The 55,094-nt window shown below is 62.1% G+C and carries 59 protein-coding genes, 1 tRNA gene, 1 pseudogene and 1 riboswitch (2 of these 62 running past the window's edge); of the genes and pseudogenes, 25 read left to right on the top strand and 36 right to left on the bottom strand.

Features of this window, described 5'->3' with window-relative positions:
- Positions 1-1,027 carry the 5' portion of a sensor histidine kinase gene (locus tag BS629_RS18790; RefSeq protein ID WP_018242700.1) on the bottom strand. The gene continues 719 nt to the left of window position 1, outside the view, so the window shows 1,027 of its 1,746 coding nt (coding positions 1-1,027); its start codon is at positions 1,025-1,027; the stop codon falls past the left edge of the window.
- An 86-nt stretch (positions 1,028-1,113) separates the two neighbouring features.
- Between BS629_RS18790 and BS629_RS18785 the strand changes: the two genes are divergently transcribed.
- Entirely contained in the window at positions 1,114-1,647 is a 534-nt protein-coding gene (locus tag BS629_RS18785) for a GNAT family N-acetyltransferase (protein ID WP_018242701.1), read from the top strand.
- Between the two features lie 110 nt (positions 1,648-1,757).
- Here the strand turns inward: BS629_RS18785 and BS629_RS18780 are convergent, their stop codons facing one another.
- The 3 genes from BS629_RS18780 to BS629_RS18770 all read right to left on the bottom strand — a co-directional run bounded on the left by BS629_RS18780 (position 1,758) and on the right by BS629_RS18770 (position 4,913).
- Positions 1,758-2,672: a phosphotriesterase family protein gene (locus BS629_RS18780; RefSeq protein WP_018242702.1), complete on the bottom strand. Its 915-nt coding sequence runs from the start codon at positions 2,670-2,672 to the stop codon at positions 1,758-1,760.
- A 338-nt stretch (positions 2,673-3,010) separates the two neighbouring features.
- Positions 3,011-3,643, bottom strand: coding sequence for a Vgb family protein (locus BS629_RS18775; protein ID WP_026188454.1), 633 nt, complete (start codon positions 3,641-3,643; stop codon positions 3,011-3,013).
- A 49-nt stretch (positions 3,644-3,692) separates the two neighbouring features.
- Positions 3,693-4,913, bottom strand: coding sequence for a hypothetical protein (locus BS629_RS18770; protein WP_018242704.1), 1,221 nt, complete (start codon positions 4,911-4,913; stop codon positions 3,693-3,695).
- Positions 4,914-5,031: 118 nt separating this feature from the next.
- On the opposite strand from BS629_RS18770, the gene BS629_RS18765 reads away from it, so the two are divergent.
- Both BS629_RS18765 and BS629_RS18760 read left to right on the top strand, forming a co-directional pair.
- Positions 5,032-5,829 (top strand): DUF899 domain-containing protein, encoded by a 798-nt coding sequence (locus tag BS629_RS18765; protein ID WP_018242705.1) that lies wholly within the window; start codon positions 5,032-5,034, stop codon positions 5,827-5,829.
- A gap of 5 nt (positions 5,830-5,834) precedes the next feature.
- A complete protein-coding gene (locus tag BS629_RS18760) occupies positions 5,835-6,197 on the top strand; it encodes a hypothetical protein (protein ID WP_018242706.1) in 363 nt (120 codons plus the stop codon).
- A 109-nt stretch (positions 6,198-6,306) separates the two neighbouring features.
- On the opposite strand, the gene BS629_RS18755 is transcribed toward BS629_RS18760, so the two are convergent.
- Positions 6,307-6,954: a metallophosphoesterase family protein gene (locus tag BS629_RS18755; RefSeq protein WP_018242707.1), complete on the bottom strand. Its 648-nt coding sequence runs from the start codon at positions 6,952-6,954 to the stop codon at positions 6,307-6,309.
- A gap of 225 nt (positions 6,955-7,179) precedes the next feature.
- Between BS629_RS18755 and BS629_RS18750 the strand changes: the two genes are divergently transcribed.
- Together BS629_RS18750 and BS629_RS18745 are read left to right on the top strand one after the other, a co-directional pair.
- A complete protein-coding gene (locus BS629_RS18750) occupies positions 7,180-7,803 on the top strand; it encodes an RNA ligase family protein (RefSeq protein ID WP_026188455.1) in 624 nt (207 codons plus the stop codon).
- A gap of 391 nt (positions 7,804-8,194) precedes the next feature.
- Positions 8,195-9,217 carry an LLM class flavin-dependent oxidoreductase gene (locus tag BS629_RS18745; protein ID WP_018242709.1) on the top strand — a complete coding sequence of 341 codons (1,023 nt, stop codon included), beginning with the start codon at positions 8,195-8,197 and terminating at the stop codon, positions 9,215-9,217.
- 25 nt (positions 9,218-9,242) lie between these two features.
- Here BS629_RS18745 and BS629_RS18740 read toward each other — a convergent pair whose 3' ends face one another.
- Entirely contained in the window at positions 9,243-10,067 is an 825-nt protein-coding gene (locus tag BS629_RS18740) for a helix-turn-helix transcriptional regulator (RefSeq protein WP_018242710.1), read from the bottom strand.
- A 97-nt stretch (positions 10,068-10,164) separates the two neighbouring features.
- Between BS629_RS18740 and BS629_RS18735 the strand changes: the two genes are divergently transcribed.
- Together BS629_RS18735 and BS629_RS18730 are read left to right on the top strand one after the other, a co-directional pair.
- A complete protein-coding gene (locus BS629_RS18735; RefSeq protein ID WP_018242711.1) occupies positions 10,165-11,088 on the top strand; it encodes a phytanoyl-CoA dioxygenase family protein in 924 nt (307 codons plus the stop codon).
- 195 nt (positions 11,089-11,283) lie between these two features.
- Positions 11,284-12,216: a LysR family transcriptional regulator gene (locus BS629_RS18730; RefSeq protein ID WP_018242712.1), complete on the top strand. Its 933-nt coding sequence runs from the start codon at positions 11,284-11,286 to the stop codon at positions 12,214-12,216.
- Here BS629_RS18730 and BS629_RS18725 read toward each other — a convergent pair.
- The 3 genes from BS629_RS18725 to BS629_RS18715 all read right to left on the bottom strand — a co-directional run bounded on the left by BS629_RS18725 (position 12,203) and on the right by BS629_RS18715 (position 15,280).
- Positions 12,203-13,447, bottom strand: a complete 1,245-nt coding sequence (locus BS629_RS18725) for an MFS transporter (protein WP_018242713.1) — start codon at positions 13,445-13,447, stop codon at positions 12,203-12,205. The genes BS629_RS18730 and BS629_RS18725 overlap by 14 nt on opposite strands.
- Positions 13,444-14,088: a winged helix-turn-helix domain-containing protein gene (locus tag BS629_RS18720; RefSeq protein WP_018242714.1), complete on the bottom strand. Its 645-nt coding sequence runs from the start codon at positions 14,086-14,088 to the stop codon at positions 13,444-13,446. Before BS629_RS18720 ends, BS629_RS18725 begins: the two co-directional genes overlap by 4 nt.
- A 73-nt stretch (positions 14,089-14,161) precedes the next feature.
- The gene (locus BS629_RS18715; RefSeq protein ID WP_077988339.1) at positions 14,162-15,280 is read right to left on the bottom strand and encodes an adenylate/guanylate cyclase domain-containing protein; all 1,119 of its coding nucleotides are present in this window, start codon (positions 15,278-15,280) and stop codon (positions 14,162-14,164) included.
- Positions 15,281-15,484: 204 nt separating this feature from the next.
- Here BS629_RS18715 and BS629_RS18710 point away from each other — a divergent pair, with 204 nt between their 5' ends.
- The gene (locus BS629_RS18710) at positions 15,485-15,709 is read left to right on the top strand and encodes a hypothetical protein (protein ID WP_018242716.1); all 225 of its coding nucleotides are present in this window, start codon (positions 15,485-15,487) and stop codon (positions 15,707-15,709) included.
- 113 nt (positions 15,710-15,822) lie between these two features.
- On the opposite strand, the gene BS629_RS18705 is transcribed toward BS629_RS18710, so the two are convergent.
- Together BS629_RS18705 and BS629_RS18700 are read right to left on the bottom strand one after the other, a co-directional pair.
- Entirely contained in the window at positions 15,823-16,131 is a 309-nt protein-coding gene (locus tag BS629_RS18705) for a GCG_CRPN prefix-to-repeats domain-containing protein (protein WP_018517469.1), read from the bottom strand.
- 232 nt (positions 16,132-16,363) lie between these two features.
- Positions 16,364-16,810, bottom strand: a complete 447-nt coding sequence (locus BS629_RS18700; RefSeq protein ID WP_018242718.1) for an SRPBCC family protein — start codon at positions 16,808-16,810, stop codon at positions 16,364-16,366.
- Between the two features lie 243 nt (positions 16,811-17,053).
- Positions 17,054-17,196, top strand: a riboswitch (FMN riboswitch).
- A gap of 78 nt (positions 17,197-17,274) precedes the next feature.
- Between BS629_RS18700 and BS629_RS18695 the strand changes: the two genes are divergently transcribed.
- Entirely contained in the window at positions 17,275-17,709 is a 435-nt protein-coding gene (locus BS629_RS18695) for a 6,7-dimethyl-8-ribityllumazine synthase (RefSeq protein WP_018242719.1), read from the top strand.
- 174 nt (positions 17,710-17,883) lie between these two features.
- Positions 17,884-18,573, top strand: coding sequence for a VOC family protein (locus tag BS629_RS18690; protein ID WP_018242720.1), 690 nt, complete (start codon positions 17,884-17,886; stop codon positions 18,571-18,573).
- 145 nt (positions 18,574-18,718) lie between these two features.
- On the opposite strand, the gene BS629_RS18685 is transcribed toward BS629_RS18690, so the two are convergent.
- Positions 18,719-19,603 carry a LysR family transcriptional regulator gene (locus tag BS629_RS18685; RefSeq protein ID WP_077988338.1) on the bottom strand — a complete coding sequence of 295 codons (885 nt, stop codon included), beginning with the start codon at positions 19,601-19,603 and terminating at the stop codon, positions 18,719-18,721.
- A 123-nt stretch (positions 19,604-19,726) separates the two neighbouring features.
- Between BS629_RS18685 and ampC the strand changes: the two genes are divergently transcribed.
- Positions 19,727-20,884, top strand: coding sequence for a class C beta-lactamase (gene ampC, locus BS629_RS18680; RefSeq protein WP_026188456.1), 1,158 nt, complete (start codon positions 19,727-19,729; stop codon positions 20,882-20,884).
- Between the two features lie 122 nt (positions 20,885-21,006).
- Here ampC and BS629_RS18675 read toward each other — a convergent pair whose 3' ends face one another.
- Both BS629_RS18675 and BS629_RS18670 read right to left on the bottom strand, forming a co-directional pair.
- Positions 21,007-21,783, bottom strand: coding sequence for a DUF1194 domain-containing protein (locus BS629_RS18675; protein ID WP_018242723.1), 777 nt, complete (start codon positions 21,781-21,783; stop codon positions 21,007-21,009).
- A 113-nt stretch (positions 21,784-21,896) separates the two neighbouring features.
- Positions 21,897-22,799 carry a LysR family transcriptional regulator gene (locus BS629_RS18670; RefSeq protein ID WP_018517470.1) on the bottom strand — a complete coding sequence of 301 codons (903 nt, stop codon included), beginning with the start codon at positions 22,797-22,799 and terminating at the stop codon, positions 21,897-21,899.
- Between the two features lie 193 nt (positions 22,800-22,992).
- Here BS629_RS18670 and BS629_RS18665 point away from each other — a divergent pair, with 193 nt between their 5' ends.
- Both BS629_RS18665 and BS629_RS18660 read left to right on the top strand, forming a co-directional pair.
- Positions 22,993-23,718, top strand: coding sequence for an SDR family NAD(P)-dependent oxidoreductase (locus BS629_RS18665; RefSeq protein WP_018242725.1), 726 nt, complete (start codon positions 22,993-22,995; stop codon positions 23,716-23,718).
- The gene (locus tag BS629_RS18660) at positions 23,712-24,200 is read left to right on the top strand and encodes a RidA family protein (RefSeq protein WP_018242726.1); all 489 of its coding nucleotides are present in this window, start codon (positions 23,712-23,714) and stop codon (positions 24,198-24,200) included. The genes BS629_RS18665 and BS629_RS18660 overlap by 7 nt, the downstream gene beginning before the upstream one ends.
- 102 nt (positions 24,201-24,302) lie before the next feature.
- Here BS629_RS18660 and BS629_RS18655 read toward each other — a convergent pair whose 3' ends face one another.
- Entirely contained in the window at positions 24,303-24,842 is a 540-nt protein-coding gene (locus BS629_RS18655; RefSeq protein ID WP_018242727.1) for a Pycsar system effector family protein, read from the bottom strand.
- 128 nt (positions 24,843-24,970) lie between these two features.
- Between BS629_RS18655 and BS629_RS18650 the strand changes: the two genes are divergently transcribed.
- Positions 24,971-28,747, top strand: coding sequence for a FecR domain-containing protein (locus BS629_RS18650; protein WP_018242728.1), 3,777 nt, complete (start codon positions 24,971-24,973; stop codon positions 28,745-28,747).
- On the top strand, positions 28,747-30,720 hold the full coding sequence (locus BS629_RS18645; RefSeq protein ID WP_018242729.1) for a CHASE2 domain-containing protein: 1,974 nt from the start codon (positions 28,747-28,749) through the stop codon (positions 30,718-30,720). Before BS629_RS18650 ends, BS629_RS18645 begins: the two co-directional genes overlap by 1 nt.
- A gap of 48 nt (positions 30,721-30,768) precedes the next feature.
- Here the strand turns inward: BS629_RS18645 and BS629_RS18640 are convergent, their stop codons facing one another.
- Both BS629_RS18640 and BS629_RS18635 read right to left on the bottom strand, forming a co-directional pair.
- Complete coding sequence (locus BS629_RS18640; RefSeq protein WP_018242730.1) at positions 30,769-31,308, bottom strand: GNAT family N-acetyltransferase; 540 nt, start codon at positions 31,306-31,308, stop codon at positions 30,769-30,771.
- Between the two features lie 44 nt (positions 31,309-31,352).
- Positions 31,353-32,105, bottom strand: coding sequence for a nucleotidyltransferase domain-containing protein (locus BS629_RS18635; protein ID WP_026188457.1), 753 nt, complete (start codon positions 32,103-32,105; stop codon positions 31,353-31,355).
- 283 nt (positions 32,106-32,388) lie between these two features.
- On the opposite strand from BS629_RS18635, the gene BS629_RS18630 reads away from it, so the two are divergent.
- Both BS629_RS18630 and BS629_RS18625 read left to right on the top strand, forming a co-directional pair.
- Complete coding sequence (locus BS629_RS18630; protein WP_077988337.1) at positions 32,389-33,084, top strand: fumarylacetoacetate hydrolase family protein; 696 nt, start codon at positions 32,389-32,391, stop codon at positions 33,082-33,084.
- A 10-nt stretch (positions 33,085-33,094) separates the two neighbouring features.
- A complete protein-coding gene (locus tag BS629_RS18625) occupies positions 33,095-33,625 on the top strand; it encodes a gamma carbonic anhydrase family protein (RefSeq protein WP_018242733.1) in 531 nt (176 codons plus the stop codon).
- Positions 33,626-33,676: 51 nt separating this feature from the next.
- Here BS629_RS18625 and BS629_RS18620 read toward each other — a convergent pair whose 3' ends face one another.
- Positions 33,677-34,387: a methyltransferase family protein gene (locus BS629_RS18620; RefSeq protein ID WP_026188458.1), complete on the bottom strand. Its 711-nt coding sequence runs from the start codon at positions 34,385-34,387 to the stop codon at positions 33,677-33,679.
- 225 nt (positions 34,388-34,612) lie between these two features.
- Positions 34,613-35,014 carry a hypothetical protein gene (locus BS629_RS18615; RefSeq protein ID WP_032980478.1) on the bottom strand — a complete coding sequence of 134 codons (402 nt, stop codon included), beginning with the start codon at positions 35,012-35,014 and terminating at the stop codon, positions 34,613-34,615.
- Positions 35,015-35,345: 331 nt separating this feature from the next.
- Between BS629_RS18615 and BS629_RS18610 the strand changes: the two genes are divergently transcribed.
- Positions 35,346-35,717 carry a hypothetical protein gene (locus BS629_RS18610; RefSeq protein ID WP_026188459.1) on the top strand — a complete coding sequence of 124 codons (372 nt, stop codon included), beginning with the start codon at positions 35,346-35,348 and terminating at the stop codon, positions 35,715-35,717.
- Positions 35,718-35,748: 31 nt separating this feature from the next.
- On the opposite strand, the gene BS629_RS18605 is transcribed toward BS629_RS18610, so the two are convergent.
- The 5 genes and pseudogenes from BS629_RS18605 to BS629_RS18585 form a co-directional block, all read right to left on the bottom strand.
- A complete protein-coding gene (locus tag BS629_RS18605) occupies positions 35,749-36,147 on the bottom strand; it encodes an ester cyclase (protein WP_018242737.1) in 399 nt (132 codons plus the stop codon).
- 89 nt (positions 36,148-36,236) lie between these two features.
- Positions 36,237-36,410, bottom strand: a pseudogene (locus tag BS629_RS18600) (transglutaminase-like cysteine peptidase); the annotation flags it as partial.
- Positions 36,411-36,611: 201 nt separating this feature from the next.
- Complete coding sequence (locus tag BS629_RS18595; RefSeq protein WP_018242738.1) at positions 36,612-37,010, bottom strand: Fur family transcriptional regulator; 399 nt, start codon at positions 37,008-37,010, stop codon at positions 36,612-36,614.
- Complete coding sequence (gene znuB, locus BS629_RS18590; RefSeq protein WP_018242739.1) at positions 37,007-37,822, bottom strand: zinc ABC transporter permease subunit ZnuB; 816 nt, start codon at positions 37,820-37,822, stop codon at positions 37,007-37,009. The genes BS629_RS18595 and znuB overlap by 4 nt, the downstream gene beginning before the upstream one ends.
- Entirely contained in the window at positions 37,815-38,726 is a 912-nt protein-coding gene (locus BS629_RS18585; RefSeq protein WP_018242740.1) for an ATP-binding cassette domain-containing protein, read from the bottom strand. The genes znuB and BS629_RS18585 overlap by 8 nt, the downstream gene beginning before the upstream one ends.
- Positions 38,727-38,828: 102 nt before the next feature.
- Between BS629_RS18585 and BS629_RS18580 the strand changes: the two genes are divergently transcribed.
- The 3 genes from BS629_RS18580 to BS629_RS18570 all read left to right on the top strand — a co-directional run bounded on the left by BS629_RS18580 (position 38,829) and on the right by BS629_RS18570 (position 41,342).
- Positions 38,829-39,821, top strand: coding sequence for a zinc ABC transporter substrate-binding protein (locus BS629_RS18580; RefSeq protein ID WP_018517472.1), 993 nt, complete (start codon positions 38,829-38,831; stop codon positions 39,819-39,821).
- A 139-nt stretch (positions 39,822-39,960) separates the two neighbouring features.
- Positions 39,961-41,166 (top strand): zinc metallochaperone GTPase ZigA, encoded by a 1,206-nt coding sequence (zigA, locus tag BS629_RS18575; RefSeq protein ID WP_018242742.1) that lies wholly within the window; start codon positions 39,961-39,963, stop codon positions 41,164-41,166.
- Positions 41,163-41,342, top strand: a complete 180-nt coding sequence (locus BS629_RS18570) for a hypothetical protein (RefSeq protein ID WP_018242743.1) — start codon at positions 41,163-41,165, stop codon at positions 41,340-41,342. The genes zigA and BS629_RS18570 overlap by 4 nt, the downstream gene beginning before the upstream one ends.
- A gap of 151 nt (positions 41,343-41,493) precedes the next feature.
- Here BS629_RS18570 and BS629_RS18565 read toward each other — a convergent pair whose 3' ends face one another.
- On the bottom strand, positions 41,494-41,805 hold the full coding sequence (locus tag BS629_RS18565) for an RcnB family protein (RefSeq protein WP_003560769.1): 312 nt from the start codon (positions 41,803-41,805) through the stop codon (positions 41,494-41,496).
- A 438-nt stretch (positions 41,806-42,243) separates the two neighbouring features.
- On the opposite strand from BS629_RS18565, the gene BS629_RS18560 reads away from it, so the two are divergent.
- Both BS629_RS18560 and BS629_RS18555 read left to right on the top strand, forming a co-directional pair.
- A complete protein-coding gene (locus BS629_RS18560; RefSeq protein WP_026188460.1) occupies positions 42,244-42,627 on the top strand; it encodes a VOC family protein in 384 nt (127 codons plus the stop codon).
- Positions 42,628-42,849: 222 nt separating this feature from the next.
- Positions 42,850-44,181: a hemolysin family protein gene (locus BS629_RS18555; RefSeq protein WP_018242745.1), complete on the top strand. Its 1,332-nt coding sequence runs from the start codon at positions 42,850-42,852 to the stop codon at positions 44,179-44,181.
- Here BS629_RS18555 and chrA read toward each other — a convergent pair.
- Both chrA and BS629_RS18545 read right to left on the bottom strand, forming a co-directional pair.
- Entirely contained in the window at positions 44,178-45,599 is a 1,422-nt protein-coding gene (gene chrA / locus BS629_RS18550) for a chromate efflux transporter (protein WP_018242746.1), read from the bottom strand. The two genes, BS629_RS18555 and chrA, sit on opposite strands and share 4 nt — an antisense overlap.
- A gap of 1 nt (position 45,600) precedes the next feature.
- Positions 45,601-46,416, bottom strand: a complete 816-nt coding sequence (locus tag BS629_RS18545) for a chromate resistance protein ChrB domain-containing protein (RefSeq protein ID WP_018242747.1) — start codon at positions 46,414-46,416, stop codon at positions 45,601-45,603.
- A gap of 335 nt (positions 46,417-46,751) precedes the next feature.
- Here BS629_RS18545 and BS629_RS18540 point away from each other — a divergent pair, with 335 nt between their 5' ends.
- Positions 46,752-47,060, top strand: coding sequence for a hypothetical protein (locus BS629_RS18540; protein WP_018242748.1), 309 nt, complete (start codon positions 46,752-46,754; stop codon positions 47,058-47,060).
- Between the two features lie 238 nt (positions 47,061-47,298).
- On the opposite strand, the gene BS629_RS18535 is transcribed toward BS629_RS18540, so the two are convergent.
- From BS629_RS18535 to BS629_RS18510, 6 genes are all read right to left on the bottom strand, one after another.
- On the bottom strand, positions 47,299-47,601 hold the full coding sequence (locus tag BS629_RS18535; protein WP_018242749.1) for a hypothetical protein: 303 nt from the start codon (positions 47,599-47,601) through the stop codon (positions 47,299-47,301).
- A 176-nt stretch (positions 47,602-47,777) separates the two neighbouring features.
- A complete protein-coding gene (locus tag BS629_RS18530; protein WP_018242750.1) occupies positions 47,778-48,074 on the bottom strand; it encodes a hypothetical protein in 297 nt (98 codons plus the stop codon).
- A 154-nt stretch (positions 48,075-48,228) separates the two neighbouring features.
- Positions 48,229-48,304, bottom strand: a tRNA-Lys gene (locus BS629_RS18525).
- 243 nt (positions 48,305-48,547) lie between these two features.
- Positions 48,548-49,459, bottom strand: a complete 912-nt coding sequence (locus BS629_RS18520) for a PhzF family phenazine biosynthesis protein (protein WP_018242751.1) — start codon at positions 49,457-49,459, stop codon at positions 48,548-48,550.
- Between the two features lie 165 nt (positions 49,460-49,624).
- Positions 49,625-50,398 (bottom strand): NUDIX hydrolase, encoded by a 774-nt coding sequence (locus BS629_RS18515; protein ID WP_018242752.1) that lies wholly within the window; start codon positions 50,396-50,398, stop codon positions 49,625-49,627.
- Positions 50,395-51,504: an endonuclease/exonuclease/phosphatase family protein gene (locus tag BS629_RS18510; RefSeq protein WP_018242753.1), complete on the bottom strand. Its 1,110-nt coding sequence runs from the start codon at positions 51,502-51,504 to the stop codon at positions 50,395-50,397. The genes BS629_RS18515 and BS629_RS18510 overlap by 4 nt, the downstream gene beginning before the upstream one ends.
- Positions 51,505-51,702: 198 nt before the next feature.
- On the opposite strand from BS629_RS18510, the gene BS629_RS18505 reads away from it, so the two are divergent.
- Positions 51,703-52,065, top strand: coding sequence for a DUF4189 domain-containing protein (locus BS629_RS18505; protein WP_018242754.1), 363 nt, complete (start codon positions 51,703-51,705; stop codon positions 52,063-52,065).
- A 25-nt stretch (positions 52,066-52,090) separates the two neighbouring features.
- Here BS629_RS18505 and BS629_RS18500 read toward each other — a convergent pair whose 3' ends face one another.
- The 3 genes in view from BS629_RS18500 to BS629_RS18490 are tightly spaced (at most 7 nt apart) and all read right to left on the bottom strand, a layout consistent with a single transcriptional unit that may run on beyond the window.
- A complete protein-coding gene (locus tag BS629_RS18500; RefSeq protein WP_018242755.1) occupies positions 52,091-53,140 on the bottom strand; it encodes an ABC transporter ATP-binding protein in 1,050 nt (349 codons plus the stop codon).
- Positions 53,128-54,822: an ABC transporter permease gene (locus BS629_RS18495; protein WP_018242756.1), complete on the bottom strand. Its 1,695-nt coding sequence runs from the start codon at positions 54,820-54,822 to the stop codon at positions 53,128-53,130. Before BS629_RS18495 ends, BS629_RS18500 begins: the two co-directional genes overlap by 13 nt.
- Before the next feature lie 7 nt (positions 54,823-54,829).
- Positions 54,830-55,094, bottom strand: the 3' portion of a protein-coding gene (locus tag BS629_RS18490; protein WP_018242757.1) for an ABC transporter substrate-binding protein. The gene runs 713 nt beyond the window's last position; only the last 265 of its 978 coding nucleotides appear in the window; its start codon lies beyond the right edge, outside the window; its stop codon occupies positions 54,830-54,832.

Raw genomic sequence — 55,094 nt, 5'->3', positions numbered from 1 at the left:
GCACCAGCAGGCGGTCCAGTTCCTCTCTCTGCCTTTCGATCTCGGCCGTTCGATCGGCCACCATCTCTTCCAGATGGTTGCGGTGGTGCGTGAGCTGCTCTTGGCTGTCCAGCAGGGTCAGCGAGGTGCGATGCAGACCTCGTCCGAGCCAGAACACCACGGTGATCAGCAGCGCCAGGCAACCGAGCCCTGCCGGCGCGATTTGATGAAGCAGCATAAAACCGGGCAGGATAGGCGGCCACACGAGATAGCCGATCGTGCCGCCGTTATGGGACGACACCAACACTTGCGCCCGCTCGTCCTCACCTTTCGAAGGCGCGAAATGCAACCCTTCGAGCAGCGCATGATGGGCGATGTTTTCGGCAGTTTTTCCATCGATGAACTTGACCGAGATGGCGATGAACTCCTGGCCCGCCTCGATCTGCATCCTGGCCGAGCTCGGCAGAATGGGACGCGCACTGGCAATTGCCGGTCTGTTGCCGATCATAATCGTCCGAACCTTGGCCAGTTGACCAAGCGCTTCAGCGCCGGGCTTTGCAGCCCGCTCGACGAGAACGGCGCGCATCTCTCCGGCGAGAGCAGTCATTTCTTGGCCGTCGTCGTCACCGAGCCGCGGCGGCATGGCATCGGCGCCGTCACGGAAGGCGAACATCAGGCGATTGGTGTCGTCGAAGATGTAGGTTCTGTCGTGCCCGAAATAGCGGTTGGTCCACTGGCCGACATTGTCGAGCAGCCACTCATGGTTCCGCTGTTTGGTATAGAGGAAGGCATCGTCCCATTTGGTGACGCTTTCCTGCTCCCGGGGAAGTGCCGCGATCTGCTCTTCCAGCCCCTGCCGGACGAAATCGGCCTGCCGACGGAGCGAGAGATCATCGACCTTCACCGCTGCGAGCCACGCAAATCCGCACAACACGACAGCCGCCGCGCAGGTGAGCGTCACCAGGACGAACGTAATGTGCGATGTGAGCCCGACCTTCAATACCTGCAACCTTTTGATGGCGCCCGCTGCCGAGAAATTGACACGCAAAGGTTGACGGACCGTGAATTATGCGCTCCCGTGCGGGTCTGCGGCAGGTCCCCCCATAGGCATCGCAATCGTTGAAGGAGAAGCACATGGATGCAGCATCGTCGGATACATCAGGCATCAGGATCGAGCCGATCGCCGCCGTCCATATCGACAGCTTTCATCATGCGCTCGACGTGGTCGCACGGGAGAAAAAATACCTGTCCATGCTGGAAGCAACGCCGCTGCCGCAAACACGGGAGTTCGTGATGGGCATGATAGCAAAAGGCAATCCGCAATTCGTTGCCACCGCTGAAAACCAGGTCCTCGGCTGGTGCGACATCAGCCGACATTTTTTCCCGTCCCACGCGCATCGCGGAAAACTCGGAATGGGGATTCTTCCCGCCTATCGGGGCAAGGGTCTGGGACGAAGGCTCATCGAGACGACATTGAGAGCCGCGCAGAAAAGCGGTTTTGCAAGGGTTGAACTCGATGTTTATGAAGACAACGCCCGTGCTATCGCTCTCTACGAAAAGATGGGATTTGCACGCGAAGGCATCGTCCGACGTGCGGCACGCATCGACGGTCAGTTCATCGATGCGATCAGCATGGCGCTTTTGTTCGACGAGCGCGGCGCGGCATAGATCCAGGTATCGCGTCGATTTCTGAATGGGCCCCCGCGAGCCCGGCTGATCAACATTTCGGCCTGAACTTGAAACAAATGCCCTTTCGAGCAATTAGGCCAGGCACTCCCCTATCGGGCGAATGCCTCGAATGGATTGTCGTGGGTCAGGCGCATCAGGGTTCCGTCGTCTACGCCCCGCCGTTTCAGCTCGGGCAGCAAGACGGTGGAAAGATGGGTGTACGGTTTGGGTATCCCGCCCATCGGCAGCGCCGGATCGAACCAGCCACGGTCATGGCTCAACAATAGGCGATCGCCGCAGCCCGCCTCCAGCGCCTTGATCACCAGCTCCGCCACCTCGTTGTCTCCGCCCCGGCCGACATGGTCGTACTCGATCCAAGCGCCTCGCTCGGCGACGGCGACATGATAGGCAAAGTCCTTCTCTTCCTGCGTATGGATCGAGATGAACCTGTCAGCCCTGTAGCCCTCTGCCTCGATGACATCGAGCTGATCCATGACGACCCGTCCCCTGATCGTATGACTGCCGATGACGGCGCCTGTCTGCGCCGCGGCGCGCGCGGCTGCCCGCAGGATTTTCGTCTCGAGCGCCGTCATGCCGTCATCGCCGGCGCTGAGCTTGATCCAGCCCGCCTGGAACCCGGTCTCGTCGATCTGCTCCGTCAGCTCGCGAAGCATCCATGCCTCCAGCTCTTTCTCGGAAGCCTGACGGACCCATTTGGGAATCCAGGGTTCACGGTAATTGCCGGTGGGCACGACAATCGGAAAATCCGTCGCGAGCGACACGGCAAGATCGATATCCGCACGGCGTCCAACGCCACCCGTCGAGCATTCGACCAGTGCCGTCACCCCGAGCTTCTTGATCCGCTCGATTTCGGGGGCCATCAGCCGGACGACGTCTTCGGTCTCCGCTTCGGCATAACCGGGCTGGTCCGGCGTCCTGAGGTCGATGAAAACGTGCTCATGCGGGAGGATCATCCCAAGTTCGGATCTGCTCTTAGGCCCGAGCGTCGTGCGCAGATATTTCAAAGTCTCTCCCCCCACGGGCATATCGGCTTTGCGTACAGCCTTCGACCCAAGCCTCGACACTGCCGCGAAAGTAGATCGTGACGTGATGAAATCAATCGCTCACTTGATCGAAATTCTTACGACAGACCTTGATATCGACGTCCGGCTTGGCGAGTTGACTGTCGCCGGGGGAAGATACGCCGCATCGACTACTTCCCCTCAACCTTGCCCCTTCCGGCCCTTCGCATGGCTCAGGGCGTTCGGCCCTGCAATCGATTCACTGGATCGATTGCTCCCGCTTCGCGGGACCGGGCCTCACCACGGTGGCGCATCGCGCTCACCCCGGTGGCGCATCGCGCTCAACCCGGCCGGCGCACCGCGCGGATCTTGCCGCTGCCGCCTCCGCCGCAGAAGAAGCAGTCGCCGCCGTCGGATTCGAGACCGGAGACGCCGGTGCCCTCGGGCATCTCCAGCCGCTCCAGCACCTCTCCGGTTTCCGGGTCGATGCGCCTGACGTCGCTGTCATCGCCCTCCCAGGTGCCGTGCCAGAGCTGGCCGTCGACCCAGGTGACGCCTGTCACGACGCGGTTGGATTCAATGGTGCGGAGGATCTTGCCGGTTTCCGGGTCGATCTGATGGATCCTACGGCCGCGGTGCTGGCCGACCCAAAGCGAGCCTTCGGCCCAGGCAAGGCCGGAATCGCCACCATTGCCCGGCGCAGGGATGGTGGAAAGGATACGACCGGACTTCGGGTCGATCTTGTGAATGACATCCTCGGCGATCTGATAGAGGAACTCGCCATCGAAGGCCGTGCCGGCATGCGATGCGACCTCGATCGAGCGCACCACCTCGCCGTTTGCGGGATCGAGCGCATTCAGCCTGTCGCCCGAGGCGAACCAGACGTGTTCACCGTCGAAGGTGACGCCGTTGACGCGCTCGGCACCGGGAAAAGGTCCATATTCACGGATGATCGTCGCAGCCGATTTTTTCATCTCTTCCATCCTATTCGCCCGTAGGGCCATCCTCATCAGTCAGGCCATACTAATCGCTTGGCAACGGTCCCGGGAGTAACAAGATCGTCGGGAAACCGGGTAACGGCGGGCTCATCCAGCGCCGCGCCCGCCCGCGCCCGAAGGACTGCACCCTGCTTTCATCGGCGAGCGAATCCAGCGCCCGCTGCACGGTGCGCGGGCTGGCGCCGAGCGCGATCGCCAACGCCGAGCTCGACCACGCCTCGCCATCGGCGAGAAAGGCGAGCACCGCCCCGTGTTGACCTTCGACCAGCGGCGCCAGCACGGCGGTCTCTTCGGCACGCCGCGGCGAAAGCGCAAAGCCGCGTTTCGTCGCCGAAACCTCCGCCAGTCCCCGCAGTTCGGCGCGCAGCCGGCCGATCTCGACGCGCAGCCGGGCGCGATGCGATTCATCGGCATGTTTGCCGCGGAAGGCGCGCGCGATGAGCGTGCCGCGTGCCACATCCGTCGGCCAGGCTTCGGCAAGCGTCCGGGCGAGCGTGAAGAGCACGGGCCGCTTTGCCAGCGACACCGACAGCTGGTCGTCGCGCACGACGTGGCGGCAGGCATCGACGACAAGCGTGCCCGAACCCAGCAGCTCTTCCACCTCCTCGAGCAACAGCGGGCTTTCCCGCCAGCGCGAGATCAGCCGCGCCACCGGCGCGCTGAGCACGTGGGCGGCATTTTCCACCTCCGCCGTCAATACCGGCATACCGGCCTCGCGTGCAGCCCGCCTCGCCCGGTCGAGAGCCTCGTGCGCCGTATTCGTCTGCAGGCGCCGGATCGCGATGCCCGCGACCACCAGCTCATGAGCGGCCCTTGCCGCCGGCGGCAGCGGCGTTGGATCGAGCGTTTCCAGCGCCCGCTCGGCCTCGTCGAGCCGGCCGATCAGCACCAGCCGGCGAAGCTCGACATTCCTGGCATGGGCGGCATTGACCCTGTCGCCATGCGCTTCGAGCACCTTGCGCGCCGCTTCCAGCGCCTTGGGCGGCCAGGTGAGATCGCGCGAGACGAGCGCGATCTCGGCCTCGGCGACCACGCAGCGGGCCCGGGCCATCGCCTCCCGCGGGCCGAAGGCACGCGCCGCACTCTTCAACAGCGCCTTGGCGCGGACGAGATCGCCGAGCTGCGCCATCGCAATGCCGCGCAGCGCCAGCGCCGGCGCATCGTCGCGCAGCGCCACCCGCTTTAGCGCGCCAAGCGCATCGCCCGCTGCCAGCGCCCGCGCCGCCGCCGTGATCAGCGAGTCCATTCAAATCCCGTCACACTTGTCACTCCCACCATTTCCCACCTGGCCTTAGATTTGTCGTCGACCGGCAAGCAAGCCTGCGCCGGATGCTACGACGAGAGACAGGCAAAGGAGAAGACCCATGACGGAACAGCTGAACGCAACACGCCAGCAGTGGCTGGCAGCAAGGCTCGATCTGCTCGAGGAGGAGAAGGAACTGACCCGGCAGAGCGACGCGCTGGCGATGAAGCGCCAGCGATTGCCGCGAGTGAGGATCGACAAGCAATACCGCTTCGACACCGACGGCGGCAACGTCTCGCTGAAGGACCTCTTCGGTGGCCGCTCGCAGCTTCTCGTCTATCACTTCATGTTCGGGCCGGACTATACCGCGGGATGCCCGTCCTGCTCGTCGATCGCCGATGGCTTCAACGGCTTCTTCGTTCACCTGGAGAACCACGACGTCGCCTTTTGGGCGGTCTCCCGCGCGCCGTTGGCAAAGCTCGAAGCATTCAAGCGACGGATGCACTGGAGCTTTCCCTGGGCGTCGTCCTTTGGCAGCGACTTCAACGGCGATTTCAGCGTCTGGTTCTCCGCCGAGCAGCAGCACCAGGGCGATGTAGACTATAATTACCGCCGCGAACCGCCCGCCCCCCAACCGCTCGCCGCAAGGACTGTCCAGGAGCGGCAGCCCCGCGATAGCGAGGCGCCGATCACTCAGATCGCCGCCATGACCGGCACCGATGTCCCCACCTATACCCGCGACCGGCCGGGTGTCAGCGCCTTCGAGCTCATCGACGGTGCCGTCTACCACAGCTATTCCAGCTATGCGCGCGGGCTGGACGGGTTATGGGGCATGTATCAATGGCTCGACCGCGCCCCCAAGGGCCGCAACGAAACCGGCATCTGGTGGCGCCACCACGACCGGTACGGCAAGGAGTGACGCCGATGCTGTTCTCCGCCCACACTCCAAGCAGAGGCGACGGCAACGTCGCTCTCAACGCCGCCGAGTGGCTCTCGCTGGCTGCCGCCGCGGATGGATCAGCTGGGAAACCGAGCGGTGGCATGGCTAGTCCAGGCAGCCGGATCACCGGCCGCGCCGCCGATTGGCTGTCGCTTGCAGCCGCTCCGACATTCGCGATCATGGCGGTGCTGACAGCCACGACCGGCAGCGCCGTCATGATCTGCATGACGACGCCGGATGCCTTCCCGATCGGCGGAATGGTGCCGATGTACCTGCTGATGAGCGGCTTCCACCTGGCGCCCTGGCTGCGGCTCGCCGCCGGCTGGCGGGGCATAAGCCCCCGATAACGCTCCGCGACGACGATGCTCCTTCTTCTCCCCAGCGCGGAGAAGAGGGAGCAAGCCGCACTCCCGCTCGGCCGCGTCCGGCTTTACCTCCTTACCGGCGCGACCAAGTTCATGCCCTCACCTCGATAAAGTCGATCGGCCCGCCGGCAACATCGTCGTCGAAGACCGCACAGGAAAGCTTGCCGCCGAAGACGCAGCCGCTGTCGATGTTGGTGCGGTTTCCTGTCGTCACCGGGTTGGACAGCGACGGTGTATGGCCGTGGACCAGGTGCTTGCCCCAATAGTCGCCGGACTCACCGGGAGGGAACCGTAACCAGAGAAGATCGTGCTCGCTCTGCTGCTCCAGCGGAAATGCTGGATCGACGCCCGCATGGACGAAGATCCGATATCGATCAATGTGCATGAAGGGAAGATCGGCCGCCCATTGCAGATGCTGGGGCAGAACTCTGCCGCCGTAGGACATTTCGGTTTCAAGTCCGCCGATGCCGATGCCGATCCACACGTCTCTGCTGTCGCTATCGGCATAGGCAGCGACCATCAGGTCCTCATGATTGCCTTTCAGGCAGATCCATCGCCACGAGTCCGATGGACCGGCAATGATCCGGTCGAGGACACTTTTGCTGTCAGGCCCGCGATCGACATAGTCGCCAAGGAAGACGACCGTGCCTTCTGGCGCATAAGCCTCGACCCGATCGATCATCCTGTTCAGCGGATCGATACAGCCGTGGATATCACCTATGGCGAACGTGTAGCGCATGTCTCATTTTTAGCGCCTGTCGGGGGTCAGGTGAAGTCCGGATCGCCGCGGCGGATCTCAATACTGCCGACAGAAAATACGACTCATTTCCCAGCACTTGCGGCGATTGCCTCGCCTTTGGCTTGAGTTCGCATATTGATCGGCGCATCGGCCGCCGAGGATGCCGATCCGCGGATGGATACGGCATTGCATTGTGCAATCGCCAACGGCTATGCCTTCATCACCATGAAGAAATACGGACGAACCTATCACCTACCGATTTCTCCCGGAGCGACGAGCGATGACAAAGTCATGGCGATGCTTGACGGGTTGATGATTGGCGATCTTGTCATCACCGAGAAAATGGATGGTGAGAACACGACCATTTATCGGGGCGGGTCTCATGCGCGTAGTCCCGATAGCCGTTACCATTCGTCGCGCGATTGGCTTAAGGCTTTTGCTGCCAGCATCAGCCCGCAACTGGCAGATGGCGAACGCATCGTGGGTGAGAACCTCTATGCCCGGCACTCGATCGGTTATGATGATCTGCCGTCGTACTTCCTCGGCTTTGCATGGATTATCGACGATGAGGTCCAATCCTGGGACCTGACGCAAGCCCGGTTCGAAGAACTGGGCATCGTTCCGGTGTCGACACTATATCGGGGACCATACAAAGCCGGCCTGTTCGAGGATACGGCGGCATCACTGGATAAGACCAAGCAGGAGGGGTTTGTCGTTCGGATCGCTGATGCGTTCCTGGAAACCGAAATGCCAGTTCGGATGGGCAAGTATGTGCGGGACAACCACGTTCAGAGTGAAACGCATTGGATGCAGTCGGAACTCATCCCCAATCGCTTGGCAAATTCCTGACGGTCGCAAATGGTGCAACTTACCGCCAGACTCTTCGAGGCAGTTGGTGGCATTATTGAATTCCGTAAAGCGTCCCCCGCGCCCCCGCCCGAAGCTGATCATCTCCGAGATAGCAAGCGACGCCTCTGCCATGGGCGCCGCGCCCCCCGTTCGAATCGACCTATTATTGATCTCGGGCACTTCATCGACACGAGCGGAACCGGCTCTCTCTCAGCCGCTTACGGCGATTGCCTCTGCTTCTGCTAGAGGAAATCGGCCGGCGCGAGTCATCATGCAGCAAGTGTCCAGCCCGGCTGGCACGCGCACCCTTTCGGTTCCGATTGTCTTCCGGGCCGAAACTGTGCGATGACCGGTCGAACCCAGATACAACGGATCAAGGTGCGGCATCGGCATGAAGAAGATTGGTTTTCTCTCGTTCGGGCACTGGACGCCCTCGCCTCAATCGCAGACGCGCTCGGCCGGCGATGCGTTGCTGCAGTCGATCGACCTTGCCGTCGCGGCCGAGGAGCTCGGTGCTGACGGGGCGTATTTCCGCGTGCACCACTTCGCCCGACAGCTGGCAGCACCCTTCCCGCTGCTATCAGCCGTCGGCGCAAGAACCAGCCGCATCGAGATCGGCACTGCCGTCATCGACATGCGCTACGAAAACCCGCTCTACATGGCCGAAGATGCCGGTGCGGCCGACCTCATCGCCGGCGGCCGTCTGCAGCTCGGCATCAGCCGCGGTTCGCCCGAACAGGTGATCGATGGCTGGCGCCATTTCGGCTATGCCCCGCCCGAAGGCCAGAGCGAGGCCGACATGGCCCGCCACCATGCCGAAGTCTTCCTCGAAGTGTTGCGCGGCGAAGGTTTTGCCAAGCCGAACCCGCGGCCAATGTTTCCGAACCCGCCTGGCCTGCTGCGCCTCGAGCCGCATTCCGAGGGCCTGCGTGAACGGATCTGGTGGGGCGCCAGCTCCAATGCCACCGCCGTGTGGGCAGCCAAACTTGGTATGAACCTGCAGAGCTCGACGCTGAAGGACGATGAGACGGGAGAGCCCTTCCACGTCCAGCAGGCCGACCAGATCCGGGCATACCGCGAGGCCTGGAAAGAAGCCGGCCACACGCGCCAGCCTCGCGTCTCGGTCAGCCGCAGCATCTTCGCGCTCGTCGACGATCGCGACCGCGCCTATTTCGGCTACGGCAACGACGGTGAGGACAAGATCGGCTTCATCGACGAGAAGACCCGGGCGATCTTCGGTCGCAGCTATGCCGCCGAACCCGATGCCCTGATCAAGCAGCTCGCCGAGGACGAGGCAATCGCCGAAGCCGACACGCTGCTGCTCACCGTCCCCAACCAGCTCGGCGTCGACTACAACGCTCATGTCATCGAAGCTATCCTGACCCATGTCGCGTCTGCGATGGGTTGGCGCTGACGCTCCGGCCACAGCTGCCGGCCTCTCAAACTCGCGGATACCTCTCGCGGAATTCGCGAGGACTGCAGCCTTCGCGTTCGTGAAAAACACGCGAAAAATAAAACGGATCGTCCAAGCCGATCATGGCGGCCACCGTTTCGATCTTTTCGTCGGTGGTTGCCAAGAGTTGTTTGGCATGATCCATGCGCGCCCGTAGCTGAAATGCCTTGGGAGGCAATCCGGTTTCGAGCGTGAACCGCCTGCGCAGCGTGGCCGGAGACATACCGTGCTCGGCAGCAAAGGCTGCGAGGTCCAATGGTTTCATCGCCCGCCGCCGTAGCGTTTCCACGATGTCGGCCATGTCGCGCCTTTCCTGGCGTCGATCGGCCGCGCCGCTTACCTGTCTGGCGGCCGATATGACAATGCGATGCAGCATCAATGCCGACGATGCCTGCCCGAGATTGGTATCGTCAAGCAGATCGGCATGAAGCTTGCCGAACAACCGGACCACCTCATCGAGATGATGCAAAGCCACGACGGGATGTCGCTCGGAGATGATCCTCAGCCTCACGAAGTCCCGCGTGAAAGATCCTTCGAAAAGCGCCCAGCGCTCGTCCCAGCCGCCTTCGTCGGGGCCATAGGAATGCACCCGGTTGGGAAACAGCCAGAACAATGCAGGTCCAGTCAGGCTGAGGCGGCCGCTGGCGGCGGTTTCCAGCCAGCCCTGCCCGCGCTCTACCAGGACAACGGCGAAACTCGGCAGTTTCCGCTCCGTCACCGCGCGGCGGGCCTGCTGCCTGCCGCTGCCGGTGACAGCAAGTCCGCCGGCAGCGGCAGGCGGCGTTCTATAGATGGCTTCGGCGTTTCTCATGATGAGCGAAAAGTCTAGGTATGAATTTCCTCTATGTCGGTTGGCCCGCCGGATCAGGTAATTGATGACAAGCCAACTCAAGCGACGGAGGAGTGAAATGTCAATTGCTGCGGACGTCATGCAGGTCCAAAAGCCGGAATTTTCCCTTGCCGCCCATGGCAGGACCTTGCCTGCGGAGCGAACGGGCTGGCTCACGCCGACCGATCCCGCCATCGGCGTCGACGCCATCCGCCGCCGCTACCAGGACGATGGCTATGTCTGGCTGAAAAGCCTTCTGCCGAAGGCTGGCGTGATCGACTTCCGCCGCTGGGTCTTCGAACATCTCGCCGAAACCGGACTGGTCGAGTCCGGCAGCGATTTTTCCCTTGGCATTGCGTCTGCCGGTGGCTTCGACAAGAGCCTGGCGGACCGGCGCCTGATGTCGCTCGTCCGCTCAGCCGCCTATGAAGGCTTTTGTGCGCAACCGCCGCTCGCCCGCTTCATGGACGATTTCCTGCAGGGCATTTCCTATCTGCATAAGCGCAAGCTCATGCGTTTCATCCAGCCGGGATCGCCGACGGCCACGCCCGCCCACTATGATCTCGTCTATCTCCGCGGCGGCACCAGCCGCCTGGTGACGGCCTGGATTCCAATCGGCGACATCCCCACCGAGATGGGCGGCTTGGTTTACCTCGAAGGCTCGCATGCGCTGGGCGTCAAGATGGAAGCCGAGTTCCGGGCCATGAGTGGCGATCTTTCTCCGGAAGAGCGGATCAGCGCCTATAACAGCCACATGGCGGAAGGCGGCTGGGTCTCGAAGGATCTCCCGGATATGGCGGAGCGCTTCGACACCCGCTGGCTCGCGGCCGATTATGAGGCCGGTGACGTGGTGCTCCACTCGCCCTACATGATCCACGCCTCGACCATCAATCAGGACCGCAGCCGGCGGCTGCGCCTCTCCACCGACATAAGATATCAGAATGTCGACGACGAGATCGACGTCCGATGGAACAACCACTGGAGCCTCGGCGACATGCTGTAGCCCGGCTTTCCAGTGCCCATCTTTGCCTGCGATCCGGTGCAATGGCTGCTATAGCAGGTTGATTGGCGAAAGGACGTCTACATAGAAGCGAAGCGTAGGGGACCTTACTGCCGCGATGGGCGTTGATGGTCCGGGCCTTGAACGATCCCATGACTGCCCGACTTATTGATCTAGCCGAACCGCTCGAGTTGCCTCATGCCGCGTACAAACTTGAACGATATCCTGATCTTCATGGCCGTCGTCGATGCGGGGAGCTTTATCGCCGGCGGCCAAGCCATGGGCCTTTCCCGTTCGGCGGCAGGCAAGGCGGTCATCCGCCTGGAAGACCGGCTCGGCGCGCGCCTGCTCAACCGCACGACGAGGACGCTGAGCCTGACCGACGAAGGCCGGATGTTCTACGAGCGCGGGCTGCAGATTCTTACATCGGTCGACGAGGCGGAGGCGAGCGTGGCAGGGCAGAACAGCACGCCGCGAGGCGTTCTCAGGCTCACTGTTCCCGATGCCTTCGGGCGGCTCGTCATGCTGCCCCTGCTTAAAAAATATCTTCGGGCCTGGCCCGACATCCAGGTCGAAGTGAGCTTCACCGATCGCCCGGCCGACATCGTCGAGGACGGCTTCGATCTGGCAATCCGGATCGGCGCGACGGCGACGGACACCGGCCTGATCGCGCGCACGGTCGCCAGATACAAGGCGCGGCTCTGCGCTTCGCCGTCTTACCTCGCAGAGCGCGGGGAGCCGGGCGATATCGACGATATCACGGCCCACGACTGCCTGATCTTTGCCAGCCGCAATCAAAGGCAGGGCTGGCGCTTTCGCGGGGAAGGCGGTCCCTGGGTCAAAGCGCAAGGGCGCAGCCGTCTGAGGCTCGACAGCGCAGAGGCGATCCGCGACGCCGCCCTGGCGGGACTAGGGATTGCCCTCCTTCCCGATTTTCTCGTCGCCGATGATCTCCTCGCCGGGCGCCTCCGGCAGGTCCTGCCCGGCCTCGAAACTGACGACGCAAAGATCGTCGCTCTCTATCCCGACAAACGCCTGCTGGAACCGCGTGTCCGCCGTTTCATCGATCTGATGGTCGAGGAGCTTGGGCACCTGGGCCAGGCAAGCAACCGCGACGCTAGCTCTGGGTGATAGGCTTGTAGAAGCCGCGGAAGCTCTTCAGCGCCAGGGGAAAGAGCGTTGCGGCGAGATAGGCGAGCCCGGTGAGCGAGAGCGCCGCGGCAAGGCCGATCATGCTGATCAGTGCGCCGCCGACGAGGCCGCCGAAGGGGATGAGCGCGAAGCAGAGGGCGGCGTTCATCGCGGTGACACGGCCGGTCAGCGGCTTGGGGATGCGCTCGAAGATCACTGCCGACAGGATCGGATTGAGGAAGCCCGAGGCAAATCCCGCGATTGTCAGGGTGAGGAAGATGAGGGAGAGCGGCGCATCCAGCGCAATAACGAGAAAGCGCGGAAATCCGGTCAGCAGGAAGGCCACGGTATAAACCATCAGGCGCGGCATCCGCTCGCCGATCGCAGCGGCAATCGCAGCACCCGCGATCGAGGCGCCGGTGAAGGCCGAAAACATCGCCCCCAGCAATTCCGGGCCATGGCCTGAGCTCTGCGTCCAGACGGGCAGCAGCACCGCGTGATAGGCCTGGTCCAGCAGGTTGGTGGTCGCCACCATGATGACAATGCTGACGAGGACCGCGTCGCCGCGCAGAAAGCGCCAGCCTTCCCTGAGATCGCCGAGATAGGACGACATCCCGCCCGGCCGGGCCTCGGGCGCGTCGCGTAGCTCAGACATACTCCTGAGCCCGGGGATGCCCACTCCAACGATCAGCGCCGCGGCAGCGAAGGTAATGGCATTGACGACGAGCGCCTGGCCCGGGCCGATCAAGCCGATCAGCGCTCCGGCACCCGCAGCACCCGCCGTTGAGGCCAGCCGCTCGATGGCGCCGACGACGCCGGTCACCCGTTCGATCGGCACGGCCGCCAATTCGGCAATATCCGGCACCATCGCCTGTTTGGCAGCATCGGATGGACCGCGCAGCACACCCATGGCAAAGACAACAGGCAGCAGCAGCGGCATACCAAGCAGGCCGAACCAGTCGAGCATCGGCACCAGCATCACCACGGCCACCGAAGCGATGTCGCAGACGACAGCGATGCGCTTCGGGCCGACGCGGTCGATCAGCGGCCCACTGAGCGCCTTGGCGGCGACATAGGGCAGCATCTCCATCATCGCCGTCAGCCCTGTTAAAACGGGGCTGCCCGTCGTGCTCAGCACCAGCCAGGGAATAGCGATGGTCGACAGCCGCGTGCCGGAAAGCGAAAGCGTCTCGGCCGCGGCAAGCGCCAGGAATGGCCCGCCCTTCTTCATGACCCATCATCCCCCTCGCGATGCGGGAGCCGGCCCGGATAGGGAAAGGCGTGCAGCATGATCGAGAAAGGAACCATATCCGGGGGTGCGAGCTCTCCCAAAGGCGGAGCCACCCGCATCGCTTCGAGAATGATATCGGTCAGCCGCCTGGTCAGGGCTTCGGCCTGTTCCGCCGTCATCGGGATGATGATGTCGCTGGCTGTACTCGCCTTGCGCCATTCCGCCGGCAGCTCGGCATATTCCTCCAGCGCCTGCTGCATATGGCCGACCTGCAGAGAGAGTATCGCCTGGTTGAAGGCGAGATCGAGATCCAGCGCTTCGCCCTCAACCTCGCTTGCCGGCACCGAGGTGAGCTCGTGGCTGGCGCGCCACCAGCGGTCGCGCCGCGAAGCATGCGGCGCTTCCTCGATGAAGCCGTACTGGGCGAGCTGACGCAGGTGATAGCTGGTCGCGCCGCTATTCAGCCCGAGCCGCGCCGCAAGCTGCGTCGCGGTGGCGGGTCCATCGACCCGCAGCATGCCGAGCATGCGTAGCCGGACAGGATGCGTCAGCGCCTTCAGCGCGGTTGGATCGGGCACGACACGGCTGAGGGTGCGGGGTGCGGTGGCGGATTGACCAGGCTGCGGGCGCGGATTTTTCATGCCGGAAGCCTACTATTGCAAAGATATCTTTGCAAAGCTTTCTTTGCATAAATGCAAGTGTCCTATCCGCAGCTCAATCCTCAGGCAGGGTGAAGACCGCGCAAGGGTCGGCGATGCCACGCAAGCTGTGCTCTCCGAGCGGCATCAGTGCCGTCGCCGTATTCGCCGCAACCGCGCCCGAGATCAGCACGCTTCGGCCGAGCGGCTTACACAGCCCTTCCAGCCGGCTGACCAGATTGACGGCGGGGCCGATGGCGGTAAAGTCCAGCCGGTCGGCAGCACCAATATTGCCCCACAGGATCTCGCCGAAATGCAATGCTGCGCCGAAGGGCAGCGGCGCCAGCCCCTGCGCATGGCGCACCTGATCGAGATGGGCCATGCCGGCGCGGCTGGCGGCGACCGCGCGCAGTGCTGCCTCGCAGGCCTCGCAATCCCCTCGGGCGGCGTCGCCCTCGCTCGACGTGGCCGTGACCGGAAAGATCGCCAGCACGCCGTCGCCGATGAACTTCAGCACCTCGCCCCCGAAGGCATGCACGGCGCCTGCGACACGGTCGAACCAGGCGTCTAGTGCAGTGATCATCACGTGAGGCTCTGTCACCTCGGAGAGCGCGGTGAAGTCGCGCAGATCGGCGCAGAGAAGGGCTGCGCGGATGGTCTCGCCGGTGCCGCGGGCAAGGGCGCCGGCCTGCACCCGGGCGGCGCTGCGCCGGCCGAGATAGGCTTCAAGCAGCGCGGCCTTCGCCTCCCGCGCCGCCAATGCGGCGAGCGGCGCTCCAGCAAAACGCGCGACCTCGCGCAGCAGGCCAGCCTCAGCCGGGCCGAATGCACCGGCCCCTGCCCCATTGGCGATACCCGCCCAGCCGAGCACCCGTCTGTCAGATATCTGATTGTCCTGTGCAAGCCCGATCCTGTCCTCCCATACCGGTCCCAGCCCGGCCAGCCACTCGCGCCCGGCCTCACTCTGCGGAGCCGCGGCGAAGGCCAACGCCTCGATGACAGCACCGGTCTCGGCCCGCCACAGCCAGGTGCGCCGCGCGATGATCGGATGCGGCACCGAAAGTGTCAGCGCGCCGCCGGAAATCGGCAGGCCATCAGCCAGCAGCCGGCGCCCGAGTTCGGCCAGAAACCGTTCGGGACCGGGCGAGGCGCCGGCCTCGTCAACCAGCCAGGCAAGGGGGGACGGCAGATCCATGGCTTAACATCGCACGCTCGCCGGGGCGGCCGCAAGGACATCCCCGGTGTGACCGCTTGCGGTCATCCCCGGGTTCGAAAAAGGACGTCCGCTCCCCTGTCGAATACCATTCGCCACGGTGGAAAACAAAAAATAAACACTTTAAACTTGCGCGACTTTGATTCCATTATAGGGCCGTTCGTCATCGTGTGATTGAGGGGTACGATGGGCACGATATTCTGGCCGAAAGATCCGCTGGATGGGAATGACATGACGCTGCTGACGTCGATCCTTCGGCGATGGTGCGAAAGGTATCAGGTCGAGCTGACGGCGGAGGAGAGCAGCCGCAAGGCGAAAGAACTCGTCGAATGGTTCGAATTCGGCGTCAAGGATCCCATCGAGCTCGAGGAATTGATCGACGACAAGCACTGGCTCGTCGGCAGCATCTGACCCTCTCGGGCAAATCGGGAGAACGCTGGCTGTCAGCGTCGGTGAAGCTGTTCATTAGAAAAGGCCGGGCGAAAATCGCTCCGGCCTTCATCCATTACATCTAAGCGAGACCCTTAGTCGTCATCCCGCCAACGCCGGTCGCGATCCCAGCGCCTCTCATGGCGCCAGCGCGGGCCATCCCAATCCCGGTGACGCCGCTCCCAGCCCCAGCGGGGCGGACCACCGTAGAAAGCTACCGGCGGCGGGCGTCTCCAGTTTCGCCGGCATTCGCCCCAGCGCGTCAGATGCCAGCCGCGACCGCAGGCGTAGTCGACCTTTGTGACATTGCTCTGGACATTAATTGTCCCCATCGGCATCGCCTCAGCTGTGCCGATCGAGAGGCCGCCAACGAGCAAGGCGGCCGCGATAGAAAGCGCTTTCATCGAGAACTCCATTTTCAATCCAGCCGTCCCCACTTTATGGCCGCTAAATTGAACTGGAGATGAACTGCGCGTTCATGTTTGGCGCTGGAGCATGATGCCGAAAAGTGTGAGCGGTTTTCGGACGACCTCATGCCCCAACTCTTTGCTTTAGAACAGAATTCAGACTTTTGGCCGATCCAGCCTATAATCATCCTGTTCTGGCAGCGGGCGATGTTGAAGGCGGAAAGCTGGGCTACGTCCTGCCGTAAAAAGGGTCAGGACCTGGATCACGCCCGGCGGCGACTTCGGTCAGCCGCCCGAGGTAATGGGCCCAGCCTTCCGCATGGCCGGCGCATTGATCAGCACTGGGCAGACCGCTATGGGTGAGCCGCAACAGCGTTCCGCCTCCCTGCTCGATCAGGTCGATCTCGACCAGGCTCGACCCCGGCGGCACCACCTCGCTGCCGTCCCAGCCGAAGCTGTAGGCAAGGCGATGAACCGGCACCACTTCACGAAACGAGCCGCGCGCAAAGCGGGCGCCGGTGACGTTGACGAGATAGAGCCCGCCGGGCTGCGGCTCGACCTGCGCTTCCGTTCCCATCCAGCGCAGGATCTTCTCCGGATCGGTCATCAGCGCAAACACCGCGGCCGGCGGCGCCGCGATATGCGCCTCGCGGTGAACGACGAAAGATTCTGGCATCACTCTCTCCCATGGTTGTCACGGCCCCGCCCAGGCGGAGACAGCGCGTCCTGTCTTGTCGTGGTATTTCTGACCTAGATGTCCTCACAGAGAGCATGTAGGCGCATGCCCCTCCGCCGCAAGAGGGATTGCCCGTCGCCATCGACGAACGAGCGAAATCGCCACTTGGAGAGCCCTGATCCAGCTCCGGCCGCGAAAGTATTTCGACCTATTGCCAGCCCGCCGCCTTCCCCCTATTGTTCGTGCCGTTCTCAGGGCGGGGTGAAAGTCCCTACCGGCGGTATGCAATTTTGATTGCGAGCCCGCGAGCGCCTTCTCAGGAAGGGTCAGCAGATCAGGTGAGATGCCTGAGCCGACGGTCATAGTCCGGATGAAAGAGAACGTGCGTTCCTGCCGCCCTTGCGGCCGTCGGGAACGTTCGTGATCGCCTTGGGTGATGTGTCTGTTCGCCAAAGGAGATTACCGTGACACCCACCCGCTACGCCTTCGTCAAAGCCAGCTGGCACGCCGACATCGTCGACCGCGCCCTTGATGGCTTCTACCAGCTCGTTCCGCCCGAGCAGGTCGACGTGTTCGATGTTCCCGGCGCATTCGAGATGCCGCTGCTTTCCCGCGATCTTGCGGCAACCGGGCGTTACGGCGCCGTCATTGCCGCCGCCTTCGTCGTCGACGGCGGAATCTACCGCCACGAATTTGTCGCCCAGGCCGTCGTCGATGGGCTGATGCGCGCCGGCATGGATACGGGCGTGCCGGTCCTGTCGGTGTCGTTGACGCCGCACCAGTATCAGGAAACCGAGCATCACAAGCAGATCTACCGCGCGCACTTCGTCGAGAAAGGCCGTGAAGCGGCAAAGGCAGCTCTGACGATCGGCAAAACCCGCGCCGCTCTTGCCGCGTAGTCAGCGGTTCGACGAACAGAAGACGGCGGGAACAGTCCCGCCGCTTCGATACAACTCCGCTACACGGCCAAATCAGACAGAATAATTGATTCGACGGCCTCACCGCACTGTGGTCCACTGGCCACTGACATGTATCGCCATTCTTAACGCATCCAAAACCCCAAGGAGCTGAAGATGAGCAATGCAATGCGCAGTGAAACCCCCATTGAGACCCCGAGAACACAGCCCGTCGACACCAAGCTCGAGGTGGTCGTGATCCCCGTTTCCGACGTCGATCGCGCCAAACGCTTTTACGACGGCCTGGGCTGGCGGCTCGACGCCGACTTCGCCAATGATGCCGATTTCCGTGTAATCCAGTTTACCCCGCCCGGCTCCGGCTGCGCGATCATCTTCGGCAAGAACGTCACCGCCGCGGCCCCCGGTTCCGCCCAGGGGCTCTACCTGATCGTCTCCGACATCGAGGCCGCTCGCCGCGATCTCATCGCCCGCAGCATCGAGGTCAGCGAAGTGTTCCATGACGCTGCCGGCGTCTATGCCGGCAAGGACGAACCCTATCTGTTCGGCCGCCTGCGGATCGCCGGCCGCGATCCCGATCATCGCAGCTATCGCTCCTTCGCCTCATTCAAGGATCCCGACGGCAACGGCTGGCTGTTCCAGGAAGTCACCACGCGGCTGCCGGGGCGCATCGACGCCGACGAGACGAAATTCACGACGTCGACCGAGCTTGCGTCAGCACTCCGCCGTGCGGCAACTGCCCATGGTGAACACGAGAAGCGAAACGGCGGCAAGCACGACGAAGGCTGGCCGGACTGGTACGCCGAATACATGGTCAGCGAACAGGCCGGCAAGCAGCTGCCCTTATAGGCAAAGGCGGCAACATCCTCTGAGAAGCAAGGGCATTTCGGTATGGCGCGCGCCATACCGAAATGTTTTATCGTGTCTATGCCTCACCAAATTCACTGATCTCCTTGCCGACGTCAGGTCGAGGATCGCGATCCGCCAGAAGCTGTCATTGAGATGCGGAAGAGATCTGCGACGTTATCCAATCGGAAAATGCGAGTATGGCTGCCGTTGGCGGCCTTGATTGAAGTCGAGTCAGCCAATAACTGCCCAATGATATGGTCGTGGGAAAAGGTTGTAATATAGCCCCTGATGACAGATGCCTGGAAAACATCGACGGCGGCGCCAGAGCAATTCCCAATCCTTGCATGGCCGCCTCCATCATGGCGAGGGAAGAGTCAAAAACGATCCCTGCGTTGACCTGTGCCGCAGGCGGAACATCAGCTGCCGCGAACCAGGTACTCCACTCGTCCGCCCTATAGCTCCGCAAAAGCGTCGCTTCGGCAAGATCTGCGGGCGAGCTTAAACGGTCTGCCAGTCTGGGGGTGCACAGAGGCGAAAGCGGAGCGTCGAACAGACGCAGTGCTTCTGTGCCGTGCCAGGAGCCGCTGCCGAAGCGAATGGCAAAATGCAGCCCCTCAGCGGCCATATCGACGCGATTATTGTTTGTCGAAATGCGCACGTCAATGAATGGATGCTGCTGTTGAAAATCCGGAAGCCTTGGCAATAACCAGCCGACAGCAAAGGTTCCAACCACGCCCAAAAACAGCAATTCCCGAACTTGCCCGGCTTCAATCCTGTCCAGCGTGATTGCCATTTGATCGAAGGAATTGGTCAACGTCGGCAAAAGAGCTTCACCTTCCGCGGTGATTTTCAAACCCTTTGGGAGGCGCTGGAAAAGCGCAACGCCCAATCGCTTCTCCAGGCTTTTGACCTGCTGGCTTACGGCGGCCTGAGTAACGCAAAGTTCGATTGCGGCGCGGGTGAAGCTGAGATGTCTCGCCGAAGCTTCGAAGGCTCTCAAGCCATTCAAAGGGAGGAATTGCCGAACCATCTTAGCCCTAGATTTTCTTGTATCTCCTCCGAGATATCATCGTTTGCTGCCGCAAAACAGTGCCATTAAATGCCGTCCTCATGCGCCTTTGCGCTGATTGAGCTGCGTCTGGAGGATGAAAAAATGAAGCTTTATTGGATAGGAATTCTATCAGCCGCCCTGGTCGCGACATGCATTTCCTCAAATGGCTTTGCGGCTGACGAGATGAAACTGCAAGCCATCTCGGACAACGCGATCAAACCGATCATGGATAAATACGGCATCCCGGGCATGGCAGTTGCCATTACCGTTGACGGAGAGGACCACATCTACAACTACGGCGTCGTGTCGAAGGACACCAACAAGCCCGTCACTGCGGCCACCATGTTCGAACTCGGGTCAATCAGCAAAACGTTTACAGTGACCCTCACATCCTACGCTGAGGTGACCGGCCGACTTTCGCTGTCGGACAAGGCAAGCAAATATCTTCCATCGATGAAGGGAAGCCCCTTCGGCGATGTCGCGCTGATGAATTTGGGCACGCACACGGCTGGCGGATTTCCGCTGCAAATTCCTGATGACGTCAAAACCGAAAAACAACTAATGGACTATTTTGAAGCCTGGCGTCCTTCATACGAGGCTGGAACCCATCGAACTTACGCCAATCCAAGCATCGGGATGCTTGGCTATATAACGGCGAAAAGCATGCAGCGGGATTTCGCGGCGCTTATGCAGGACGAATTCTTTCCCTCTCTCGGGTTGAAGAGCACATATATCAATGTGCCGAAATCGCGGGTGGCGGACTATGCCCAAGGCTACAAGCGAAGCGGTGAACCGGCTAGAATGACACCCGCCATTCTTTCGTCCGAAGCCTATGGAGTGAAATCCACAGCAAGCGACATGATCCGGTTCATCGACGCGAACATGGGCCTCGTCGACCTGGACGAAAAGCTCCGGCAGGCGATCACGAATACGCATAGGGAATACTTCGATGTCGGCGCAATGACCCAAGACCTTATTTGGGAGCAGTATTCTTATCCCGCGAAGCTGACGACGTTGATGGAAAACAATTCCAGCGCGATGCTGAAAAGCATTCCCGTCAAGCAACTGAAGCCCGCAATGGAACCGCGCGACGATGTATGGATCAATAAGACCGGCTCAACGAATGGTTTCGGCGCCTATGTCGCGTTCATCCCGAAAGAGCGAGTTGGCATCGTCATCTTGGCCAATAAAAACTATCCCAACGAGGATCGAGTCTCTGCCGCTTACCAAATACTGACGGATATAACTTCGGCGCGCTGACCCGGTAGAGCATGATGCCGAAAAGTGTGCGCGGTTTTCGGACGACATCATGCTCTAACTATGTAATTCAGGACAGGATTGAGATTTCAGGCCGACCGGCCTAAAATCATCCTGTTCTGGCATCAGCGGTCGAAGATGTCCCGCCACTGCTTCTCACCGATCAGGCAGTCAGTGCCCGCCTCAGCGCCAGCGATCTTCTGCACCGTCGCCGGCCGGGAAAGGTCGCTGATCTCCAGCACCAGCTTGCGGCGCACGGCAACGGCGAAATCCTCGATCTTGCGGACCGGCAGCACGAAGGCGCCGGGGCCGCCGATCACGCAATCCGCATAATATTTGTCGAGCCCGTTCGGCGCATCGGAGGGCCGCAGCATGATGGCCAGGCCGTTGATGATCATGCCTGCTTCCACCGCCTTGTCGCGGGCGGGGGTGACGGGATCGCCTGAGTTGTTCGGCCCGTCGCCGGAGACATCGATCACCTGTCGCCTGGACTGAAAGGGACTGGAAACGATCATGCTGGCGCCCTGGGCGATCGCGGTGGAGATCGATGTGCGCCGTTGCGTGGCAATCGGTCGGGCTTCGAGCTTGTCGGCAAACGCGATCGCATCCTCTTCCGTCTCGATCACCTGCCAATCGATCACGGAATCCTGGACGACATAGCCTGCCCATTCGAAATAGCCGATGGCAATGCGGCCGGTCAGCCCGCCCTTCACCGCGTCGATGAATTCCTTGTGCTTGAGCGCCTCGACATAACCCTCGCGCTGGATGCCGATCTCCTCGAAATCCATCGACCGCGAGGTGTCGACGGCGAGCACCAGCGTCACGTCGACCTCGCTCCCCCCCGCCTGCGCGGCCGGGGTAATGCCTGTAAGCCCCATAAGCACCGCAAGTGTCGTCAGCATTGGTAGTCCAATCCCTGCGCCATCCAAGCCAGCAAACTCTAACACAGCTTGGCCGACGCAGGACGCTCGCCCACGCGCACGGCTTCAATTTTCGGTGATGGATCGGAAGGCCTTCAATGCAAGGGAAGCCACAAGGGGTTCTTCCATGCCTTCAGCGCATCGAGAAAGACCTGCAACCGGGAAGGCAGGAAGCGGCGGGTGGGATAGACGGCGTGCACGAAAATTTCCTCGGACGACCAGTCCGGCAGCAGGCGGATGAGTTCGCCACTTCTGATCTGTTCGTCGCAATAGGTCGAAGGCAGCAGGCCGATGCCGTGTCCGCGATAGGTGAAGGCGCTCACCGCATCGAAATCCCGGCTCGATACCGGCCCCGACACATGCAGGCGAACCGATTTGCGCCCGTTCACGAGATCCCATTCCGCTTCGCCGTTGCGGCCGTTCAAGAGAATGCACTGATGGTCCTTCAGGTCTTCGGGCTTCAAGGGAAGCACCCTGCCCTTCAGATAGTCGGGCGCAGCGACCAGATAGCGCACGCTCTTCCCGAGCCGCTGCGTGACGATGGTCGAATCCTTGAGTTCGCCGAAACGGATGCCGAGGTCGATGTTCTCCGCGATCAGATCGAGGAACAGGTTGGTGACGAAGAGATCGACCTGGATCTTCGGATATGCCTTCAGGAAGGCCGAGACGAATTCGTAAAAGACCTCCTGTCCGAAGATGACCGGCACGGAGATCTTCAGCAAACCCTCCGGTTTTCTCTGTGTCTCGGTGAGTACCTGCTCGGCGTCGAGGAGATGGGCGAGCGGTTCGCTGCACCTGTTGTAATAGGCCCGGCCCTGCGCGGTCAGGTTCAACTTGCGGGTCGTCCGCTGCAGCAGCGTCACGCCGAGCTGCTCCTCCAGCGACGTCACCTTCCGGCTGACCGTCGATACCGGCATGCCGAGGGAATGGGCAGCACGGCTGAAGGTGCCGTACTGCGCCACCTTCACGAAGACTGCGATATCGTTCAGATCAGCCATCGCGATATTTTTGCATGGATGCAAAAGAGAATCCAGATATTTCCATCTAATCGGGTAATGGAGTTTTCGCCATATTCACCTTGCGAAAACAAGACAACCCGATGGAGGCGCATTCGCAGCAGCCCCATCTCGAGCGACCCGGCCTTCGCAAATGCAAGGCCCGCGTTGCCCGAACCAGTTTATGGAGATCAGCATGACTACGAAAAAAACAGTCATCGTCACGGGCGCCTCGCAGGGTATCGGAGCCGGCCTCGTTAACGCCTTCATCGAGCGCGGCTATAATGTGGTCGCCACCTCGCGCCAGGTCAGCACTTCGAACGCTTTCCAAGCCTCCGACAAGCTGGCGCTCGTCGACGGTGACATTGGCGATGCCGAAACCGCAGCGCTGGTGGCAAGGACCGCAATCGACCGGTTCGGCTCGATCGACGGCCTCGTCAACAATGCCGGCATTTTCCTGGCCAAGCCGTTCGTCGATTTCACCATGGACGACTTCAAAAAATTGTCCTCGACCAATCTCGAGGGCTTCATCCACCTGACCCAACTGGTCGTCAGGCAGATGCTCACGCAGAAAACGGGCGGCAGCGTCGTCAGCATCACCACGCCATTGACCGATCATCCGATCGCCGGTTTCTCCGCTTCGGTGTCGATGATGACAAAGGGCGGTATCAACGCCGTCTCCAAGAACCTGGCGATGGAATATGCAAACCAAGGAATTCGCTTCAATATTGTAGCTCCCGGTGTGGTGGACACGCCGCTGCACAAGGACAATCCGAAGGATTTCCTGAAGACGTTGTCGCCGATGGCAGGCATATCGAACGTCGAGGAGATCGCCGACGCAGTCGTCTTCCTCACCGAAGCGCCGCGCGTAACCGGGGAGGTGCTGCACGTCGACGGCGGCGCACATCTGGGCAGATGGTAGACCATGCGAAAACGCAGGTAGCCCGCGCGGAACGGCGGCTGCAGAAACTCGGCATCACGCTTCCCCCGCCGCCGACACCCTTTGGGGCCTATGTCGAAGCGATAAGGACCGGTAACCTGGTCTTCTTCAGCGGGATGCTGCCGGTCGTCGGCCATGAGCCGCGCTATATCGGCCGCGTCGGCGGTGCTCTGACGGCCGAAGACGGCAAGAAGGCGGCCGAAACGGCAACGCTCAGCGCGCTCGCCGCCGCCAGGGACTATCTCGGTTCACTGGACAGGGTCGTTAGGGTCGTCAAGCTGGGCGTCTATATCGCGACCGAAGGCGATTTCCGCGACCATCCGAAGGTTGCGGACGGAGCATCCGAAATGCTGCTTGCGGTCTTCGGCGAGGAAAAACTCTCAGGCCGTGTCGTGCTCGGCGTCGCCAGCCTGCCCCTCGGCCTGCCGATCGAACTTGAACTCATCCTCGAAGTCGAGGATTGAAAGTAGCCGGGCACGTTTCTGCGTGCCCGGCGAAAGCATGCCTCGCCCTTCGAGGCCCCTCCGGGCCACCTCAGGGCGAGGCTCTCTTGAGCCATGTTGCGCTCACACCGCCACCAACAGCAGCACGTAAGCGATCACACTCACCATCAGCCCGCGGAACGCGAAGGTAACGCAACGATATTTGCTGCGGGCGATGGCGGAGAGGATGTTGGCGTTTTCGAGATACTGGTCGAAGAGATAGCGTTCGTCGCGCCTCAGTGCCGCCTCGAAGAACAGGTCGCGGTGGTTCTGCCAGGCGCCCCAGAACAGCGAGGTCGAGCTGTCCAAACGGCGCGGCAACACGACGAGGATCGCCGAAAGGATGGAAAAGACCGAGGCTGCAGCAAGCAGGCCCGAGAACAGCATGCTCCCTGGCGCCCCGCTCGCGTAGCGTGCCGGGCTGAAGACTGCCCTCACCTCGCTCGAACTCACCAGGAAGGCTAGCATGAAAGTAAAGATATAGGCCGCCTTCTGGTCAGATATCTTGACTTGGTCGTAGAATATGTCGTTGATTTTCTTGATATGGTCGAAATACTCGGAACTGATATCACCGCTCGACGGCGCGCTCAGCATAAGATCAGTTGCATTTTCGAAATCGCTCACCTGAATACTCCACCTACAAAGTGTTTCCCTCATATTACACTGCACGGCGAATTCAAGAACACGTGTGCAATGCGCTTGACTTTTCTTCTCTACATGGACAAAGGGGATGTGGGAGTTGGGGTTGGGTCATGCTGGGTCGCTGGAAAAACATCTGTCGCGCCGGGGTGGCGCTTGCGCTCGTCTTGCCAGGCTTTTCGCCGCCGGCGGCGGCCGACCCCGTTCAGCGCGCAACACCGGTTGCCGGATCCGTCATTGCCCGCAAGACCGGCGAGGAGGTCCGCTTCATCGACGTGTCGAACTGGCGCGTCGTCGACATCAATCAGGATCTCTTGACCGGCGACGTGCTGCGCACCAATGCCAACGGTCAGCTCGCCATCGTCTTTTCCGATCACACCCAGGTCCGTCTCGGCCGCAATTCGTCGCTGCAAGTCAAGAAGATGGCCGCGAGTGGCGACACGACGCTGGAGCTGCAATCGGGAACGATCTGGGCGCGCGCCGAGCGCGGCGGCCAGGGCCTGACGGTGGAAACGCCGGCGGCCGCAGCCGCCATCCGCGGCACCGACTGGACGATGACCGTCGAGGGCGCCAAGACCTCGATGATCGTGCTCGAAGGCCGCGTCGCGCTCACCAACCCGCAGGGCAGCGTCGAGGTGAACGAGGGGGAAGGAGCGGTCGCCACGATCGGCCAGGCGCCGCGCAAGCTCGTCATCGTCACACCCGACGATCGCGAGCAGATGCTGTTCTACCTGAACCTGCGTGACGGCTTCGGCCTGATGCCGACCTCGCCGCTGCCGGCAGGCCGCATGGCCGACGAGCGCCGCCGGCTGCTGGCTTTGCCGCCGGAGCGTCGCACCACCGAGGACTGGCTGGAGCTTGCCGAAGTGCAGAGCGCCTTTGATGGCCGGCAGGTTGCAGCCGCCACGCTTCAGGAAGTTCGGGGCCGTAAGCTGACGACCGCCCAGAAGGCCCGCGTCGACCTGATCGATGCCACGATCGCCGGCTCCGAAAAACGCTACGACGAAGCCGCAAGGCTATTTGCGGCAGCACTGCCGCATCTCGACGCCAACCGCCGGAACATGGCGCAATATGGCGGCTATTTCGCCCGTTCGCTTGCCGATCCCGCCCATGTCGAAAAGCCGCCGTCATCAGCTGTCGGCCCCTATGGCGCGATCATGCAGGCCTACACCGCCGGCTTTCTGCAAAACCCGCGCGCCGCTGTCGATGTGATCAGGGACGCCGAGAAGCGTTTTCCCGACGATCCCACCCTGCCCGCGATCCGCGCCCAGCTGGCGCAGCTGATCGATGACCGCGCCCAGATGCAGGAGGCGGTGAACCGCGCCCTCTCGCTCGATCCGAACCATCCGATCGCCCTTGCCGCGCGCGCGTCTTACAAGGCGAGCTACGAAAGCGACATCGACGGCGCCCTGGCCGATCTGAACCGCGCCATCGAGCTTGCGCCCGGTGCATCAGGATCGTTGAACTCGATGGGCCTGCTGCAAAGCGCCCGCGACGCCAATGGCGAGGCCGAGGCGGCCTTCCTGAAGGCGATCGCGCTCGATCCGCAGGACCCGGTTCCCCACGGCAATCTTGCCATTCTCTATCTCGACCAGTCCAGGATGAAGGATGCCAAGCGCGAGATCGATGCGGCGCTCGCGGTCGATCCGTCCTACGACATCGCTCTCCTCGCCCGCGGCCGCTACTACCTGCAGACCGGCGAACGCGACAAGGCGCTGGCGGACCTGTTGGCCGCCAGCACCGCCAATCCGGCCCATTCGCAGTCACAGTTGATGCTCGCCGCCGCCCATTACGAAAAGGGTGACCGCATCCCCTCCGCACAGGCGGTCGACAATGCTGACAGGCTCGACAAGAACGATCCCGTCATCTCCTCCTTCCGCACCGCCGTCGACATCGACGACTACGACGCCGACGGCGCGATCCGCAACGCCCAGGAATTTCTCCGCCGCTCCAGGGCGCGCGGCGGCGACTACAGCGCGCTCGGCGCCAACCAGGATGCCGGCTCGACGCTGAACAACGCCTTCCGCCTACAGGGCCTGGACGCGTGGGGCCGTTATTATGGCGATGCCGTCTTCAGTCCCTTCGAAGGCAGCGGCTATACCGACCAGTCGATCAAGGGCAGCATCTTCCCCTTCAATAATGCGACCGATTTCGGCGACGACAATATCAGCCAGTACCGCGTCAACACGTCGAGCTTTTCCTCGCTGTTCCAGGGATTGCTGCTCGATCCGCACATGCTGTCGGGCCGTTCGCGCTCGGCAACGCTTCTGCGCACCCCCTTCATCGAAGGTTCACTCGGCGGCGGCATCAACAGCGTCGACGGCCACACGAGGCGCATCGGCGAGGCCGAGATCCAGGGCTTCTCCAACGAGACCATCCCGCTCAGCTTCTACGGCAACCTGAACTGGGAGGAGATCGCCCGCGATGGCGACTATACGGATTTCGGCGGCTTCTCCACCGAGAACAAGATCCTGAGCGGCAACGGTTATCTCACAGCGACGATCACCCCTGATGATCGTGTCGTCGCTTATTTCAATGGCGCCAAACGCGATTTCGACCTCGATACCTTGAGCAGCAATTCCCAGCTGTCGACCATTTTGAACGATGGACTGTTCATTCCCTTGCTCGGCTTCCCTCTGGCACCCGACGAATTACCGCTTTATCAGACCCGACGCGACATCATCACGACGACCAATGCCGGCATCGGTTGGAGCCACACATTTGGCTACGAAAACGTGCTGAATGCAGCGCTGCTCTATTCCGGCACGCGAACGAAGACCACCGACGAACTGGCGTTCGATTGGGAGACGGTGCCGTTCCTTGGCGGTCCCGGCACCGATATCCGCCCCTTCGGGCAGATCACCCAGGACCAGAGCTCGAAGACCTATGTCGCCGCCCTCAACCACGATATCGGCGCGGGACCCCTGACTTTCCGCTACGGCATCGAGGGCGGCTGGATCGATGCCCACAACAGCAGCTTCCTGCACATCGAGGATATCGTTCCGGGCTTCCTCGACGGCACGACGCTTGGCCCCACGGAGGCCGACAACCGCGTCGATATCGCCCGCGCCTATGTCGACATTCTGCACGAGATCACGCCTGATCTGAAGGGGGAATATGCGCTGTTCGGCACGCGCATGTCTGGCGACGGCGTCGATGTCAGCCGGCTGGAGCCGCGCTTCGGCCTCGCCTGGTCACCCGTCCAGAACCATTGGCTGCGTGCCGCCTTCATGCGTCAGAGCGTCGATACCGGCGTTCCCACTCTCGCCCCGATCGGCATCCTCGGCCTGCAGCCGAACCAGTTCTCGGTCGGTATCGAAGGTTATAGCGATACGGTCGCGCTGCAATGGGATGCCGAGTGGACCGATCGTTTTTTCACCTCGGTCGAATACCAGCACCAGGAATTGCATGATTTCTCGATCGACTTTCCGCTGATCTCGCTTCCGGCGGCCGACAGCCTGCCGCTGTCGCGCGGCAGCGTCGACCGCGCCGCCGTGACTGCCAACGTCGCGCTCGGCTATGGTTTCGGCCTTTCCGCCACTTATGCCTACATGGAATCGGAGAACAAGGACCCGCTGGAGCCGAACTACGGCGGCTCGCTGCCGTTCATTCCCCGCAACTCTGGCCAGATCGCGCTGACCTGGGTCAATGAGGCCAAGGTCAAGGCGACTGTGGCGGCCAATTATGTCGGCGAGCGCGATGGTGACGACCTCGGCACGAAACTCGACGACTATTGGAGTCTCGATGCCCACCTGATCTGGGAACCCCTGGACAAACGCATCGCGCTGGAAGCGGCCGCCTATAACCTGCTCGATGAGGATTTCGAGCTCACGCCCGGCGTGCCCGGCTGGGGCCGCGCCTTCAAGGGCACGCTCAAAGTCCGCTTCTGATGCCGGTGCGAGGCAAGCCTCGGCCGGCCGGCGGGCAAGCTGAAAGCCGTCATCTCAGGCTGCTGGTGCTGGCGCTCGCCACCCTCGTCACCATCTCGCTGCTGTCGCGCCTGCCGGCATGGTCGTTGCTGGAACTCAGAAGCTTCGACTATCTCTCGACCGTCGACGATCCACGCCCACCGCAAGGCGGGCCTGTCATCGTCGCGATCGACGAACCTTCGCTTGCCGATATCAATGCGCAATGGCCCTGGCCGCGCAGCCTGCATGCCGAACTCATCAGGCAGTTACGCGCGGCCGGCGCCCGTGTCATCGGCCTCGACATCATCATGGCCGAACCCTCGAACCCCGACAACGACGATGCGATCACCAAGGCCGTCGGCCCCGATGTCGTGCTCGCCGGCGACGAAACACTAATCGAGACGCCACAGGCTTCGCAGCTGATCCGCGCGACGCCGCTGCCGCAACTGACCGAAGCGGGTGCTGTGACCGGCATTGCCTCGATCGATCTCAGCGGCGACGGCACGTTCCGGCGTATTCCCGGCTATAAGGACGGCTTCGCCGCTATGCTGGCAAAGGCGTCCGGAGGTCCGGCCGAGGTGTTGTCGGCCGGCCGACTCATCCAATCCTTCGGCCCGGCCCGCAGCTATCCCACCGTCTCCTACTACCAGGCGCTAGACCCTGAGAACCTGCTGCCACCGGATTATTTCAAGGGCCGCGTGGTGCTGGTCGGCCTCAGCCTGCAGAATGCGCCTGCCATCGACAAGGGTGGCGTCGATGCCTTTGCCACGCCCTATACCGTTCACACCGGCAAGCTGGTCTCCGGTGTCGAGATCCAGGCGACGATCTACGACAATATCCGTCGTGGCCTGTCGATCGCGGAAGCCCGCCTGCCACTGGTCGCCGCCTGCATCCTGATCACCGTGCTGCTTGCCGCCGCCACCGTCTGGCGCTCGACGGGATGGTTGACGATCGTCGCCAGCGCCGCGGCAGTGCTTGCCTTCGCAGCGGCGAGTTTTGCGGGTATCCGCTTTGCCCATGTCTTCGTCTCGCCACTCGGGCCAGTCGTTGCCTATGTCTCGGTCGCCTTCGGCCAGGCCGCCTTCGATTATGCCGAGGAGCGCCGCAACAAGCGGCAGATCATCCGCGCCTTCGCCCAATATATCTCGCCCGATCTGGTCCGGCGCCTGTCGAACGATCCCTCGCAGTTGAAGCTTGGCGGCGAGCGGCGCACGCTGTCGGTGCTGTTTTCGGATGTGCGTGGGTTCACAACCATTGCCGAGACGCTGAAGGACGATCCGGAGCAACTGACCGGCCTGATCAACCGGCTGCTGACGCCGCTTTCCGACGTCGTGATGGATCATGGCGGCACGATCGACAAATATATGGGCGACTGCATCATGGCCTTCTGGAACGCCCCGCTCGACGATCCCGACCATGCGCTCCACGCGGTCACCGCCTCGCTCGCCATGCAGGCGGCGATATCGAGCCTGAACCGTGAGCTGGAACGGGAGGCGGCGGCGCGCGGCGGCAAGCCGCACGTGCTGAAGATGGGCGTCGGCATCAACACCGGCGAATGCATCGTCGGCAACATGGGCTCGACCCGCCGCTTCGACTATTCCTGCCTCGGCGACAGCGTCAACCTCGCCTCCCGCCTCGAAGGCGCCTCGAAGAATTATGGCGTAGCACTGCTGCTCGGCGAGGAGACCGCAAGGCTGGTCGCCGGCACCCACACCGTCGTCGAGCTCGATCGCATCATCGTCAAAGGCCGCACTGTCCCCTCGCCCGTCTATACCGTCGTGCACAAGGCCGAGGCCGAAGCCCTTGCCGCCCATCGGGCCTTCACGCAAGCGAAATACGCCGGCACCCTTGCGCCATCCGACTCCGCCTTCGACAGGCTGGCCGCCGATATCCCCGAGCTTGCCCCCTATTACGCGATCGTCCGCGATGCGCTGGCTGAATCCGGCGAGGAATGACCGGCGGCGACGTCTCGTCACGCCTGATAATTGCGCACGGATGTTCGTTCATAAGCCGCTCGTTTTGCCAAAGGCGTACATGTTGGTTGGCGCGCCATGCAGCATCACCTCCCGCTCGAAGTTGAAGCCACACTTCTCAAGAATACGTCTTGAAGCGGCATTGGCGGTACGAACCAATCCGATCACCCGCTCCCCATGCAGATCATCAAAGGCAAACACCAGGGCTTCCCTGACCAATTCCGTGGCATATCCCTGCCCCCAGCTTTCGGGTTGCAGATGATAGGAAAGATTGAGGCCGTCGAATTCCTTGGAAAGGGTTACGCCGCCGAAACCGATCAGCGCACCGTTCGCCTCGACGGCCCAGCGCCCAAACCCGTGATCTTTCCAATGCCCGATGTCGCGCGCAAGCCGCGCTGCACTTTCCTCGCGCGAGTCCGGCCGTGGTACCGGTCGGTGCGCGACCAATTCCGGCTGCGAAAAAAGTCGGGTCAGGAAATCGATATCCCCTTCCACGGGAATTCTGAGACGCAATCTGGCGGTACGCCTTACCGCCGACGGCAAGGCACCCTTGAATTCATACTCAAGCATCTTCCATCCAATTTTCAAAACGCGGCAATGTGACCGATACCAAACTATTCCAGGCGGCGCGCTTCCAGCGGCGCGTTCTGCCTGAATCCCTCGAAATAGCGGCCACCATGCACGGCAAGCTCTCGGTCGGCCAAAGCCAGGAATCGAGCGCCGTCACCCGCTGCCGCCAGCCCGAATGCCATGTCGAATTCGGCCGCCAATTGCGCGTCGAGCTCTCTCATCAGACGCGGCGCCCACTTTCCCCGGCCAGCCCACGCGCCACGCCCGAGGAGGATCAGGTCGGCGAGCTTCTGATAGAGCAGCGCGGCGATGGCGGCGATCTCTTCGGGCGGGCGCGTTCCGCGCAGGTCGTCGGCCAGATCGGTGACCTGATAGCGCAGCAAGTCGTAATCTACCCCGGCAAGAGGTTTCGGCCCCGCCGCAAGCATCCTTGCCGCCTTTGCCTGGATGACGCGCGCGCTGTCGATATCCGATCCCATTATACAGCCCGTCGCGACCATGTTGGCCATGATCGGATAGCCGCTGTCGGCATCCTGATGGAGATAATGCGCCAGCGTCTGCGGATCATGGACGAAGGCCTCGACCGGGAAAGCGTCCTCAGTGAACGATTCCCGCCAGGCTCTTTCGAGAGACGGGAACACGACGACCAGATCGATATCCGAAAAGGCGGTCCCTTCGCCGCGCATGAGGGAGCCGGCTACATAAGTGAAAGCAGCCCCGGCAAAGCGGCTGGCGACACAGTTGCGGGCAGCGGCCAGCGCCCGCTCCGCAAGAATATGCTTCTGGATATCGTCCACGATCTCGTCCTCGAATGCGGACACGGGCGGGAACAAAAAACCCGCTCGTCTCCGGCGGGTTGGTCTTAGCAGCGATGAACGGAATTCAGTTCACGCGTCTACCACCCACCGCGGCGCGGTGGTCGTAGACGTCGTCGAAATTGCAAAAATCCTGCTCATGGCTAAGGTTAACCCGCCACCGTGAGAGCGTCAATGCACCGAAGCCGGACGCCAAGGACGGCTTTCCCGGCGCGATGTTTTCCGTCTAAGATGGCGCAGACTCGTAAACAGGAAGAACCCGCCAATGTCCGATCCCATCACCGTTATCCCGCTTCCGCAACCGGTGCTGCTGCCGGTCGAGGGCAGCGCCGAGCGTTTTCCGGTGCGCCGCGTCTATTGCGTTGGGCGTAACTATGCCGACCATGCGCTCGAGATGGGCCATGATCCCAGCCGCGAGCCGCCCTTCTTCTTCCAGAAGAATGCCGACAACCTGCTGCCGGCGGGCAAGGCCTTTCCCTATCCGCCGCTGTCGAACGACGTGCATTACGAGGTCGAGTGCGTGCTGGCGCTGAAATCGGGTGGCGCGAACATCGAGGCCGCCGACGCGCTCGACTGCATCTACGGCTATGCCGTCGGCATCGATTTCACCCGCCGCGACCTACAGGGCGAGGCAAAGAAGCTCGGCCGTCCCTGGGAAGTCGGCAAGGCCTTCGAACATTCCGCCCCCGTCTCGTCGATCATTCCGGCAAGCCGCCTCGGCCACCCCGCTGAAGGCAAGATCTGGCTGGAACAGAACGGCAAGCGCGTGCAGGACGGCGATCTCAACCAGATGATCTGGAAGGTGCCGGAGATCATCGCAGAACTGTCGAAGCTCTTCACCCTCGCACCAGGCGATATCATCATGACCGGCACGCCCGCCGGCGTCGGCGCGGTGGCCAGGGGCGATCGCATCAACTGCGGCATCGACGGCGTCGCCACCCTATCGGTCGAGGTCGTCTGAGGAGAAAGCGATGCCCGTCTACGCACTTGGCGGATCGACGCCGAAACTGCCCGCCGCCGGCCTCTATTGGATCGCACCGGACGCCAATATCATCGGCCAGATCGAGCTCGGCGAGAATGTCGGTATCTGGTTCGGCGCCGTGCTGCGCGGTGACAACGAGCCGATTACCGTCGGCGAAGGCACCAACATCCAGGAAGGCGTGATGGCCCATACCGACATGGGCTTCCCGTTGACGATAGGCAAAGACTGCACCATCGGCCATCACGCCATCCTCCACGGCTGCACCATCGGCGACAACACGCTGATCGGCATGGGTGCGACCATCCTGAACGGTGCGAAGATCGGCAACAACTGCCTTGTCGGCGCCAATGCGCTGGTGACCGAAGGCAAGGAATTCCCCGACAATTCCCTGATCGTCGGAACACCTGCCCGCGCGGTGCGCGTGCTCGACGAGGCGGCAATCGAAGCCATCCGCCGCTCGGCAAAAAACTACGTCGCAAACTGGCAACGCTTCGCGCGCGATCTCAGGCAGATCGGTTGATAGGATAACGCGAGGCTGGTGGTCAGGCGCCCTTTGCGCCCGCCAAGGCGTTCACCACACGCCCGGAATCCAGCGCCAACGCACACGCGCCATATAGTCCGCATAGCCTTCGAGGCCCTTGCGCAGTTCGGCTTCCTCGCCGAGCGTACGGCCGAAGAGGACGATAACGAGCAGGCCGGCGGGGATCAGCGCGTAGAGCGATCCAAGCGACAGTGCCATGCCGATGCTGAGCACGATAGCGGTTGCGTATCCGGGATGGCGGATGGCGGCGTAGGGTCCGGTGTCGATTACCTTGTGGTTGCGGTCGGTCTGGATGCGCACCGTCGGCTCGAAATGCCGGTTGACGGATTGCGCCCAGGTTAGGCCGAGATAACCTGATGTCATCAGGAGATAGCCGATGAGGACGATCCAACCGGGCTGCGGCGCCCAATGGAAACGCCCATCGTCGAACGCGCCGACCGGAAGAATGGCGGCAAAGAGAATGATTGTCAGCGTCGCCACCACCGCGTCCCAGGGCCTGGTGCCTTTCTGATATCGGCTGCGCGCCGCAAACAGCTCCGGATTTGTCCGCCAGATCCAGACGATCGCGACACATGTCAGTGCAAGGAAGAGGCCCAGAAAGATCCAGCCACGCGGCCAGTCGAGCGTACCGGCCGGCCAGAATAGCGCGGCAAACATCACGGCAATGGTGATGGCGAGCGAGCCGAGCGATGGCGCCGTCGCTGCGAACGAGTGATTGGGCCGAGTGTCTTGCTCTGTCATGACCGCTCTCCGTTCAACCGGGAACGAGCTGTTTGCATCCCAACGGCTGCCGCCCGAGTCTAACACTACCGCACCGGATTGAGGAGACGGAACGCTCCCTAATGGCAGCGTAGCAACGAAAGCTGCCTTGATCGCAGCGACGCCTTTGCATCCAGGATTCGAGATGTTGGAGAAATTCTGCCGTTGCCGCAATAACGGCTCAGGGCGGATTCGGTAAAGAGCCGCCTACTCGGCAGCTTCCAGAAACTGGCTGTTTCGTGATGAAGAGGCAAGAGCCTGAACTCTGGCTTCGGCCTTGGCGATCAGCTGATAAAATTCGTCCTGCGCTTCGACATCCAGTTGAATAACGGCATTGACGTCGTCGGGCGTATCGCAAACGCAGGCGACCGCCGAAATGGGACAGATGCCGCCGGGATAACGCTTGCCGGTGCCCGTGTAGGCGCGGCGGCCCCAACGCTCGGAATAGACCGTCTCTTCCCGCTCGAGCTGCAGGATCGTTCCCTTGCAGGCGGTCACGATAGCCGCCTTGCCGTAAGCGAACCAATGATAGTTCAGCCTCCGGAGAATATATTTGCCGGTGATATCCTCGCCAGCCAGTTCGGCAGGGTTTTCAATCATTCTAATCATGACGGCTTCCTCAACGTTTAAACAATATCCGTCATGTTTTCGCGCGCAGCAAGTCAAAAAACGCTGCTTTTGGAGACACTTAGTCACAAAGTGTTTCCGATTCTTACATTAACCACGCGCCGAGCATCCCCTTGTGCACACAATTCTTCGTCGAATTTCCCGCGACCTGCTACCGATTTCGTCATTGTCCGAGGTGGCAGTCACGTCAATGTCCCCTTGTGTTTTTCGGCGCGGGCTCGATATGTCTCCCTGATTGGTCCCAAGACCGCGCCGTTTTTCATCCCACGAAACAGCCGGCTGTTTCGCCAGTTGGTCACCGCAGGAGAGTTTCATGGTCGACGCGATCAACCCCATCTCCGCCACCGCCCCGTCCGAACCCACCAAGGTCGGCACCAGCACCTCGATCGGCTCCGAACCCGACAATGCCTGGGTCGCCGCCCGCCAGTCGCAGATCACCGCCGATCAACTGGCAGCGAAGAGGGCCGTGGAGAAGGAAGCCGCAAGCGATCTCATCCCGCACACGGATCTGATCGTCGAAAACGAGGCGCATCCGCAAAAGCGGCACGGGCATGCGGCATTGGAAGAAGGGGAAGAGGCTGGCGAACAGGCGGAAGAGCCGGTCTTGTCAGGCGAAAGCGACCGGATCGGCACTCGCAATTTCGACGACGACACGCCCTTCGGTGAACGCGTCGCCATCATCTGATCAAAACGCAGACCGGAAATCGTCCGCGCGATCAATTCGAGCCCGCGAGCTGGGACTCGATCGCCGCCTTGTCGATGACCGACCAGACCTCGACGATCTTGCCGTCACGAAATTCGTAGATGACGTTCTCGCTGAAGGCAACGCGCCTGCCGTTCACATCGAGGCCGAGGAATTTTGCCTTCGGCCTGCAATCGAAGCCGAGCCGGCAGGCTATGTATGGCGGATCGCCAAGGAGCATCAGCACCTTGAAATAAAGATCGGGAATCTCATCGAAGTCTCGCTCGAGCATAGCGACGTAACCCGACAGCCCGAGCCGCCGGCCATTATGAACCGCATCGTCGCCGACGAACTGCCCGAGATTGGTCCAGTCCTGACTGTTCAGGCAGGCGATGTAGCCGCGGTATATCTCCGCGAGTTCGGTTTTCGTCACCCGATCGTCCCTGGCTTGCGCTCTGCGGCAAAGATAGCGCCAGGATCTGCACTTGCCAGCGGCGAGCGCACCGCCTTGAGACTTTCAGTTCAAGAGAACTCACCTGCGCGGGGACCAGCAAGCGTCACGCGCCAGCCCGTTCGCGATTGGAAATCCTGAGTGGCCAGAAACGTATAGCCCGTCGTGCGCCAGAGCCTCACGGCACTGGTCAGATTGTCGAGCACATAATCGCCGCCGTCCGTCCGGGCAATCAGAACGACATGGCACGATTGACCTTTTGAAGAAGCGCTGTTCCTGCCTGATCATTCAGCTGTTGCGCCGCCATCCTGCCGCACGTCACCGTGACGGGGACCCGATCAACCTGCCAACCGCACGGCTCACCGATTAGCCCTCATCCTGAGGTACGGAAGCCGAAAGCTGAAGCCTCGAAGGACGGGGGCGGATAGTTGCGGGACCTGAACCGATCACGCCGCGCAAGCCTCACATAGACCGCGGATCTCGATCGTCGTTTTCTCGGGCTTGAACTTCTGCCCGCGCACCCAGCTCATCAACCTGTGGTCGACCTCATGGTCGTGGAACTCCGTCACCTGGCCGCAGCTTTCGCAGATGGCGAAGGCGACGATGCCGTGGCTGTGGCAGTCGTCGCCCGGATGGGCGCAGGCGACGAAGGAGTTGATGCTTTCGAGCCGGTGCACGACGCCGTATTCAAGCAGCTTCTCCAGTGCACGGTAGACCTGCAGGGGCGCGCGAAAACCGTGGTCGCGCAGCTTGTCGAGGATGGTGTAGGCGCTGAGCGGCCCTTCGGCCTTTTCGAGCACGTCGAAGACCAGCGACTGGTTCTTGGTCAATTGCGGTGTCGTCATGAGCCTTGTCCTTGCGTGACCGCGCGGTGGCGCCTGACGGGAAGCAGGCTGAGCATGAAGAGGATCAGCGCCGCGACCACGATCGAGGGCCCCGAGGGCGTGTCGTAGGTAAGCGAGCCGAACAGCCCGCCGACGACGGCGACCGCCCCGATCAGCGAAGCGAGCACCGCCATGATCTCCGGCGTCGGCGAGAAGCGCCGGGCCGCAGCCGCCGGAATGATCAGCAGCGAGGTGATCAGCATGATCCCGACGATCTTCATGGCAATGGCGATGACGACGGCCATCAGCAGCATGAAGAACAGCCGCGCCCGCTCTGGCTTCAGCCCCTCGGCCTCGGCGAGCTCGGCATTGACGGTCGCAGCCAAGAGTGGCCGCCAGAGCCAGACCATTGCCACGAGCACGAAGAGCCCGCCTCCCCAGATCAGCGCAATGTCGGTCGTGGAAACAGCAAGAATATCGCCGAACAGGAAGGCGATGAGATCGATCCGCACCCAGCTCATGAAGGCGACCATGACGAGGCCGATCGCCAGCGTGGCATGCGAGAGGATGCCGAGCAGAGCATCGGCCGACAGCGCCTGGCGCTTCTGCAGGAAGAGCAGCAGCACCGACACGAGGGCGGCGACGGCAAAGACAGCCAGTGTCAGATTGAGTTCGAAGAGCAGCGACAGTGCGACGCCGAGCAGCGCCGAATGGGCGATCGTATCGCCGAAATAGGCCATGCGCCGCCAGATGACGAAGCAGCCGAGCGGCCCCGTCGTCAGCGCCAGGCCGACGCCGGCAAGGATGGCACGCACGAAGAAATCATCAAGCATGGCGCTCTCCCGCTGCATGCGCGTGCGGATGGGCATGGTCGGTATGATCGTGACCATGTTCATGACCCTCATGCCCATGCCCGTGCGCGTGATGGCCATCATCGGGATGGCAATGATCGGTCACCGTGCCGTCGGCATGTTGCACGCGGCCGTCCGGCAGGTGCGTATGATCGTGGTGATGGCTATAGACGGCAAGTGTTTGCGCCGCCCGGCTGCCGAACAGCTGCACATATTCCGGGCTGCGGCTGACGGCTTCGGGCGTGCCGCGGCAGCAGACATGGCCGTTGAGGCAGATGACCGTGTCGGTCTCGGCCATGACGACGTGGAGATCGTGCGAGATCAGCAGGATGCCGCAGCCAGTCGCATTGCGGATCGATTTGATGAGGTCGTAGAGCGCGATCTCGCCGGAAAAGTCGACCCCCTGCACTGGCTCGTCGAGCACCAGCAGATCGGGCTTGCGGGCAATCGCCCGGGCCATCAGCGCCCGCTGGAACTCCCCGCCGGAGAGGTGCTGGACCTCGGCATCGAGCATATGGGCGATGCCGGCGGATTCGAGCGCAGAGAGCATGTCGCGCTCCGGCAGCGGTCCTGTCAGCGTCATCAGCCGGCGCACCGAAAGCGGCAGCGTCCAGTCGATCGACAGCTTCTGCGGGACATAGCCGACCTTGAGGCCGGCCTTGCGCTCCACCCTGCCCTCATCCGCCTTCAACACGCCGATCGCCGCCTTGGCACTGGTCGACTTGCCCGAGCCATTCGGCCCGATAAGCGTGACGATTTCGCCCCGCGAGACGGAAAAATCGACGCCGCGCACCAGCCACCGGCCATTGCGCAGGATGCCGACATTTTCAAGCGAAACCAGCGGTTCGGCCCTGATACCAGCGGCGGTCTTTGCGGGAGAGAGCATCAAATTTTCCGAAAGTGCTGTTGCGTCCTGCTATTGCACACGTTATTGCATAACGCAATTGATGTAATAACATAACAATTGCAATTCAAGCGGAGCATGTTGATGAAACGCGCCTTGGGGCCTGCCCTTAAAATTTTGGCCCTCAGAATGCCCACCCTCGCAATCCCGGCCCTGGCGATCCCCGTCCTGCTCTTCGGCAGCACTATGCGCGCAGCCGATGCGCCTGTCGTCGTCACCTCGATCAAACCGATCCATTCGCTGGTTTCGGCGATCATGCAGGGTGTCGGCGAACCGAAGCTGATCGTCGATGGCGCCGCTTCCCCGCATACCTACAATCTCAAGCCGTCCAACGCCCGCGCCCTGCAGGATGCCAGGGTGATTTTCTGGGTCGGTCCCGGCCTCGAGGCCTTTCTCGAAAAGCCGCTGCAGGCGCTGGGTCGGGATGCCAGCATCGCCGAACTCGACAATGCCCCCGGCCTCGTCAAGCTGCCCTTCCGCGAAGGCGGCGCCTTCGAGCCGCATGATGACGCCCCGGAGCACGAACACGATCACGCCGAGGCTGACCACGACCACGACGCCTTCGACACACATCTCTGGCTCGACCCGATGAATGCAAAGGCAATGGCGGCGATGATCACCACGACACTGGTTGCCGCCGATCCCGCCAATGCACTGACCTATCAAGGCAACGCCAAAGCGCTAAACGACAGGCTGGATGCGCTCGATGCCGAGATCAAGGGTATCGTCGCTCCCGTCAAGGGCAAGCCCTTCATCGTCTTCCATGACGCCTACCAGTATTTCGAGCACCGGTATGGCATCCGCGTCGCCGGCTCGATCACCGTCAGCCCCGAAACCATTCCCGGTGCCGAGCGTGTTTCGGAAATCCGCCACAAGGTCGGTGAACTCGGCGCCACCTGCGTCTTTGCCGAGCCGCAGTTCGAGCCGCGCCTCGTCAATGTGGTCATCGAAGGCACGCGCGCCAAGTCAGGCGTGCTCGATCCCGAAGCGGCAACACTGAAGGCCGGCCCCGATCTTTACTTCACCCTCATGCGCGGCATCGCCGACAGCATGAAGGACTGCCTCTCCAGCACATGACTCTCATGCGCGCTCCGCGCGTCCTGCCGGACACGCGACGCTCAGGAGAGACCGGAAAAAGGCGGACAACCCCGTTCCGCCTTTTTTTGGCGCGTCAGATGTAATGATATAACATTAACTATGATCTTATGAGGTTCCCATGGACAACAGACTTCCTGTCACGGTGCTTTCAGGCTTCCTCGGCGCCGGCAAGACGACGCTGCTCAACCATGTATTGACCAATCGCGAAGGCTTACGCGTCGCGGTCATCGTCAACGACATGAGCGAGGTGAATATCGATGCCGCCCTGGTACGCGACGGCGGCGCCAATCTCTCCCGCACCGAGGAGCAGCTCATCGAGATGACCAATGGCTGCATCTGCTGCACGCTGCGCGACGACCTGCTGAAGGAGGTGCGCCACCTCGCCGATCAGGACCGCTTCGATTACCTCTTGATCGAATCGACCGGTATCGCCGAGCCCCTGCCCGTCGCCACCACCTTCGAATTTCGCGACGAGAATGGCCAAAGCCTTTCTGACGTCGCAAGGCTCGACACCATGGTGACCGTCGTCGACGCCGCCAATCTGCTTGCCGATTATGCCTCGGCCGATTTCCTCGCCGACCGCGGTGAAACGGCAGGCGATGGCGACAACAGAACCATCGTCGACCTGCTGGTCGAGCAGATCGAATTCGCCGATGTCGTGGTGCTGAACAAGATCGGCACGGCAGCCAAGGAGGAGCGCGACGCCGCGCGCAAGATCGTCACCGGCCTCAACCCGGATGCACGGCTGATCGAGGTGGATTTCGGCAAGGTCGCCTTGAAAGACGTGCTCGGCACTGGCCGCTTCGATATCGACAAGGCCGAGACCCATCCGCTCTGGTACAAGGAACTGCACGGTTTCCGCGATCACGTGCCGGAGACCGAGGAATATGGCATTCGCTCCTTCGTCTATCGCGAGAAGCGGCCCTTCCATCCGGCAAAGCTGCAGGCCTTCCTCGATAGCGTATGGCCGGGCGTCGTGCGCGCCAAGGGCTTCTTCTGGCTGGCGACGCGCCCGCACCATGTCGGCGAGATCAGCCAGGCGGGCGCGATCGTGCGCACCGGCAAGATGGGCCTCTGGTGGGCGGCAGTGCCGCGCGAACAATGGCCTGAGGAACCGGCCTTCATGCGCGCCATCGGCCCCTATCTCGACCCCGTCTGGGGCGACCGCCGCCAGGAAATCGTCTTTATCGGCGCCGATCCGATGGACGAAACCTGGATCAGGAAGCAACTCGACGCCTGTCTTATCAGGACAGATGCCTTCGCGCCCGAGCGCTGGCGCGACCTGCCCGATCCTTTCGCCAGCTGGAACCGGCAGGCGGCATGAAGGCGAAGGCAATCAAACGCTATCTCTGCGTCTGCACCGAATGCGAGCCGCTACCGCCGATCGAAGGGCTTCATCCGCTGACGCACCGGCAGGACACCGACGCTGAAGTCGGAAGACCAAGAGGTTTCCTCGGCATCATTGCTGAACGGGTCATGCCTTCACGCAGGCAACCCTAAAGCAGGTCATAACCGCCGCCGGCCCTTCCTCCTCCCCTTCATTCCTATCTCGTCACAGGAATGAAGGAGGAGGAAGGGAGCGAAACGGCTACGCGCGCCTCCCTGAGTCAAAAAGGCGGCCGAAGCCGCCCTTTCGTCATTTGTCGACCGATCAGCGGCCGGCAATAATGCTGGAGATGATGCCGCTGGTGACGCCGATCAGCAGGTAGTCATTATCGGCCCGCACCCAGCGATAACCGCGGGGCGGAGGCGCCAGCCGGTAGCGGCGGTAGTCGTTGACATCGGAGAACCGGCGACGTTCGCTGGCATTGACGCGGTATCCCTTCTTCCAATGCGACCGGACGACCACCTTCTTCTGCACCACGACGTGGGGACGGCGATGATCGTCGGCGCTGGCCTGGGAAACAACCATCGGGGAAAGAAGGAAGGAGGCGGAAAGAAGAGCTGCAAAAATCTTTTTCATGTGGGGTTCCTCGTGTTGGGCACGTGACCAAACTAGGGCCGAAAAGATGAACTGAAACTGAAATAAATATTAAACTTTTGTAATGGAATCCAATAGCTACGGGTCGAAGCTTATGTTTTAGGTTAAACTTATACACGGTGATCGGGGTTTTAGCGCGGCCGGCTGGCTTCGTTCCTCTGAAGCCCTTCGGCCTCTGTGCTCATTGCCTAGAAGGCGCGGTCGTGGAGGGTTGCCCTGCGGCAGGCGGCATGCTCTCCATTCGATCTAGTCTCGCCCAAAGGTGCTCAGCGATTTGGCATAACGAGATACCTAAAAAACTTGAAACGGGCGCATAATCGAGTTTCGAAGCGACACATCCTAGGAACAGGAGAGTTCTGGATGCGCCCCCCACGAAGGGACGATCAGATCAAGACAACGAAGACCACAATGGAGGAAAACATGCCCGGTATCAGCATGCGCTACATCGTCGACGACGTCGACGCCGCAGTGGAATTCTACACGAGACATCTCGGCTTCTCCGTCGCACTTCGTCCCGCGCCGAGTTTCGCCATCCTGACCAGGGACGGTTTTCGTCTGTTCGTCAGCGGCATGACGGGACCCGGCGGAGCATCTCAAGCAATGCCAGATGGGAGAAAGCCGGAGCCCGGCGGTTGGAATCGCATCCAGATCGAGGTCAAGGATTTGGAAGCAGACGTCGTCGCGCTGCGTCAGGCCGGCGCGCGTTTCCGCAACGAGATCGTGCAGGGCATAGGCGGCAAGCAAATCCTGCTCGACGATCCGGCCGGAAACCCGATCGAGCTCTTCGAGGCGCCCAAGCGATGAATGGCGCGACGCCGGTCACGTCGTTTGCCACACATTTTTGCGCTCCACATCAACGCGCATAAGCCCGATCATGCGGTGCGCGACACAACTGCGTTCCGCATCCGCAGACCGGTGCCTTGATCTCGATCACGGCGGGCTCCGCCGCGAGAATACCAGCTGCGCCTTGCCACCGGTGTGCGAGCGTGTAGGGTCGGACTCGCATCAATTCAGAGGTAGGGAAATATGTCCGAATCCGCGGGCGGGCTCTTCGACTATGTCGGGATACTAGCCGTGTTACTTCTCGTGGCCGCCAATGGCTTCTTCGTCGCCGCCGAATTCGCGCTGGTATCTGTGAGACGCAGCCGTGTTACCGAACTTGCCGCGGCAGGCCGGATGAATGCCTCCGCACTTCAGCGCGCCGTCGACAATCTCGACGCCAACCTTGCAGCCACCCAGCTCGGCATAACCATCTCGTCGCTCGCCCTCGGCTGGGTCGGCGAACCGGCGCTTGCCCACCTTATCGAGCCTCTGCTGTCCTGGCTGCCGGGGCAATGGGCGACAACAGGCGCGCATACCGTCGCCATCGTCATTGCCTTCGTCATCATCACGGCGCTGCACATCGTGCTCGGCGAGCTCGCGCCGAAAAGCCTGGCGCTTCAGCGCAGCGAAGCCACCTCGCTTGCCGTGGTGCGTCCGCTCGGGTTCTTCCTGGTGCTGTTCAAGCCGGCGATCTTTGCCCTGAACGGCATGGGCAACCTCGTGCTGCGGGGTGTGGGTCTTCGCGCCGGAACCGGCGAATCGTCGTTCCATTCGCCGCAGGAGCTCAAGCTGCTGGTCGCCGAGAGCCAGGAGGCCGGCCTTCTCAACCAGGTGCAGCAGCAGCTCGTCGAGCGGGTGTTCAACATCGGCGACAGGCCGATCTCCGATATCATGACTCCGCGTCTCGACATCGAATGGTTCGACGCCGACGACAGCGAGGCCGAAATCCTGAAGACCATCCGCGAATGCAGCCACGAGCAATTGCTGGTCGCCCGCGGCTCGATCGACGAGCCGATCGGCATGGTGTTGAAGAAGGACCTTCTCGACCAGGTTCTCGACGGCGGCAAGGTCCGGCCGATGGAGGTGATCAAGCAGCCGCTGGTGCTGCATGAGGGCACCTCGGTCGTCCGCGTGCTCGATAGTTTCAAGGCCTCACCCGTTCGCCTCGCCATCGTCATCGACGAATATGGCAGCCTCGAAGGCATCGTCACCCAGACCGACCTGCTCGAAGCCATCGCCGGCGATCTGCCGGGATCCAATGAAGAGCCCGATATCGTCGTCAGGGAAGACGGGTCGCTCCTGATCGATGCGATGATGCCGGCCTTCGACGCCTTCGAACGGCTGGGCCTGCGCGATCGTCCGGATGCCGATTTCCATACGCTGGCGGGCTTCGCGCTGCATCAGCTCCAGCACATCCCCGAAGCCGGCGAAACCTTCGTCTTCGACAATTGGCGCTTCGAGGTGCTCGACATGGACGGCATGCGCATCGACAAGATGCTCGCGACGCGCATTCCCGCGGATGGGACAGAGGCCTAGCCGACTGCCAGCGTCCAGATCATCCCTGCGGCTGCGCAGGCTAGGAGCGTCGCGATCACGGAAGCCTTGAAGCGGAAGATCGCGACGGCGGCGGCGGCAGACAGCGCCATTGCCGCCGGCACGGCCGATTGCAGCACGGGAATATCGAGCCGCAAGCCGCCAAGGCGGACGGTCGCAACCTCGGCAAACAGCGTGTGCAGGGCAAACCAGATAGCGAGGTTGAGGATGACCCCGACTACCGCCGCGGTTATGGCCGACATCGCGCCGGCGAGCGCAATGTTGCCGCGCAGTTTTTCGATGAACGGCGCGCCGAGGAAGATCCAGAGGAAACAGGGCACGAAGGTGACCCAGCTCGTCAGTATCGCCGCAAGGGTTGCCGCAAGCATCGGGTTCAGCGCTCCCGGATCCCGGTAGGCGCCCATGAAGCCGACGAACTGGACGACCATGATCAGCGGCCCCGGCGTCGTCTCGGCCATGCCGAGACCATCCAGCATCTCGCCGGGTTTCAGCCAGCCGAAATGCTGCACAGCCTCCTGCGCGACATAGGCAAGTACGGCATAGGCCCCGCCGAAGGTGACGACCGCCATCTTGCTGAAGAACAGGCCGATCTCGGTAAAGACATTGTCAGCACCGAAGGTTACGTAGAGCGCTGCAGGTGGAGCGAGCCAAAGGGCGATCAGCACGGCCGACATACGCAGCGACCAGGCGAGATTCGGGCGCGCATGCGCCGGTATGCCTTCGCCGAGCGCCGACTCGGCATCCGACAGCACCGGGCCGCTCCCGGCCTTGTGGCCGCCGCCCGTCTGGAAGGCGGCAAGCCCGAACCTGCCGCCGAGGAAGCCCGCAATGCCGGCCGCGAGCACGATCAGCGGGAACGGGACATGGAGAAAGAAGATGGCGATGAAGGCCGCGGCCGCGATTCCGACCATGACGCGATTCTTGAGCGCACGGCCGCCGATGCGGATGACGGCCTGCGCGACGACAGCAAGCACTGCCGCCTTCAGCCCGAAGAAGAGGCCGGCGACGATGCCGACGTTGCCGTAGGCCGCGTAGATATAGCTGAGACAGAGGATCGACAGGAAGCCCGGCAACACGAACAGCAGGCCGGCGACGAGACCGCCCACTGTCCGATGCATCAGCCAACCAATATAGATGGCGAGCTGCTGCGCCTCCGGTCCGGGAAGCAGCATGCAATAGTTCAGCGCATGCAGAAAACGGTGCTCACCGATCCATCGCTTCTCATCGACGATGATCCGGTGCATTACGGCGATCTGGCCGGCGGGGCCGCCAAAACTCAGGGCGGCGACGCGCAGCCAGACCCTGAAGGCCTCGCCAAACGAAACGCCGTGATGATGCCCCTCTCCCGCGTCTTCCTCCGCCATTTTGCCGCCGGGAGCACTATCCGTCATCTCGACCATCTCACACCCTCTTCTTTGGCGCGGGCCAATTGTGGGTTTCCTCGGTCGCATCGCGGCACCAGCGGAAAAAAGCGTCGTAGAGAAGCATCCCAGCCTCGAGTTGCTCCAGATCGTCGGAATACATCCTGGAGAGGCCGAGCGATGCCGCAAGCAGGCCCGCCGCCTCAGGCGCGAGGTCGAGCCTTGCTGTATCTGCCGCCCTGACGATCCGCGCCAGGCGCAGAAGCGGTTCCGACGCCAGTCCGAACTCTTCGATCATGACGTCGAAAGTGCAGAATTCGCCGCGATGACTCCAGAACACGTCTTCGATATCGAAGGGCGTCGCCCCGAAGCGCTCGCCGACGGCCAAAACCTCGGGCGCAGGCACAAACAGGAACACGGCGTTCGGATCGACGAAGCGCCGGATCAGCCAGGGACAGGCGATGCGATCGATCTTCGGCCGCGCCCGCGTCACCCAGACGGTGCGCTCTCCAGCGTCGCGTTGCGGCAGCTTTGCATCGGGCACGGCCGGTCCGCCTGCGATCCACGCCTCGAAGCCACCTTCGAGGCTTTCCGCGACAATCCCGGCATGCCGGAGATAGGCGGCAACACCATGACTGAGCTTGCCGCCTCTCTGGCACACCACGACGACGGCTTCGGCATCGACGCCGCCACACCAAGACGCGACGTCGGCATGAGCGCGCCGGATCGAGCCCGGCACCAAGCGCGGATCGAGCGCGAAGTCCTCCTCAGTGCGAACGTCGATAATGCAAGGCGCACCGGGGGTTCCGATGAGGCGGCTCAGCTTGTCGGGAGAAATTTCGAGAAATGACGGCATGACGCGTCCCTCCGTTGATCGGTTTTACTGGACGCGATTCTTCAGCATGACGCCTCGTGGGGTGATCGCGACCCCATGCAGAAACCATGCGCAAACAGACCCCGTCGTGTCAAGCGCGCGCTTGCATCTAACCGGCACGCACAATGTTGATGTCGAGACGGAATGAACTTCCGTGGGCGAACACAGCCCTTCGCCTCGGGAAGCCGAGCCGCATTGGCTACCGATTCTGGCCGGCTGCAGCCCGGAAATCCCTGATAACAACCGCTTCCCTGCACCCATATGGAACAAAAAGCCCGCTCCGCCATTATTGTTTCACCGAAAGAGGAGAAAGTACCATGACGTACGACCCCAATAATGCCAACGACCCCAACCGCCCGCTGAACCCAAATCTCGATCTGCGCACCACGCCGGGCGCGCGCAGCACTAATACGTGGGTTGTCTGGGTCGCTGCATTGGCCGTGATCGCTGTCGCTGCATTCGCCTATTCGCAGTGGAGCACCCCCGGCACATCGCCGGATACGACAGCCTCCACGACCCAATCCGAGCCGGCACCGGCCAAGCCGATCGCTCCGACCGACAACAGTGCAACGCCCGCACCGGCACCAGCACCGGCCACTCCGCCGGCTGCCCCTGCCCAGCAGTAACGCCTGCTCGGCCGAAAGAAGCCGGCCAGATGCCGGCTTCCTTTCTGCTGCGAGCTTGAAGATGTTTAAGCAAACCCTATTTAAGGGATATTGAATCTGTCTCTGACGGCTGACCACGGAGGTACTGGCAGTCGTTATCGAGACCGGTCGAGGAAGGTCGGTGCGAGTTTCGCCCGGCCTTTTTTCTTGACCCGTCATCCATGCCGAACAGCGCGTTGGCAACGCCTGGATCGGGATGTTATTTGGGAATCCTGTTATAGAAGGACTGCGGATCGTACACGCACTCGTAGTCGAGTACGCAAAGCTTGCCATTGGCGTCCCTCACGCGTGCGGTGTCGTACTTGTCGCCGAGATTGCACCTAGCCGGCGGATAACGGAAGCTGCGGCCGCCAAAGCCCATCCGCACAAAAACTGCCTTGTCCTTGCGGATGATCTGCGCAAGCTCTTCGCAACTGTGATCCCTGGCATTGACCTCCACCGCCTCGACGGCAAGAGCCGCGGACGGAAACAACAGTGCGACGGCCAGAACAACGCTTTTCATGGAAACTCCTGAATGTGAGAGAGCGAAGTTAGGGCATCGCACCCCATGCCGCCAGTCCAGAAACCCTCCGAACTGTACGCCTGAGCACAGCCGCATGCACTTCCCGCTCGCTCCCTGTCTCAACCGGAAGCGCCGAGAACGCCGTGCGTCCTTTCGGACGCACAAAGGACGATGCGCTAGGGAAAATTATAAGGCGACGCAGGATCAAAAACGCAGGCATAATCGAGAATGCACTGCTTTCCCTCGGCATCGCGAAAACTGGTCGTGGTGCGTTTTTCGCCCATGCTGCATTGGGCCGGCGGATAGCGGAAGCTGCGACCGCCGAAGCCGACGCGGACAAAGACCTTTTTATTCTGACGAATGATCTGCGCGAGCTCGCCGCAGCTATGATCGCCCGCTTTGACCTCCATTGCGCCTGCGGCAAAGGCAGGCAACGGCAGAGACAATGCGACGGCAAAAACAACGCTTCTCATGGACCCCTCCTGATACGCGAGAGGGAGATAGGGCGCGCGGATCGACGCGGCCAGTCCTGCGGATAACGCGAACAATGCCGCTTGCTTCGAGACAGTTTCCCGCAGACCGGAAAATCCGGCCTGTGTTCAAATATGTCAATCTTTTCAAGAGATTTGGTGGGTGATGTAGGGCTCGAACCTACGACCCGCTGATTAAGAGTCAGCTGCTCTACCAACTGAGCTAATCACCCGTTCGCGCTTGGCTGCGCGGTGTGACGGGGCGTATAAACAGGATCGGCAGGCTTGTCCAGCGCATAGGCGAAATTTCTTTGGTTAATCGCGAAGATTTTTCGGCATGGCTGAAATGCGGCGCACAACCCCGAAAATCCGAATCCATTTTCGGAAAGGATTATGCGCCGATTCAAAGTGATAGAACGTCCTTAGCGCGTCCTGTCGGACGCGCGGCCTATCGCACGCGCGGCGGTCTGGTGAAATCAAAGGTCGAGCGTGCCGCTGGCCAGCCGCACAGCCTGGCCGCCGATCCGCGCGTTGGAGATCGCTCCGCCGTCGACATCGATATGCAGGTGGATGAAGGACGGCCGGCCCATCTCTACGCCCTGCTCGATCATGATCGGGTGATGCCCGTCCGTCAGCCGGTCGAAATGGTGGATCGCGCCGGAGAGTGCGGCCGCCGCCGAGCCGGTGGCCGGATCTTCGACGATGCCCATGCCGCTTGCGAACATGCGCGCATGGAACTTTGCCACGTGGTTGACGCCGCCGCGGCAGTACACATAAGCCGAGGCAAGGGCGCCATCGACGAAGGGCACGATCTTTTCCCAGAGTTGCGGATCGAATTCCACCCGCTGCGTGGCTCCGACATCGTGCACCGGAATGAGCAGGAAGGGAACGCCGGCGCTCCAGATCGACGGGACGTGATTTTCGAAGCCGATCTCGGTCACCTTCAGCGATAGCGCATCGGCGATGCCGAGCTTGTCGAGCGGCATGACGGCGGGCTGCGATTTGCGCGGCAGGTCGAATTCGGCAAAGCTCGCCTCGCCCTCCCTCAGCCGCACCGCGCAACGCACCGGCCCGACATTTTCCTCGAGCACCGTGACGAGATCGCGCGTCGCGGCACCGTGCGCCCGTTCGGCCAGCGCCACCGCCGTGCCGACCGTGGGATGGCCGGCAAACGGCAGCTCGCGCCCAGGCGTGAATATCCTCAGACGCGCCGCATAGGCGGGGTTGGTTGAAGGCTGCACGAAGACCGTCTCCGAGAGATTGATCTCCCGGGTGATCGCCTGCATTGCCTCGTCGCTGAGATCGTCTCCGTCGAAGATCACCGCCAGCGGGTTGCCCGCAAGCTTTCGATCGGTGAACACGTCATAGACGCTGTAGCTTCGCGCCACATCGGCCTCCCTGAATCGTCATCGCGCCGCCAACCTGCCCGACCGGACGAGCGAGTGCAAGGCGCTAAAACTCGTCACGCCAACCGGATTCACATGTCGCGCTTTCGATCTTTACGTGATGCATGTCGTTATCCCAAAACGCTACACGGCTTTAGGCGGCATAGATCAACTCCGCTCGACCTTGCCGAAATACCAGTCGATCACGGGCAGCATGGCGATATTATAGGGGTGCGCCGAGTGATCGGCCGAGCGGATCGCCGCTGCACCCGCGATCTCCTTATCCTCGGCGACGAGCATGTGGCTTTCGATCCGTTCGACCATCTCGTCCGCCGTCATATCGAAACGGAAGAGCCGCAACACCGTCACCGTTCGGTTGGAATGACTGGCAAAGAGCCCTTGCCCCGCCACCGAACGGCCAAGATCCAATCCGGTTTCTTCATAGACCTCGCGGCGCATGTTCGCCTCGATGTCGCAACGCCCGTCGACGATATCCTCCGGCTCCAGCGAGCCGGCGGCGAAATAGACCTGGCCGGGATTGGCGGTATGGGCGCCCATACGGATCGCCACCAGCGCGCCGTCCGAGGTTTCGAGCACCGGATAGGCGAAGATGTGAACGCCGCCCTGACGCTGCGGCTGTCGGCGCCACCACATGAAGGCGGAAAAGGGAATGACATGGCCCTCGCCCGCAATCCCGTTTTCACTGAGCGAGAGCCGCTGCTGAAACACCATGCGCCCGTCGAACAGCGCCGGATTGGCGGCGGTCTCCCGCGCCCAGTTCTCGCGGATCGCTGCTTCCTCGGCGGCGACCAAAGGATGGGGGCCGGGCAGGATGCGCAGATCCACGCCGGCAATCGGGAAGACCGTGGCCTCCGGCGGCCAGCCGGCGAAATCATCGGAAAAATTGCTGTTGGTGAAATTCGCGTTCAAATTCGCATTCATGGGAGATCCAGTGTCATGACGACGGGGCAGTGATCGGACGCCTTCGGCCTGTCCCAGCCGGTACGCGGATAACGCTCCACCTCCTGCCCCGGCGGGAAGATGGTGCGGTAAGGCTGGCCACTGCGGATGATTTCCGGCAGGCGGCCGACATTGTGGGCGGCGAGTGCTGGCGAGAGCCAGAGATAATCGAGTTGGCAGAGCCACTGCTCCTGCGGCCCGCGCGCGTGATAGAGCGTCCAGCGGTCGAGGTCGGTGCGACGGCGCACCACATTTTCGGCAAAGCCATCGCGGCTGAAAACGTCGAGTGCGCTTTCGGCCTCATCTTGATGCTCGAAACGATAGCCAGCGCCCCGGCGGCCGATGACATCGACGCGCTCCTGATAATCGTTCATGTCGCCACAGATAGCGAAGCTCTTCGTGCCGGCTTGATCCGCCCCGAAGCGGTCCTCGATGATGCGGCGAACGGCGCGCGCCTCGGCGCGGCGGATCGGCATGGTCGATTGCCGCCCGTCCAGCCCGTCGCGCGGATTGCCCATGGACTTGAAATGCACGACGTAGAGCGAAAGCGGCCGGCCGCCGATCAGAAGATCGAGCTCCAGGCAATCGCGCTTGAAGATCTTGTCGTCGATACGGTTGGTGAGCGCCAGCTCCTCGTCGAAAAGATCGAGATCGCGATAGGTCGTCATCGCATGGCTTTTGATGTCCCTGAGCTCGATCTTCTGGCCGTCGCGCGTTTCCTCGCGCATCAGGACGGCAACATCGATGCCACGGCTGTCATTGCCTTCGACAAGGTATTTCTGCCGGTAACCATTTCCGACCATCCGGAAGAGATAGCCGTATTCGAAAGCCTGAAGGGCGGCCATGTTGTCGATTTCCTGCAGGCAGAGGATATCGGCATCCGCGTCGGCAATCGCAAGCGCCGTCATCTGCCGCGTGTCGTCGGTCGCCGCGATCACGCGGGCCTGCTCGAGCTGCTGATAGACGCCCTCGCTCGACACCTGGAAAAGCTTGATGACGCGGTCCTGGCGCAGCTGGTTGCGAAAGCCGGTGAAATCGAAACGGGTCAGGAGATTTTCGACATTGAAGGTGGCGAGGCGAAGCGACATGGGAAGGATCCGGTTGCGGGGAGTACCTTAACCAGCAGAAGCCGCAGGAAAAGATGGCGAGGCCAAGAAATATGCGGACAACCACCCCTCTTGCAGCCCCGGACGCGATTGCCTGTGACTTAGGCCGCTGACATTCTCCCGCAAGCCCCGAATAATTCGTCCCGGACGACATTCACCAGTTCCGGCGGGAGGCATTTCATGAAACGGATTTCTGCATCGCTGGCGATTCTGACCGTCCTCGCCGGCGCCGGCCCGGCACTTGCCGACAGCTACGGTGCCATCGCCTATTCGCCATCAACAGGCGCTCTCGGCTGGTCCTATGCCCATGACAATCGCGGCGACGCCGAAATCGTTGCCCGGCGCAATTGCGACAGCAGCGCCAATGACTGCCGGATCGCCATCTGGTTCCGCAATGCCTGCGGCGCGGTGGCCGTCGGCCATCGCGGCGGCTGGGGCTCCGGCTGGGGTTACGACAACCGTGAGGCCCAGCGTCAGGCAATCCGCAGCTGCCGAAAACAAACCGGCAGCTGCCGCGTCATCCGCTGGCAATGTTCGGAGTAGGAATGATTCTGGTGAGTGCGGCGCCTCAAAGCCGCCACGCCGCGCGCACCGATAGCCGGAGGCTGTCACCCGTTCGGACGGGAAAGCGGGTATAGGCCCGCAGCACCTGACTATCGGCGAGGACCAGCTTCAGCGCGTAACGCTCACCCTCGAAGAGAACGGACTCGACCGTCGCCGCGATCCCCTCGCCGGCGGCGATATTCTCGCCGGAGACGACATCCTCCGGCCGGACGAGGACATCCACCCTGTCGCCACTGGCTGCCCCGGCAGCAGCAGCAAATATCGGCTCCAGCGCAGGCCAGTCGAGCGCCCTGCCATCGCCGAAGGGACGAGGCAGCGTCACGATCGCGCCTCGCCCGATCAGCCCGCCAACGACGCGGCCTTCCGGCCGGGCATAGATTTCAGCGGGCGGGGCCACTTGCAGCAGCCGACCCTCCGACATGACGGCTACGTCGGTCGCAAGCGCCATCGCCTCGCTCTGGTCATGGGTGACGTAGATCATCGTCGCGCCCGAGCGCTGGTGGAATTCGCGGAAGGTTTCCTCCATCTCCTGTTTCAGGTGCCGGTCGAGATTGGCAAGCGGCTCGTCGAGCAGCACGACGTCGGGCGATGTCACCAGGCAGCGGGCGAGCGCCACGCGCTGACGTTGACCGCCGGAGAGATCGGCCGGCCGCCGTTCGGCATAATCGGCAAGCCGCACCGTGCCGAGCGCGTCGCGCACCTTCGCCCGGTAGACCTCGCCCGAGATGCCGCGCACCTTGAGGGGGTAGCCGACATTGTCGGCGACACTCATATGCGGCCACAGCGCATAGGACTGAAAGACCATCGCCATGTTGCGCTTTTCCGGTGGCAGCGACTGCGCGGCATCGGCAAGCAACCGCTCGCCGAGATGGATCGAGCCATCGCTCGGCGTCTCGAAACCGGCGATCATGCGCAGCACCGTCGTCTTGCCGCAGCCGGAAGGCCCGAGCAGCGCGAGGAAGCCGCCCTCGCGCACCTCGAGCGAAAAGCCGCTGACGGCGGCCCGCCCGCTGCCAAAATCCTTGCCGAGCTGGTTGAGGATCAGCCTCGCCACGGGACCACTCCTTTCGGCAGTCGTTTGGCCAGAAGCTCAAGCAGCAGCATCAGCACGACGACCATGAGGACGACGAGCACCGAGAGCGCCGACGCAAGGTCGGAACTGCCGCTGTCGTCGAGATTGTAGATGGCGACGCCGAGCGTCTGGGTGCCGGCCGACCAGAGCAGCGCCGAGATCGTCAGCTCGTTGCAGGCGATCAGGAAGACCAGGATGACCGAGGCGCCGGCGGCCGGCGCAATCAGCGGCACGATGATATCGGCAAGCCGGCGGAAAAAGCCGGCGCCGGAAAGCCGCGCCGCCTCCTCGAGCGCCGGGTCGAGCTGGTGGAAGGCGCTGACCACGGGTTTCAGGCTGACGGCGAAGAACGAGGAGAAATAGGCGATCAGGATGATCCAGATCGTGCCGTAAAGCGAGACGTGCAGGATCGGGATGGGTGCAGCGAACACCAGAATGAAGGAAACGGCCATGACGATGCCGGGCAGCGAATAGGGTATTTCGATCAGGCTGGAAACGATACGGGAAACCACATCCTTGCGCCGCGTCAGCGCATAGGCCGCAAGCACCGTCACCACGAGGAGACAAAGCGCAGTGGCGCCGGCAAGCGACAGCGAATTGATAAAAGCCGTGCGCGTCACCGCCTGCCGGAACAGGATCTCCTCAAAAGCATGCAGCGACATCGTCTTGAAGGTGAGCGGCACACCATAGGCCGGCACCAGCGCACCGGCAAGGAGCGCGAAGAACGGCGCGGCCAGCATGAAAAACAGGATCACCCAGACGAGCGGCGTGAAGGCAAACCGCCAGATGCCGAGTTCGAAGGCGGCACTCGCCCCGGATAACCCGATGACGCGGTAGTCACGGCCGCGCAGCGCCCGGTCCTGGATCATCAGCCCGACGACCGAGATGACGGCGATGATCGCCGAGAGCACGGCGACGTCGCCGAAGGTACGGCTGGTGAAGGCGGAAAACTTGGTGAAGATCAACGTCGGAAGCGTGAAGATCGAGGCCGGAATGCCGAGAATGGCGGGAATACCGAAATTGCCGGTGCAGGAGACGAACGAGATCGCCGCTCCCGCGATGATGCCGGGCAGCGACAGCGGCAGGATGATGTCGCGAAACACCCGCAGGCTGGAGGCGCCGGAAAGCCGTGCTGCTTCGACGCCGTCGCGGGGCAGCGTCATCAGCCCGGCCCGAAGCGCCAGGTAGACCAGCGGCGCATGCTGCACGCCATAAAGCAGCGCGATGCCACCCACCGAATAGAGCGGCTGCGGCGAGCCGAGCGGCGGGGCGATATGCAGCGCCTTCAACAGCGGGCTGGATGGGCCGGACATCAGCACCCAGGCAAGCGCCGTTACTTGCGGCGGGATCATCATCGGCAGCACGAAGCAGAAACTGAGCAGCTCCTTGGCGCGGATATCGGTCAGCGTCAGCAGGAAGGCAAAGAGGCAGCCGATGATGAGCGATATGATTGTGCCCAGAATGGCGGTGACGACCGTGTAATAGGTCGCCGACCACAGCGAGGCGTCGCCGAGAACCGCCATCACGCCGCCATCGGCAAAGGCCGCTATCCCGACCATGGCGAGGCGGGCGAGCGGCAGCACGCTGAGGATCAGGACGACGATGACGACAAAAGGAAACAGCCAGGCGGGCTGGCTGTTTCCGGTTTTGATATATCCGTGCATGAAAGGATCAGTTCGAGCCGTAGATGCCCGAGAAGGTCTTGAGATCCTGATCGGTATTCTTCAGAGCGTCTGCGGCCTTGATCGGCAGGACCTTGATGGTGTCGCGCGCGGGGAAGCCTTCCGGCAGCTTCATGCCGTTGCGGGCCGGGATGTAGCCGAGCTTCAGGAAGCCTTCCTGGCCCTTTTCGGAGAGCACGTAATCGACGAATTTCTTTGCGGCATCGGCGTTCTTCGTGCTGGCAAGGATACCGACCGGCTCGGTGACGGCCGAA

The sequence above is a fragment of the Rhizobium leguminosarum bv. viciae USDA 2370 genome, assembly GCF_002008365.1.
Taxonomy (GTDB): domain Bacteria; phylum Pseudomonadota; class Alphaproteobacteria; order Rhizobiales; family Rhizobiaceae; genus Rhizobium; species Rhizobium leguminosarum.
This window is presented reverse-complemented; position numbering and strand designations above follow the sequence as displayed.

Coding starts and splice junctions, on each gene's coding strand:
- BS629_RS18785 (WP_018242701.1), top strand. CDS start 1,114: ATGGATGCAGCATCGTCGGATACATCAGGCATCAGGATCGAGCCGATC.
- BS629_RS18775 (WP_026188454.1), bottom strand. CDS start 3,643: ATGAAAAAATCGGCTGCGACGATCATCCGTGAATATGGACCTTTTCCC.
- BS629_RS18770 (WP_018242704.1), bottom strand. CDS start 4,913: ATGGACTCGCTGATCACGGCGGCGGCGCGGGCGCTGGCAGCGGGCGAT.
- BS629_RS18765 (WP_018242705.1), top strand. CDS start 5,032: ATGACGGAACAGCTGAACGCAACACGCCAGCAGTGGCTGGCAGCAAGG.
- BS629_RS18760 (WP_018242706.1), top strand. CDS start 5,835: ATGCTGTTCTCCGCCCACACTCCAAGCAGAGGCGACGGCAACGTCGCT.
- BS629_RS18755 (WP_018242707.1), bottom strand. CDS start 6,954: ATGCGCTACACGTTCGCCATAGGTGATATCCACGGCTGTATCGATCCG.
- BS629_RS18750 (WP_026188455.1), top strand. CDS start 7,180: ATGAAGAAATACGGACGAACCTATCACCTACCGATTTCTCCCGGAGCG.
- BS629_RS18745 (WP_018242709.1), top strand. CDS start 8,195: ATGAAGAAGATTGGTTTTCTCTCGTTCGGGCACTGGACGCCCTCGCCT.
- BS629_RS18740 (WP_018242710.1), bottom strand. CDS start 10,067: ATGAGAAACGCCGAAGCCATCTATAGAACGCCGCCTGCCGCTGCCGGC.
- BS629_RS18735 (WP_018242711.1), top strand. CDS start 10,165: ATGTCAATTGCTGCGGACGTCATGCAGGTCCAAAAGCCGGAATTTTCC.
- BS629_RS18730 (WP_018242712.1), top strand. CDS start 11,284: ATGCCGCGTACAAACTTGAACGATATCCTGATCTTCATGGCCGTCGTC.
- BS629_RS18725 (WP_018242713.1), bottom strand. CDS start 13,447: ATGAAGAAGGGCGGGCCATTCCTGGCGCTTGCCGCGGCCGAGACGCTT.
- BS629_RS18720 (WP_018242714.1), bottom strand. CDS start 14,088: ATGAAAAATCCGCGCCCGCAGCCTGGTCAATCCGCCACCGCACCCCGC.
- BS629_RS18715 (WP_077988339.1), bottom strand. CDS start 15,280: ATGGATCTGCCGTCCCCCCTTGCCTGGCTGGTTGACGAGGCCGGCGCC.
- BS629_RS18710 (WP_018242716.1), top strand. CDS start 15,485: ATGGGCACGATATTCTGGCCGAAAGATCCGCTGGATGGGAATGACATG.
- BS629_RS18705 (WP_018517469.1), bottom strand. CDS start 16,131: ATGAAAGCGCTTTCTATCGCGGCCGCCTTGCTCGTTGGCGGCCTCTCG.
- BS629_RS18700 (WP_018242718.1), bottom strand. CDS start 16,810: ATGCCAGAATCTTTCGTCGTTCACCGCGAGGCGCATATCGCGGCGCCG.
- BS629_RS18690 (WP_018242720.1), top strand. CDS start 17,884: ATGAGCAATGCAATGCGCAGTGAAACCCCCATTGAGACCCCGAGAACA.
- BS629_RS18685 (WP_077988338.1), bottom strand. CDS start 19,603: ATGGTTCGGCAATTCCTCCCTTTGAATGGCTTGAGAGCCTTCGAAGCT.
- ampC (WP_026188456.1), top strand. CDS start 19,727: ATGAAGCTTTATTGGATAGGAATTCTATCAGCCGCCCTGGTCGCGACA.
- BS629_RS18675 (WP_018242723.1), bottom strand. CDS start 21,783: ATGCTGACGACACTTGCGGTGCTTATGGGGCTTACAGGCATTACCCCG.
- BS629_RS18670 (WP_018517470.1), bottom strand. CDS start 22,799: ATGGCTGATCTGAACGATATCGCAGTCTTCGTGAAGGTGGCGCAGTAC.
- BS629_RS18665 (WP_018242725.1), top strand. CDS start 22,993: ATGACTACGAAAAAAACAGTCATCGTCACGGGCGCCTCGCAGGGTATC.
- BS629_RS18660 (WP_018242726.1), top strand. CDS start 23,712: ATGGTAGACCATGCGAAAACGCAGGTAGCCCGCGCGGAACGGCGGCTG.
- BS629_RS18650 (WP_018242728.1), top strand. CDS start 24,971: ATGCTGGGTCGCTGGAAAAACATCTGTCGCGCCGGGGTGGCGCTTGCG.
- BS629_RS18645 (WP_018242729.1), top strand. CDS start 28,747: ATGCCGGTGCGAGGCAAGCCTCGGCCGGCCGGCGGGCAAGCTGAAAGC.
- BS629_RS18640 (WP_018242730.1), bottom strand. CDS start 31,308: ATGCTTGAGTATGAATTCAAGGGTGCCTTGCCGTCGGCGGTAAGGCGT.
- BS629_RS18630 (WP_077988337.1), top strand. CDS start 32,389: ATGTCCGATCCCATCACCGTTATCCCGCTTCCGCAACCGGTGCTGCTG.
- BS629_RS18625 (WP_018242733.1), top strand. CDS start 33,095: ATGCCCGTCTACGCACTTGGCGGATCGACGCCGAAACTGCCCGCCGCC.
- BS629_RS18620 (WP_026188458.1), bottom strand. CDS start 34,387: ATGACAGAGCAAGACACTCGGCCCAATCACTCGTTCGCAGCGACGGCG.
- BS629_RS18615 (WP_032980478.1), bottom strand. CDS start 35,014: ATGATTAGAATGATTGAAAACCCTGCCGAACTGGCTGGCGAGGATATC.
- BS629_RS18610 (WP_026188459.1), top strand. CDS start 35,346: ATGGTCGACGCGATCAACCCCATCTCCGCCACCGCCCCGTCCGAACCC.
- BS629_RS18595 (WP_018242738.1), bottom strand. CDS start 37,010: ATGACGACACCGCAATTGACCAAGAACCAGTCGCTGGTCTTCGACGTG.
- znuB (WP_018242739.1), bottom strand. CDS start 37,822: ATGCTTGATGATTTCTTCGTGCGTGCCATCCTTGCCGGCGTCGGCCTG.
- BS629_RS18585 (WP_018242740.1), bottom strand. CDS start 38,726: ATGCTCTCTCCCGCAAAGACCGCCGCTGGTATCAGGGCCGAACCGCTG.
- BS629_RS18580 (WP_018517472.1), top strand. CDS start 38,829: ATGAAACGCGCCTTGGGGCCTGCCCTTAAAATTTTGGCCCTCAGAATG.
- zigA (WP_018242742.1), top strand. CDS start 39,961: ATGGACAACAGACTTCCTGTCACGGTGCTTTCAGGCTTCCTCGGCGCC.
- BS629_RS18570 (WP_018242743.1), top strand. CDS start 41,163: ATGAAGGCGAAGGCAATCAAACGCTATCTCTGCGTCTGCACCGAATGC.
- BS629_RS18565 (WP_003560769.1), bottom strand. CDS start 41,805: ATGAAAAAGATTTTTGCAGCTCTTCTTTCCGCCTCCTTCCTTCTTTCC.
- BS629_RS18560 (WP_026188460.1), top strand. CDS start 42,244: ATGCCCGGTATCAGCATGCGCTACATCGTCGACGACGTCGACGCCGCA.
- BS629_RS18555 (WP_018242745.1), top strand. CDS start 42,850: ATGTCCGAATCCGCGGGCGGGCTCTTCGACTATGTCGGGATACTAGCC.
- chrA (WP_018242746.1), bottom strand. CDS start 45,599: ATGGTCGAGATGACGGATAGTGCTCCCGGCGGCAAAATGGCGGAGGAA.
- BS629_RS18545 (WP_018242747.1), bottom strand. CDS start 46,416: ATGCCGTCATTTCTCGAAATTTCTCCCGACAAGCTGAGCCGCCTCATC.
- BS629_RS18540 (WP_018242748.1), top strand. CDS start 46,752: ATGACGTACGACCCCAATAATGCCAACGACCCCAACCGCCCGCTGAAC.
- BS629_RS18535 (WP_018242749.1), bottom strand. CDS start 47,601: ATGAAAAGCGTTGTTCTGGCCGTCGCACTGTTGTTTCCGTCCGCGGCT.
- BS629_RS18530 (WP_018242750.1), bottom strand. CDS start 48,074: ATGAGAAGCGTTGTTTTTGCCGTCGCATTGTCTCTGCCGTTGCCTGCC.
- BS629_RS18515 (WP_018242752.1), bottom strand. CDS start 50,398: ATGAATGCGAATTTGAACGCGAATTTCACCAACAGCAATTTTTCCGAT.
- BS629_RS18510 (WP_018242753.1), bottom strand. CDS start 51,504: ATGTCGCTTCGCCTCGCCACCTTCAATGTCGAAAATCTCCTGACCCGT.
- BS629_RS18505 (WP_018242754.1), top strand. CDS start 51,703: ATGAAACGGATTTCTGCATCGCTGGCGATTCTGACCGTCCTCGCCGGC.
- BS629_RS18495 (WP_018242756.1), bottom strand. CDS start 54,822: ATGCACGGATATATCAAAACCGGAAACAGCCAGCCCGCCTGGCTGTTT.